Annotated in this window: 46 protein-coding genes and 1 pseudogene; 14 read left to right on the plus strand and 33 right to left on the minus strand. The window is 69.4% G+C overall.

From position 1 onward, the window contains the following. Positions 1–92 precede the first annotated feature (92 nt). Positions 93–1,409: a tetratricopeptide repeat protein gene (locus ACLQ25_RS24675; RefSeq protein ID WP_425733169.1), complete on the plus strand. Its 1,317-nt coding sequence runs from the start codon at positions 93–95 to the stop codon at positions 1,407–1,409. A 144-nt stretch (positions 1,410–1,553) separates the two neighbouring features. Here ACLQ25_RS24675 and ACLQ25_RS24680 read toward each other — a convergent pair whose 3' ends face one another. The 3 genes from ACLQ25_RS24680 to ACLQ25_RS24690 form a co-directional block, all read right to left on the minus strand. Then, positions 1,554–2,075: a monooxygenase family protein gene (locus ACLQ25_RS24680; RefSeq protein ID WP_425733170.1), complete on the minus strand. Its 522-nt coding sequence runs from the start codon at positions 2,073–2,075 to the stop codon at positions 1,554–1,556. Between the two features lie 61 nt (positions 2,076–2,136). Then, entirely contained in the window at positions 2,137–3,321 is a 1,185-nt protein-coding gene (locus ACLQ25_RS24685; protein ID WP_425733171.1) for an MFS transporter, read from the minus strand. A gap of 256 nt (positions 3,322–3,577) precedes the next feature. Further along, positions 3,578–4,375 carry an alpha/beta fold hydrolase gene (locus ACLQ25_RS24690; protein ID WP_425733172.1) on the minus strand — a complete coding sequence of 266 codons (798 nt, stop codon included), beginning with the start codon at positions 4,373–4,375 and terminating at the stop codon, positions 3,578–3,580. A 143-nt stretch (positions 4,376–4,518) separates the two neighbouring features. Between ACLQ25_RS24690 and ACLQ25_RS24695 the strand changes: the two genes are divergently transcribed. Then, complete coding sequence (locus ACLQ25_RS24695; RefSeq protein ID WP_425733173.1) at positions 4,519–4,755, plus strand: 2TM domain-containing protein; 237 nt, start codon at positions 4,519–4,521, stop codon at positions 4,753–4,755. A gap of 509 nt (positions 4,756–5,264) precedes the next feature. On the opposite strand, the gene ACLQ25_RS24700 is transcribed toward ACLQ25_RS24695, so the two are convergent. The 7 genes from ACLQ25_RS24700 to ACLQ25_RS24730 form a co-directional block, all read right to left on the minus strand. After that, complete coding sequence (locus ACLQ25_RS24700) at positions 5,265–5,816, minus strand: DM13 domain-containing protein (RefSeq protein ID WP_425733174.1); 552 nt, start codon at positions 5,814–5,816, stop codon at positions 5,265–5,267. Between the two features lie 209 nt (positions 5,817–6,025). Further along, positions 6,026–6,733: an SDR family oxidoreductase gene (locus tag ACLQ25_RS24705; protein WP_425733175.1), complete on the minus strand. Its 708-nt coding sequence runs from the start codon at positions 6,731–6,733 to the stop codon at positions 6,026–6,028. Positions 6,734–6,889: 156 nt separating this feature from the next. Next, positions 6,890–8,143 carry an MFS transporter gene (locus tag ACLQ25_RS24710; RefSeq protein ID WP_425733176.1) on the minus strand — a complete coding sequence of 418 codons (1,254 nt, stop codon included), beginning with the start codon at positions 8,141–8,143 and terminating at the stop codon, positions 6,890–6,892. 264 nt (positions 8,144–8,407) lie between these two features. Further along, positions 8,408–8,899, minus strand: coding sequence for a hypothetical protein (locus tag ACLQ25_RS24715; protein WP_425733177.1), 492 nt, complete (start codon positions 8,897–8,899; stop codon positions 8,408–8,410). 126 nt (positions 8,900–9,025) lie between these two features. Beyond that, positions 9,026–9,538: a hypothetical protein gene (locus ACLQ25_RS24720; RefSeq protein ID WP_425733178.1), complete on the minus strand. Its 513-nt coding sequence runs from the start codon at positions 9,536–9,538 to the stop codon at positions 9,026–9,028. Continuing rightward, positions 9,528–11,327: a RyR domain-containing protein gene (locus tag ACLQ25_RS24725; RefSeq protein WP_425733179.1), complete on the minus strand. Its 1,800-nt coding sequence runs from the start codon at positions 11,325–11,327 to the stop codon at positions 9,528–9,530. Before ACLQ25_RS24725 ends, ACLQ25_RS24720 begins: the two co-directional genes overlap by 11 nt. A 79-nt stretch (positions 11,328–11,406) precedes the next feature. After that, the gene (locus tag ACLQ25_RS24730; protein WP_425733180.1) at positions 11,407–15,621 is read right to left on the minus strand and encodes a HEAT repeat domain-containing protein; all 4,215 of its coding nucleotides are present in this window, start codon (positions 15,619–15,621) and stop codon (positions 11,407–11,409) included. Between the two features lie 296 nt (positions 15,622–15,917). Between ACLQ25_RS24730 and ACLQ25_RS24735 the strand changes: the two genes are divergently transcribed. Then, complete coding sequence (locus tag ACLQ25_RS24735) at positions 15,918–16,874, plus strand: SCO2521 family protein (protein WP_425733181.1); 957 nt, start codon at positions 15,918–15,920, stop codon at positions 16,872–16,874. 6 nt (positions 16,875–16,880) lie between these two features. Here ACLQ25_RS24735 and ACLQ25_RS24740 read toward each other — a convergent pair whose 3' ends face one another. From ACLQ25_RS24740 to ACLQ25_RS24785, 10 genes and pseudogenes are all read right to left on the minus strand, one after another. After that, the gene (locus ACLQ25_RS24740) at positions 16,881–17,858 is read right to left on the minus strand and encodes an SCO2522 family protein (protein WP_425733182.1); all 978 of its coding nucleotides are present in this window, start codon (positions 17,856–17,858) and stop codon (positions 16,881–16,883) included. Then, the gene (locus ACLQ25_RS24745) at positions 17,843–18,772 is read right to left on the minus strand and encodes an SCO2523 family variant P-loop protein (protein WP_425733183.1); all 930 of its coding nucleotides are present in this window, start codon (positions 18,770–18,772) and stop codon (positions 17,843–17,845) included. Before ACLQ25_RS24745 ends, ACLQ25_RS24740 begins: the two co-directional genes overlap by 16 nt. After that, positions 18,773–20,614: an SCO2524 family protein gene (locus ACLQ25_RS24750; protein ID WP_425733184.1), complete on the minus strand. Its 1,842-nt coding sequence runs from the start codon at positions 20,612–20,614 to the stop codon at positions 18,773–18,775. It abuts the gene before it with no gap. Positions 20,615–20,842: 228 nt separating this feature from the next. Further along, positions 20,843–21,634: an SCO2525 family SAM-dependent methyltransferase gene (locus tag ACLQ25_RS24755; protein WP_425733185.1), complete on the minus strand. Its 792-nt coding sequence runs from the start codon at positions 21,632–21,634 to the stop codon at positions 20,843–20,845. An 857-nt stretch (positions 21,635–22,491) separates the two neighbouring features. Further along, positions 22,492–22,797: pseudogene (locus ACLQ25_RS24760) on the minus strand (cbb3-type cytochrome c oxidase subunit I); the annotation flags it as partial. A gap of 435 nt (positions 22,798–23,232) precedes the next feature. Further along, positions 23,233–24,081 carry a hypothetical protein gene (locus ACLQ25_RS24765; protein ID WP_425733186.1) on the minus strand — a complete coding sequence of 283 codons (849 nt, stop codon included), beginning with the start codon at positions 24,079–24,081 and terminating at the stop codon, positions 23,233–23,235. A 130-nt stretch (positions 24,082–24,211) separates the two neighbouring features. Continuing rightward, entirely contained in the window at positions 24,212–24,835 is a 624-nt protein-coding gene (locus tag ACLQ25_RS24770) for a TMEM175 family protein (protein ID WP_425733187.1), read from the minus strand. Between the two features lie 150 nt (positions 24,836–24,985). Then, positions 24,986–26,161 (minus strand): zinc-dependent alcohol dehydrogenase, encoded by a 1,176-nt coding sequence (locus tag ACLQ25_RS24775; protein ID WP_425733188.1) that lies wholly within the window; start codon positions 26,159–26,161, stop codon positions 24,986–24,988. After that, positions 26,158–27,108 carry an SRPBCC family protein gene (locus tag ACLQ25_RS24780; protein WP_425733189.1) on the minus strand — a complete coding sequence of 317 codons (951 nt, stop codon included), beginning with the start codon at positions 27,106–27,108 and terminating at the stop codon, positions 26,158–26,160. The genes ACLQ25_RS24775 and ACLQ25_RS24780 overlap by 4 nt, the downstream gene beginning before the upstream one ends. Before the next feature lie 381 nt (positions 27,109–27,489). After that, the gene (locus ACLQ25_RS24785; protein WP_425733190.1) at positions 27,490–28,071 is read right to left on the minus strand and encodes a type 1 glutamine amidotransferase domain-containing protein; all 582 of its coding nucleotides are present in this window, start codon (positions 28,069–28,071) and stop codon (positions 27,490–27,492) included. Positions 28,072–28,294: 223 nt separating this feature from the next. On the opposite strand from ACLQ25_RS24785, the gene ACLQ25_RS24790 reads away from it, so the two are divergent. From ACLQ25_RS24790 to ACLQ25_RS24800, 3 genes are all read left to right on the plus strand, one after another. Then, a complete protein-coding gene (locus ACLQ25_RS24790; RefSeq protein ID WP_425733191.1) occupies positions 28,295–29,137 on the plus strand; it encodes an aldo/keto reductase in 843 nt (280 codons plus the stop codon). Between the two features lie 164 nt (positions 29,138–29,301). Next, positions 29,302–29,790: a hypothetical protein gene (locus tag ACLQ25_RS24795; protein ID WP_425733192.1), complete on the plus strand. Its 489-nt coding sequence runs from the start codon at positions 29,302–29,304 to the stop codon at positions 29,788–29,790. Beyond that, positions 29,787–30,962, plus strand: a complete 1,176-nt coding sequence (locus ACLQ25_RS24800) for a zinc-dependent alcohol dehydrogenase (RefSeq protein WP_425733193.1) — start codon at positions 29,787–29,789, stop codon at positions 30,960–30,962. The genes ACLQ25_RS24795 and ACLQ25_RS24800 overlap by 4 nt, the downstream gene beginning before the upstream one ends. Before the next feature lie 26 nt (positions 30,963–30,988). Here ACLQ25_RS24800 and ACLQ25_RS24805 read toward each other — a convergent pair whose 3' ends face one another. The 3 genes from ACLQ25_RS24805 to ACLQ25_RS24815 form a co-directional block, all read right to left on the minus strand. Beyond that, positions 30,989–32,119, minus strand: a complete 1,131-nt coding sequence (locus ACLQ25_RS24805) for a hypothetical protein (protein WP_425733194.1) — start codon at positions 32,117–32,119, stop codon at positions 30,989–30,991. Between the two features lie 275 nt (positions 32,120–32,394). Then, complete coding sequence (locus ACLQ25_RS24810) at positions 32,395–33,057, minus strand: response regulator (RefSeq protein ID WP_425733195.1); 663 nt, start codon at positions 33,055–33,057, stop codon at positions 32,395–32,397. Then, the gene (locus ACLQ25_RS24815) at positions 33,045–34,145 is read right to left on the minus strand and encodes a sensor histidine kinase (RefSeq protein ID WP_425733196.1); all 1,101 of its coding nucleotides are present in this window, start codon (positions 34,143–34,145) and stop codon (positions 33,045–33,047) included. The genes ACLQ25_RS24810 and ACLQ25_RS24815 overlap by 13 nt, the downstream gene beginning before the upstream one ends. Before the next feature lie 191 nt (positions 34,146–34,336). On the opposite strand from ACLQ25_RS24815, the gene ACLQ25_RS24820 reads away from it, so the two are divergent. From ACLQ25_RS24820 to ACLQ25_RS24835, 4 genes are all read left to right on the plus strand, one after another. Beyond that, positions 34,337–34,738 carry a DUF6069 family protein gene (locus ACLQ25_RS24820; RefSeq protein WP_425733197.1) on the plus strand — a complete coding sequence of 134 codons (402 nt, stop codon included), beginning with the start codon at positions 34,337–34,339 and terminating at the stop codon, positions 34,736–34,738. Next, complete coding sequence (locus ACLQ25_RS24825) at positions 34,735–35,199, plus strand: hypothetical protein (protein ID WP_425733198.1); 465 nt, start codon at positions 34,735–34,737, stop codon at positions 35,197–35,199. The genes ACLQ25_RS24820 and ACLQ25_RS24825 overlap by 4 nt, the downstream gene beginning before the upstream one ends. 92 nt (positions 35,200–35,291) lie before the next feature. Beyond that, positions 35,292–36,815, plus strand: coding sequence for a chitinase (locus tag ACLQ25_RS24830; RefSeq protein WP_425733199.1), 1,524 nt, complete (start codon positions 35,292–35,294; stop codon positions 36,813–36,815). Positions 36,816–36,997: 182 nt separating this feature from the next. Continuing rightward, positions 36,998–38,020 carry a hypothetical protein gene (locus tag ACLQ25_RS24835; RefSeq protein WP_425733200.1) on the plus strand — a complete coding sequence of 341 codons (1,023 nt, stop codon included), beginning with the start codon at positions 36,998–37,000 and terminating at the stop codon, positions 38,018–38,020. A gap of 70 nt (positions 38,021–38,090) precedes the next feature. Here ACLQ25_RS24835 and ACLQ25_RS24840 read toward each other — a convergent pair whose 3' ends face one another. From ACLQ25_RS24840 to ACLQ25_RS24885, 10 genes are all read right to left on the minus strand, one after another. Further along, positions 38,091–38,645: a hypothetical protein gene (locus ACLQ25_RS24840; protein WP_425733201.1), complete on the minus strand. Its 555-nt coding sequence runs from the start codon at positions 38,643–38,645 to the stop codon at positions 38,091–38,093. A gap of 101 nt (positions 38,646–38,746) precedes the next feature. Continuing rightward, on the minus strand, positions 38,747–39,670 hold the full coding sequence (locus tag ACLQ25_RS24845; protein ID WP_425733202.1) for an AEC family transporter: 924 nt from the start codon (positions 39,668–39,670) through the stop codon (positions 38,747–38,749). A 7-nt stretch (positions 39,671–39,677) separates the two neighbouring features. Then, complete coding sequence (locus ACLQ25_RS24850; protein ID WP_425733203.1) at positions 39,678–42,749, minus strand: hypothetical protein; 3,072 nt, start codon at positions 42,747–42,749, stop codon at positions 39,678–39,680. Positions 42,750–42,849: 100 nt separating this feature from the next. Further along, positions 42,850–44,067 carry an iron-containing alcohol dehydrogenase gene (locus tag ACLQ25_RS24855; protein WP_425733204.1) on the minus strand — a complete coding sequence of 406 codons (1,218 nt, stop codon included), beginning with the start codon at positions 44,065–44,067 and terminating at the stop codon, positions 42,850–42,852. Between the two features lie 63 nt (positions 44,068–44,130). Then, positions 44,131–45,591: an NAD-dependent succinate-semialdehyde dehydrogenase gene (locus ACLQ25_RS24860; protein WP_425733205.1), complete on the minus strand. Its 1,461-nt coding sequence runs from the start codon at positions 45,589–45,591 to the stop codon at positions 44,131–44,133. A 127-nt stretch (positions 45,592–45,718) separates the two neighbouring features. Next, entirely contained in the window at positions 45,719–46,795 is a 1,077-nt protein-coding gene (locus ACLQ25_RS24865; protein ID WP_425733206.1) for an ABC transporter ATP-binding protein, read from the minus strand. Next, entirely contained in the window at positions 46,795–47,862 is a 1,068-nt protein-coding gene (locus ACLQ25_RS24870) for an ABC transporter ATP-binding protein (RefSeq protein ID WP_425733207.1), read from the minus strand. The genes ACLQ25_RS24865 and ACLQ25_RS24870 overlap by 1 nt, the downstream gene beginning before the upstream one ends. Then, positions 47,862–48,773, minus strand: a complete 912-nt coding sequence (locus tag ACLQ25_RS24875) for a carbohydrate ABC transporter permease (protein ID WP_425733208.1) — start codon at positions 48,771–48,773, stop codon at positions 47,862–47,864. Before ACLQ25_RS24875 ends, ACLQ25_RS24870 begins: the two co-directional genes overlap by 1 nt. After that, on the minus strand, positions 48,773–49,720 hold the full coding sequence (locus ACLQ25_RS24880; RefSeq protein ID WP_396804814.1) for a carbohydrate ABC transporter permease: 948 nt from the start codon (positions 49,718–49,720) through the stop codon (positions 48,773–48,775). Before ACLQ25_RS24880 ends, ACLQ25_RS24875 begins: the two co-directional genes overlap by 1 nt. Then, entirely contained in the window at positions 49,717–51,123 is a 1,407-nt protein-coding gene (locus ACLQ25_RS24885; RefSeq protein WP_425733209.1) for an extracellular solute-binding protein, read from the minus strand. Before ACLQ25_RS24885 ends, ACLQ25_RS24880 begins: the two co-directional genes overlap by 4 nt. 322 nt (positions 51,124–51,445) lie before the next feature. On the opposite strand from ACLQ25_RS24885, the gene ACLQ25_RS24890 reads away from it, so the two are divergent. The 4 genes from ACLQ25_RS24890 (at position 51,446) to ACLQ25_RS24905 (ending at position 54,839) form a co-directional block, all read left to right on the plus strand. After that, positions 51,446–52,138, plus strand: a complete 693-nt coding sequence (locus tag ACLQ25_RS24890; protein ID WP_425733212.1) for a GntR family transcriptional regulator — start codon at positions 51,446–51,448, stop codon at positions 52,136–52,138. A gap of 88 nt (positions 52,139–52,226) precedes the next feature. Then, entirely contained in the window at positions 52,227–52,796 is a 570-nt protein-coding gene (locus ACLQ25_RS24895) for a DJ-1/PfpI family protein (RefSeq protein WP_355047859.1), read from the plus strand. Between the two features lie 19 nt (positions 52,797–52,815). Beyond that, complete coding sequence (locus ACLQ25_RS24900; RefSeq protein ID WP_425733210.1) at positions 52,816–53,637, plus strand: alpha/beta fold hydrolase; 822 nt, start codon at positions 52,816–52,818, stop codon at positions 53,635–53,637. A gap of 104 nt (positions 53,638–53,741) precedes the next feature. Continuing rightward, on the plus strand, positions 53,742–54,839 hold the full coding sequence (locus ACLQ25_RS24905) for a helix-turn-helix domain-containing protein (protein WP_425733211.1): 1,098 nt from the start codon (positions 53,742–53,744) through the stop codon (positions 54,837–54,839). Positions 54,840–55,094: the final 255 nt, after the last annotated feature.

Genomic DNA, 55,094 nt, shown 5'->3' on the forward strand with positions numbered 1-55,094 from the left:
CTACCTGCACCGGCTACCGACAAACCAAGCAGCCTGAATAAGATCAACACATCGACCCTGTCCGTCAAAACGGGTCAAGCCCACTGGTCGGGTTGGTCGAGGAGATGCGCGAGGCCCAGACGCCGCTTGACGCCCTCGGGGTGACCGACCCGGCCAGCGATCTCAGGTCCGCTTTCGACTGCTCGTACGCGGCGTTGGGCGAACCGGCGGCGACTCTGTTCCGGCGGCTCGGCCTGCACCCGGGGCCGGATCTGACCGCGGCAGCCGCTACTAGTGCCAGCGGGCTGACGGTCACCCAGGTCCGGCCACTGCTTGCCGAGCTTGCCGGGGCGAACCTGATCAGCGAGCATCTGCCGGGCCGGTTCATCCTCCACGATCTTCTCCGTGCCTATGCCGCCGACCTTGCCGAACGCCTCGACACGGACGAAGACCGTCGCTGCGCCACCCAGCGCCTCATCGACCACTACGTGCACAGCGCCGATACGGCGAACCGACACTTCGGCAAGCCCAAACACTCGCCGGTCGAGCCACCGCCGGCGGCACCTGGCGTGTCCGCCATCGAGCCGGCCGACGAGCAGAGGGCGCTGGCCTGGTTCGATGCGGAGGTCGCCAACCTCATCGCCGTCGCGAGAGCGGTGGAGAACGCCGCGCTCGACTGTCACGTCATCGCGTTCGCGGCCATCCTCGAGACCTACCTGAGGCGGCGGAGCCTCACACGGCTCTGGGTGAGCTTGCAGGAGGCGGCTGTCGGCGCCGCTGAGCGTCTCGGTGACATGGCTGCCCTGCGCGCCGCCTACTCGTGTCTCGGCGGAGCGCTGACACAGATGGGTGACCGTGACGAGGCGATCCAGCTCTACCTGCGGGCCATCGGCCTGGGTCCGGATCCCGACCCCGTCCGTCAGGGCGGGATCCACCTCAGTCTCTCGGACGTGTTCATCCAGCTTGGCCGCTATCCCGAGGCGATGACCGAGGCCGACCGCGCGCTGACGCTGTTCCAGGCTGGAAACGACCGCGACCGTGAGGCGGCGGCGCGCAACGATATCGGCTGGATCCACTACCTCGCCGACGACTACGAACAGGCGCTGGCCAGCTGCACTGAGGCACTGGCGCTGTTCGAGGCGGTCGACAACCGGTCCGGTCAGGCCTACACCTGGGACAGTCTGGGTCAGGCCCACCACAAGCTCGGCCACGAGGACGAGGCCAGCTACTGCCACCAACGCTCATTGGCCATGCTGCGTGAACTCGGCCATCGCTACCCGGAGGCGACGATCCTCCTGCACATCGGCGACTGTCACGAGGTCGGCGGGCGGGAGACCGAGGCGCGACTCGCGTGGCAGGAGGCGCTGGCCATCCTCGAGGCGCTCGACCACCCCGACGCCGAGGAGGCCCGAGCGAGGCTGAGCAGGTAGCGATCCGAGCAGCGGAGATGATGCCAGATCAGCGTGCTCCGACGCCTACCGCCCGCCAGCCGTGGTGAGCCGCAATCACATGGCGTGCGGCCCACCGCGACAGGCCGATCGCCGAGGTGCCGGTCAATTGCGGAACGCTGCTGCCTAGTGACCGGATCCCGCTGTGTAGAGCTCATCTTCGCTGATGACCGGTGCGGCGTTGTCCTCGGGGCGTCCGACGCGTGCGGCCGAACTGAAGAGAGGCCCGCGTGCCGGGTGCACGGGAGCGAAGGCGGCGAAGCCCTGCTCTTTCGGGATGTCGTCGTAGACCGCCTCCATCCCGCCACGGAGCAGGTAGGTCTCGTGCCAGAAGCCGGTACCGCCGCTGTCGCGCAGGAAGTTGCGCCACCAGATTCGGTGTGGTTCCGAACGGGCCCAGGACAACAGGGAGGGCAGGTCTCGCCAGTACTGCCGAATGCCGACGTGCATCGGGAACAGCGACCACAGCAGGGGCTCATGCCGCAGGAGACCCTCGGGGTTGTCGCTGGCGGATCGGCCGATCTGCGGGCCGTAACCCATCAGCGTCCTCAGGCCATAGAGCCGGTTGACGCGCATGCCCAGATAGACGACCACCAGGTCCGGGTACGGCGACAGGTCGACAGTTTGCCGATTGACACTCGTGTTCATCGTGGACTCTCCTAGTTCCGTAGTTTGTGTGGGCGGGGCGAGGGCTGTTCGTCGTTGAGGATCAGCCCGCGACGAAGCGCGCCGCCATCCGTGGAGCTGGCCTGCTTCGGGCGACGGTCGTGACGTACAGGACCAGGCCGGTGGTGGTGAGTACGAAACCGGCCCAGACGGTGGACAGGGTGCCCCAACCGGCCTCAAGGGCGATTGCGCCGCCGATCGCGCCGAGAGAGTTGGCCAGGTTGAGGGCGGCCAGGTTGAGGGCACCCATCAGCGTCGGGGCGTCGGGGCCGAGACTGGTCAGCCGTACTTGGATGCTGGGGATCGCGTACATCATGGTCGCGCCGACGCCGAACAGGCACGGCAGCAGAACCTCGAGGCTGCTGCCGGCGACGCCGATCAGCACGAGGAGTGCCAGAGCGCCGCCGTAGCCCCAGGTCAGACCGCGATCTGCCGAGCGGTCGGCCACGCGGCCACCGAGATGGTTGCCTACCGCCATACCGAGGCCGAAGACGGCCAGTGCGAGCGGAATGACTGAGGCGTCCCGCCCTGCGGCGTCGGTGACGAATGGACCGATGAACGTGTAGACGGCGAAGATGCTGGAGATGCCGAGCGCCGCGACGACGACCATCAGCCATACGTTCGGCCGACGCAACGCCCGCAACTCGTTGGCGACCGAATTGCCGCGCAGTTCGTCGGTGCGCGGCAGCCACGCAACGAGGGCGGCGCCAGCGAGCAGACCCACGGCGACAACGGTCCAGTACATGACACGCCAACCCGCGTACTGGCCAATGAGAGTGCCCAGGGGGGATCCGGCGATGGTGGCGATGGTCAGGCCGCCCATCACGGTGGCGAATGCCCTGCCACCCCTTCCGGGTCCGTAGACGTAGGCGGCGACCACGGCTCCCGCGCCGAAGAACGCACCCTGCACGCTGCCGGCGATGAATCGGAAGATGACGAGTGACGTGATGTCAGGAGCCAGCGCGGAGAGCCCGTTGCCGACCAGGAACAGTCCGATCAAGCCGATCAGTAGTCGGCGCCTGTTGGTCCGTGCGGCCAGCAGGATGATCGCCGGAGAACCGATCACCACTCCGAGGGCGTACGCGGTGATCGCGTACGTCGCGACCGGAATCGACACGTCCAGGTCGGACGCGAAGAGCTGGATGATGCCGTTGCTACCGAACTCGCCGGTACCGATCGCGAAGGTGCCCAGCGCCAGCGCCAGCAGCGTCGACCTCGGATGATCCACGGGTGGCGTGGTTGAGGCGCGCCAGTTCTCTGCGGCGGCACACTGACCCTCAAATGCCTGCTGGTGCATCGCGTTCCTCTGCAGATTCTTTCGTGTGAGCGGGCTTCGGGCATGCCCGTAGGCCGGTGGGCGACGCAGACCGGGGCAATACCGAGGTGACCTTCCCGTCGCGACTGACCAGGGCCGGGCTGGTGGAACACCACCAGCCCGGCCCGGGCCAGTCGTGGGCCCGTCTCCTGCCCCTGCTTGCGCCTCGTCAGCGCGCGGCGCGCTTGATGAGTTCGGCCGCGGCGATGGGCTGCGACATCATGGCGACGTGTGACGCGTTTACCTCCCGGACCTGCGCGCCGGCCCGCTCCGCCATGAACCGCTGCGCCTCGGCAGGCAGCACCTGGTCGTTGCGGGCAACGAGGTACCAGGAAGGGATGTTCTTCCAGGCAGGTACGCCTGACGGCTCTCCGAGAGTGCGTGCGTCGGCAGGCCGCTGCCCGGTCCACATCAGCTCGGCGGTCGCCTTCGGCACGTCAGCTGCGAACACCTCCCGGAAGAACTGCCGTTTGATGTACCCGTCGACGAGGCCGGCCTCGTAGGGCCGGAAGTCCAGCGCGGCCTCATTGAGCTTGCTTCCCGGGTACTTCGTCTGTAGACCCAGCAGCGTCTCGCCCTGATCGGGCGCGAACGCGGCCACGTAGACCAACGCCTTCACATTCGGGTTGCCGGTCGCCGCGTTCGTGGCGACGATCCCCCCGTACGAGTGGGCGGCGAGCACGATCGGGCCGCTCAGAGTGGCGAGGACGCTGGCCAGGTACGCGGAGTCGGAGGTGACGCTGCGCAGCGGGTTCGCCGGAGCGATGACCGGGTATCCGTCGCGGATGAGGCGAGTGGCGACGTCGTTCCAGCCGGAGGCATCGGCGAAGGCGCCGTGCACGAGTACCACCGTGGGCTTCGGCTGATTGGCCGGTCGCGGGTGGGCCTGTGCGGCGGGTGCACCAAGCGCAGCCCCGGCTGCGGCCGCGGCGGAACCGGCCAGCAACGTTCGGCGGGTTGTCGTCATTGATATGAGCCTCTCGGTAGTCGTTTCCGGACGAGATTCTGGTTGAATCTAGAAGCCGTTGCTTGACGGACACTGAACGGAAATGCAGCGCGACTGCCGGGCGATTTCCGTGTTCGTCAAGTCGATCGGCCTAGTCTGCGGCCATGACATTCTCGAAGAGCGAAACCGCTGCCAAGTGGGCCCTGACGATCCACTTCGTCTGGTACGTGGTCGCCAACCTTGCCCAGGTCGTGGTCTGGTGGTTCGTCACTCCGGACCAATTCTTCTGGCCGGTCTGGTCGATCGCCGCTTGGAGCATCGGGCTGGCGTTCCACTTCTGGGCGGTGCGAAGATTCCTGTCCGCTTCGCACAACTCCTGGCAACTCCGCCCGGGGCGCTGACGGTGTCATTCCTCTCGGAGCTCGTCCGTGATCCATTCACGGTCGGGGCGCTCGCGCCGAGCAGTTCGGGGCTGGCACGGACGGCGATGGTGTCGGTACCGCGAACCGGTTCGCCGGTCATTGTGGAGCTCGGACCCGGCACGGGTGCTTTCACCACAGTCATCCAGCAGCGCCTCGACGGCCGCGCTCGAACAGCTGCGGCGCCTGCTCGGCGGCCGCGGTGACGACCGCGCCACCCATGCTGTGCGCCACCATGAGGCAGGGCCGCCGCCCCCGATCCGGCGGATCTGTTCGACGAGGGTTGCGGCGGCCGACGTCGCGGTGACGCCAGCCGTCGCGGCACTCTTCAGTCCGTGACCGTCGAGGTCGACGGTGACGGACTGAATGCCGCGGGCGGCCAGCCGCGTGGCCACCGGGCTCCAGCATGTACGGGTATAACCGACTGATCTCAAAGATGTCGGTCGCGGAGCGGGGTCTTCGTCCCGGGCTCAGCACGCAAACGCGTCCAGCTATGACGGGACGGCGGCAAGTTCCGCGGCGCCGAACGAGACAGCGAATCGCTTGCACCAGATGCTGACGCTGCGGAACGCCGCCGGGTCGACTCCAGCAGCCAGCCGGTACACCTGATCACCGTGGTTACCTTTGAGCTTGCCCAGTTCCGCGTACCGGCCGTCGTCGAACACCCGCCAGCCGGCGGTGCCGGTGCGAACCCGTTGATCGGACAACCACACACGTAGGTCGGGGCCGTCGCTGGTGTCCAGCCCGTCGATCTCCAGTTGGTGACTGCCGTCCGGGTTGCGGACCATCCGGACCGTGCCGCTGGTGTCGTGCTCGTGTGTGACGAAAGTGCCCTCTGCGAGGACGATCGGCGAGGCCGGAACGTCCGCAGCTTCGGATGAGGATTGAGACGGCTGCGGCATGGTGGTGGAAAGGGGCTCCGCCACGACCGTGTCGGTGAACAACCGCCAAGGCTGGAACCAGTAGAGCGCTCCTGCGACACCGACGCCGAGCGCGGCAACGACGATCCAGGTGACAGGAGTGCGGAGAGGACGGCGAGTCACGGTTCAAGTCAAGCCGCCGGACTTCCTCGCGGCCAGGCGGGGCCGGATTACCGATTGCTTACGACGTCTGACGGACAATCCAGCCGAAGTTGTGGGCCGTTGCGAGGCTACGGAAACGGCCGGGGGCCGGCTCAACCGGAAGCCGGCCCCGCGTCGGGGTGCGCCCTTCGACTGTGCCATCCACTCCGGACGGCCCAGCGCTGGCAGAGTCAGGCGAAGAGGTTGCCGGCGAGGTCGGCGTAGAAGAGGGCGGGGTCGCGCGAGAGGGAGGCCTTGACGTTGGCGGTGGGCCTGTCGGCGATGACTTCGATCTTGCCCGCCTCCAGCCCGTCGAGGGCCTGGCTGACCACCTCGTGGGGCGCGAGCTTGGGGATGTCGACGCCGGCCATCATGTCCGTGTCAGCGATCGCCAGCGCCAGGGCGGTGACCAGAGTCTTCTGGTCGGCCAACTCGAGTCGGATGCCGTTCGTCAGGGACCACTCTGCGGCCTTCGAGGCGGCGTAGCCGTTGCTGCCGGGGGAGAAGGTGTACCAGCTCAACGCCGAGATGACGTTGAGAATGGCGCCACCGGCCAGCCTGGGCGCGAACGCCCGGGTGACGTTGAGGGTTCCCCAGAAGTTGGTGTCGAAGTCCTTACGTATGTTCTCCGTGGAGGGGCCGAGTAGCGGGGCGTCCGTGGAGGTGCCGGCGTTGTTGATGAGGATGTCCAGGTCGCCCACCTGGGCCGCCGCGGCCTCGATGGACGCCGGATCCGTGATGTCTATCTGGAGGGCGGTGGCACCGGGGATGTCGATGCTTTCCACGCGTCGGGCGGTCGCATAGACGGTGGCGCCGCGGGCGAGGAGTGCCTCGGCGAAGGCCTTGCCGAGGCCGCGGTTGGCGCCGGTCACGAGAGCTGTCGAGCCGTTGATTCGCATACCGACACGCTAGAACCTCACGTTGACGTTAGAGGCAAATACTGCGAGGTGAATCACGGCCGCCCGCATGCGCAGGAGGCATCGCCCGGTTCAGGGCGACCCGCACAGCTACTGATGAAGCCCGGGCCGGTCGGATCACCAGAGGCCGGCCTTGCGTCACTGGTCTTCCGGGTCCGTCGGGCGTCGACGCGGCGCGCGGAGTACCGCGGCGCCCAGGAGCCCGCCGAGCGCGTGGCAAAGGCTCACCCCGCCCAGCAGGACAGCCACGCCGGCGCCGGCCGCCCCGCCGGCCAACGCGGATCCGATGGCGCCGGACGCGCTCTTCAGGCCGGCGCCGACGGTGAACACCTGGGTGTGCAGCTCGGGCGGCGCCTCCCGGCCACGCACCACCAACAGGGAACAGAACATCAGGCCGTTGATCAGGCCGCTGATCGCGAAGGCAGGCAGGTAGACGGCAGGGGCGGTGTGGAACGCGGCGGCTGCGGCGAACGGGACGGCAGTCGCGAGGAGACAGACGAGGATGACGTTCTCGGGCAGCCACGAGCGCAGTGGGAAGTACACATACAGCAGTGATCCGGCCAACGCGCCCAGCGCGACGAGGGACAGGATGACACCGGTCAGCGAGGTGCTGTGGACGCGCTGCGCCATCAGCGCGGCGGTCACCGGTAACGCGCCGGCGCCCAACTGCCCGAGGCAGCTGCCCAGCGTGACCGAGCCGAGGGCCGGCCGCCTGACGATGACCTTGGCGGCGCCGAGGAAGTCGGCCCCGCGCAGGTGGTACCTCTCCGAGCGCTCGCGTCGCGCCAACGGCAGCGACCACAGCAGCAACGAGGCGGCGGCGGCCGAGCCGGCGAGGCCGAATACCGCGATCCGGCCGCCGAACGCGCCGGCCAACAGGGCCGCCGCCGACGGTCCGACGATGCCCGCCAGGCCGTACAGGGTCGAATCGATGCCGTACGCGCTGTGCAGGCGCCCGGGGACGAGCTCGCTGAGCAGGCTGGTGAGCCCGCCGCTGAGCAACGGGCCGACGCAACCGGCAGCCAGCGCGGCGGCGACGGCCACCCATCGGGGAGACGAGCCGGTGGCAACCGCGGTCAGTGCGAGCGCTGTGGCGTACACCAGGAGCGCGCCGCTGTAGAACACCCTGCGCCGGGAGGTGGCGTCGGCCACCGCGCCGACCAGCGGCGCCGCGACCACGTGCGGGACCATGAGCGCGGCGACCAGCAGGCCGCCGAACCCGGCGCTCCGCGTGGTCTCGACGGCCAGCAGGACGAGCCCCACGCGGGCACCCTCGTCGGCCAGCCGGGCGAGTGAGGCGAGCACCGAATATCGGACCAGATTGCTCCGCTCGCCGCCGGCGTCGCGCTGGTCCGCGCCGGCATCGGTGAGCGTCATCTCCCCTTGGGCCACCGTCGCTCCTCCCGCTGCGCCATCTGCTGGGACTTACCCCCCAACCGCCGTTCCGACCCACGGTCCCACCGGACCGCTGAGGGCATCTCGATCGCCCTTCGGAAAACAGGCCTTGGCGCTGCGCCGGCAGTTGGTCGGGCCCGCCGCTCGTCGCGTGGGCCTGCGTGGGTTGTTCAGCGGCCGCGGGTGCCGGAGGCGGCATGACATGCGAATCGGCGGTGACCGTCCGAGTGGCGGTCACCGCCGATTGCGTGGTCGAACCGGTCAGGCGGCGGAGCAGGCGGTGTCCAACTCCTTGATGGCTGCTTCCAGAGCCTTCTTGCTGGGCTTGGCGTCGGCGGACTTGTTGTACGCGTCACTCAGGGCCGTCATCTCGTTCTGGATGTTCTCGGAGGCGGTGGTGACCGCGTCGTTGGCGCCTATCGTGTGCGCCAGGATCGCGACCGAGCCGGCGGTCCATTGGGCACTGACCGCGAAGTGCCCGGCTGGCGGGCCGATCTTCTCGACCTTGGCGATCTTAGTGGCGTTGTCCTTGATGTCCTTCTTGATGTCGGCGCAGGCCTTCACCGTGGCCGCGTCGTTGGCCGCGGCGCTGGTCGTGGTGGTGGTGGCCGGACTGCCGGTCGGGGCGGCGCTCGAGGCCGCCGGGGATGGCGCGGTCGCGGCGCTCTCGGATTCGGGTTGCGGATCGCAGCCCGACATCGCGATCGCCGCCGCGACGGCCAGGCCAGTCAGGACGGTTCGAGTTCGGTTCATCGATGTTTCCCCCGTGATCTTCATGATCGGCGCACGCTACCAGCCGCAGGCGATCGGGTGGGACCAGTTATCGGGCCATCGGCGGCCCTGGCCGGTACGTCGTCGCTCGACAGCGGGACCGGCTCGTCAACCCCCGATGGGCGTTCGACGGGCACCGACGGGCCAGAGAATCGTGGTCGGAACGCCGTGGCGCCGCGCCCAGTCGACGGTCCGGTCCGTCGACGCGGGGTGCAGGCCAGGATTGCCGTCCCACACCGCCACGAGTCGCCGCACCCGTCGGACCAGCTCCCGGTTGGCGACCACGTACGCGGCGGTGCCCGAGCGGTCGTATCCGGTGTGGACGACCGTTGTCGCCCGACCGAGCAGCTCGTCGAAGACCAGTCGATTCTCCGGCCGGATGACCGCGACCCGGTAGTCGAGGGCCGGCAGGATCACCTCGTAGGTGCCGCCCAGGTCGAGGATCGTGCGCGCGAAGACCTGGTCCGCGCCGGCCGCTAGGCAGGTCACGCCGTGTACGGGCCGGTCGCTGATCCGGCCCAGTTCGACGCGGAGCGCGTCGGCGACGAGCAGTTCGGTGTCGCGGGTCAGGTTGATGTGCCCGGTCACGCCGACGCGGACCAGGCCGAGGTCAGGCGGCATCCGTCGGGCCTGTCCGCTGCGCGGGCACCGGGGGTGCCAGCCGGATCAGCTCGAACCCGCTGTCGGACAGCACGTCGGGCAGTGCCCGGACCCCCTCGCGATTCTGCTCCCGCACGTGGGAGGGCAGCTCGTCCCACGGACGCAGGGCGGGGTGCCGCCGCTGGGCGTCGTCGCGCGGGTCGCCGTACGTCCAGCCGTCCCCGCGCCGTTCCCGGCACCACCGCTCGTGCTCCAGGCGGGCGAGTTCCTCGATCCCGTCGTCGATGGCCCGCCCGGCGTCCGAGGCGTCAACGGCGCCGCCGTGCCGGGGCGCCACGACGCAACCGAAATCCAACAGCTTGGCAGCGATGTCCTGGACGTAGGCCCGGTTGGCCCGCCGCAACGACTCGGGTAGTCGTGACCAGTCCACCATCGCCGGGGCGGCGCCGAGTCGTACCCCGGCGCGCTGCTGGGCCTGGACGTACCGTTCGTGGATCAGCTGGGCCAGCCGCTCGGTGAGATCTTCGGCGATCAGCCGGGCGTCGCAGGCGTGGGCGAGCACCGGATAGAGGCGGAGCTTGCCGTGCACCTCATCGAGCAGGTCGTGCCGGGAGTCGCCGTGAAAGGCCGCGGCGAGCGCCGCCTGTCGGTAGACCGGCACGAACACGGCACTCTCGGCGCCGTGCCACAGCGCGGGCGTGTCCAGCACGAACCGCAGGCCGTTGGTCTCGTCCGGCGCGCACACGTAGATGCGGTCGTAGCGGTCGCGGCCGAGACCCACGACGCCGTCGAGATCCAGGTCGTACGCGGTCAACTGGCAGACGGTGGCCAGGAACGGGTAACGCGAGGACGCCTGCGCGATCTCGGTACCGGCATCCGGTGCCACGACGTCCACCCGCAGGGGTGGCACGGCGTGGCCCCCGAGGGTGTCGGCGCGGAGCGCGCGCCAGTGCCGGGCGGTCTCCACCAGGAGAGCCCGGCGGAAGGTGCCGGTGCCCGCGATGAGGATCCTCGTTGGTCGGACTCCCGCGCTGGGCAGCGGGTGGTGCCGGTGCAACGCGCGTGCGGCGACGTCGTCGACGTGGAAGTAGTCCAGCCGCAGCCGGCTGGAACCGGCGGCGCCGAGCCGTCGGGCCTGCAGGGACAGACACATCTCCGAGTCGTGAACCAGGATGTAGACCCGCGGTGGTTGTCGTCGTTCCTGGATGAGCCGGTTGGCGGTGTTGGCGATCGCGTGGTTGCGGTCGTCGTCCTCGCTGCAGGCGTAGATGGTGTGGGCTCGGGGCAGGCCGGCGCCGCGCAGCACCTCGGGGCTGGTCGGGTCGCCGACCACGCCGAGGTACCGGCGCCGCCGGTACTCCAGCGGCCCGAACGGCTCGGAACGCACCACGACCACACGTTCACCGTCGGCGAAGAGCCGGTCGGCGAGCATGTGGGCGAACTGGGAGTCGCCGCAGACCAGGACGTGACCACGTGCCCGCCGGGCGCGCAGGCGGCGACTCTCGGCGGCCAACAGCAGCCGGCTGGCCTCGGCCACGGCGAGGAGCGTGAACAGCGGGGCGGCGAACCGGGCGACCTGTAGCTGCCACGGGTAGGGGCCGGCGTTCTGGAAGGGTTCGGCGCCGAAGACGAAGAGTTGCAGGTCGTAGTAGAGCACGTCGTACGGATCGTGGGCGACGTCCGGGCGGGCCTGGAGCAGGCGTTCGAAGCCGACATAGCCGAGGACGAGGGCAGCCAATCCGATCGAGCCGAAGAGGACCCGCAGACTCCAGCCGGTCGGGCGGGACGAGCCGGCGACCGGATCCGTCATGCGCTCATGGTATTTGACGAGGTCGATCGGGCTGTCGCTCGACGCGCACGCGGCTGGGCACCGATGGCTCCGGTTCGGTTTACGGGAAGTCGTCGGGTCCGGTGTCGGGCAGCGTGGCCAGCAGTTGCCCGGCCAGCCGCCGCACCGCGCCGCCATCCTCCTGATGCGCGAGCCGCACGAGCACCTCCCGGGTCCGGGTGTCCCCGTCGTTGTGACGGGTCAACGCGAGCAGCGCGGTCCGGCGGATCTCCCAGTCATCGTCGTCGGCCAGCCGCAGCAACAGGTCCCGTACCCCCGTGCGACCGGCGAGACTGGCACCCAGTTGCTCCACGGCCCGGCGGCGGACCTCCAGCGCCGGATCGTCGCGGACCAGCCCGACCAGCAGCACCTGGACCTCCGGGTCGGTGCCGAAGTGCTCGCCGAGGGCGGCGGCGATGCGGGCGCGGATCGCCGGGTCCTGGTCCGACAGGCGGCGCATGAGCCGCAGCGTCACCGCCATGGACGCCGAGCCCTGCCGGGTCAGACAGCGTACGGCCGCGTCGAACACGGTCGGGTCGGTGTCGGACTCGACGCATTCCAGCAGCACGTCGGTCACCAGTTCCGCGCTTCCGTACGCACAGAGGGTCTGTACGGCGGCCAGCCGGATGCCGACGTAGCTGTCTCGGCGGGCCCGCCGGCACAGTGTCTCGATGAGGCCCGGGGCGTTGCCGTGGCGGGCGAGCGCCTGGGCGGCGGCGCACAGCACGTTCGGGTCGGGGTCCCGACTGACCTGCTCGGCAAGGCACTCCCGCACCTCAAGGTCCGGTGGGTCGGCGAGGCGGGCCAGGCTACGGGTGACCCGTAGCCGGACGATCGGGTCCCGCTCCTGGGAGGCGCGGCTGATGAGCAGGTCCCGGGTCGCGTGGCCGAACAGCGGTCGCCCGGTGAGCAGTTCGACCGCGGCGAGCCGGACGCTAGCTGTCGCGTCGCGTCGAGCGCTCTCCAGCAGCAGCTCCCCGGTGCGGTGGTCGGGGTAGGCCTCGGCCAGCGCGCGCACCGCGGCGAGGCGTACCGTGGCGTCCTCGTCGACGTGAGCCGAGCGGGCCACCACGGTCCATCCGGTGTCGTCGGCGCGGTCCCGGTCGATCAGAGCGGAGACCGCGGCGGCCCGTACGGAGGACTCCTCGTCCTGCTCGATCTGGTCGATCAGCCGGGCCCTGCAGCGCCCCTCCGGGTCGGGTACGAGCGCCAACCGCTGTACGGCGACCACGCGGACCCGGGCGGACGTGTCCGAGCAGGCCAGCTTCAGCAACAGCTCGGTGTCCTCCGGACTGGGTCGCTCCGGCAGCAGTTCGGTCAGCATGCAGCGTCGGACCTCGTCCGGGGAGTCGCCGGTGATCCGCCGCAACGCCGTGGTTCGTGCGGTCTCGGCGTACTCCGGCAGAGCCAGCAGACGCTTCAGCACGCACTGCACCACGCCGGGATCGGTGTCGGTGGCCAGCAGGCGCTGCATCGTCTCGGGTGCCTCCGGCAGGTCGGCGCAGCGCGTGCTGAGCACTCCCGCGGCGGCTCGCCGCACCGCGACGGCGGTGTCCCCGGTGGCCCTGGCCAACACCTGACGGACGTCGTCGGAGAGTTCGGACCGGGTGCCGAGGGACTGCACGGCCAGCGCCCGCACCGCGAGATCGGGAGAGTTGGCGAGCTCGCACAGCACCTCCACGAATTCGGAGCCGGCGCCGAGGTGGGCGACCAGTGCGCGTACGGCGGCCTGCCGTACCGCGGTGGAGACCTCGGCCTGCGCCTGGGCGAGCAGGATGTCCCGGCATTGGCCACTGTTGCCGCCGGTGGCCTCGATGCGTCCGGCGGCCTCGGCCAGCCCGGCGACCAGGGTGAGGCGGGCCTGCCGCTCGCGGCCCTGCCCCAGCTCCCGGACGAGCAGGTCCTCCATCTGCTCCTCGGCGGTGGACAGCACCGCCGCGATCCGGGTGGCGAAGGGAGAGCCGGATCGCCAACTGGTCCGGACCCCACGGCGGCGGTACCAGTGCAGGAAGACCTCCCGGCCGGGCCATCCCGGGCCGAGAGTCCGGATGGAGGACAGCAGCTCCTGCTCGGTGAGATCCACCAGGTTCGGGTCGTCGGCGGAGATGCCATGCTCGATGAGACGCACGACCTGGCGCAGCAGTGCGTCGCCCGCACCGGCAAGTTCGGCGGGCTGCGGCGCCTCGGCCACGCACTGCGCCGCAAGCACCAGGTTCCATGGCGGCCCGGTCAGGTTCAGCGGGGGCCACAGTTGAGTGGCCTCGGTGGCGAGCAGGGTGACCAGCTCGTTGGCGACCCGGGCGGGCAGGGCGCCGGCGACCAGTCGAAGCACCTCCCGCCACGACGGGTCGGCCCAGCGCTCGCGAAACAGCGAACGCAGATGATCGAGGCCCGAGGCGGACGGATCGCGCTCATATCTGTCCACGATCTCTTCGGCACAGAAGAACTCCAGGAACGCGCGGTGCACGAACCCGAACAGTCGTAGGCCGTAGCGCTCCAGGATGAAGCTTCGCTGCCGCAGTTTGTCGATCATCGAGTAGGCCATGGCGAGCGCCCGCTCATTCTCGAAACCGTAGAACTCGACGAGGTTGTCCCGGAAGATGCGTGCCAATTCGTCGGACTCAATGTAGTTGCCGGCGGGGCCGGACTCGCGGAACTGCATCCAGTACGCCAGGTGACGCAGCAGCCGACGCTTCGCCTGTAGGTCGAGCGACGGCACGTCGCCGTGGCTCTCGCGCAGTTGCTTTGTCACATCCCACTCGGAGATCAGTACGTCGGTCACGTGCGCGTAGATCCGGCGTCGGTTGCGCGGCAGCGGGTGACCCCGCCCGACGATCGCCATGAGCATCAGCAGCAGGGGGTTGCCGGCGATCTCGCGCATCGCTCGGGAACTGCTCACCACGTCGAGGATCTGCCGCCGCTGCCGCTCCGCCTCCGCGGCCGACGTGGGCATCACGTAGCGGTACCAGTTGTCGAGAAACCTCGCGATCTGCTCGTCGTCGAGATCCTCCAGGGTGAAGTGGTCGAAGCCCGCGTTGGCAAACGTGTGCCGCTGGTAGCCGGCCGCCCGCGACGTGACCACGGTCAGCACTCCCGGGTATTCGTTGGCGAATGTGGCGATCTGCGCGGCCACCTCTTCTCGCTGCGCCGGGTCGAACACCTCGTCCAGGCCGTCGAAGAGGAACAGCGCCTGGCCGCCCTGGCGCAGGTACGCCTCCAGCACGTCCTGGTCGATACCGGCCAGCCCCTGCTGGTGGCGGTGGCCGACGTAGTCGAGCAAACCGTCGCACCGGCCGTCCCCGTGATGGGTGGCGTAGGAGCGCAGCTCGATCAGGACGGGTAGGTACCGGTCCAGCGCACTCAGTCGAGGCTCGACGCAGATCCCGGCCAGCGTCAGCGCCAGGTACCGCGCGGCCGCGGACTTGCCGGAGCCGGGGTCGCCCAGCAGCACGATCGTGCGCCGCCCCGGGTCGGACACCACGTCGAACAACGACAGCTCGTCCTTCGCCGCGTACTCCTCCCAGAGCCGCTCCACCTCCTCCGGGTTCACCACCCCGGGGAGCCCGCCGACGTCGCCGCCCGGCGTGGACCCGGCCCAACGCCACCACGCCAGCGGCATCTCGGGTCGCGCGTCCTCGTGGACGCGGGGCTCCACGAACACGTTGGGTAGCCCGACGGTGAGGTAGCCGATGGTGGGACGCGGTGAGACCGCGTCCACCGAGACGGCCTGGTATCGCAGCGACAACTGCTTGTAGTACTGGTTGCGCACCACCGTCGGCAGGTGAGTGTCCGGGTCGGCCGGCTCGCGCGCCGGGGATCTGCCACTGCGTACGTCGGCGAGTGCGGCGGTCACCTTGGCGGTGAGGTCGTCCACGCCGGAGAAGAAGGCGCAGAGGTGGCGCTCCTTGAGCTCACGGCGCAAGGCGACGATCTGCTGCCAGTCGGCATCGCGGTCGATCATGTCGACCGGCCAGGGTTTGTCCTCCGCGAGCAGGAAGACCAGGCAGGGTTTTCCCGCCGCGAGCGCCTCCCGGTACTCCAACTCGGTGATGGAGGACTCCTGGCCCGGCGGTCGGAACCCGTACCGCCAGGCGAACAGCCCCACGTAGAGGTCGCACCGGCGCACGTCGGCGAGGCAGCGTTCCAGTGGCGGCCGGATGTCGGCGCCGTACGCCTCCATGGCCACGTCGTCGATCTCCAGACGGCGAGCCACGGCGTGCACGGCAGCGCGGTATTCCAGCAAGTCCTTTTGGGTGGCCGAAATGTAGACCTTCATGAACGGCAAACTCCAGAGGGTGGCTGGCGACCGCATCATTGAAAATATCAGTCGTTGTCACGTCCGTCCGACCCGCGAACACTCCGAACACCCGTCGTACATGGGATTCCCGCCGACCCCGTGCCTATGATGGCCACCAACGGAAACGGATCCGGGCGGTCGAATCGCGCCCTCGTAGAGTTGTGGTTGTCCGATGCGGATCCGTGTCAGTGCCGGTCGCGAGGGGTGTACGTCAATCAGCATGAGCCGCGTACGCGGGACGAGCGCGGGTCGGTGGCAGCGTTGCGGAGGAAGCCATGCTCACGGTCGGTGAGGTGCACACCAGTCTTCTGCAGCACAGCACGGCGTTGGCCCAGGAGCAGAGCGCCGACGTGCTCAGCCTGATCGAGGGCGAGGCCGTACTGACCTCCCGGCGTCCATCGCTGTACGCGGTGTCACCCGATGTCCGCACCGGTGTCGACTGCTGGCTCCCGAGCGCCAGAAAGCGCCAGTTACGTGGGGTGGGAGCCGTCCTCACCCGGGCCATCGTCACCGGTGGCCGGATCGTGCAGGCCTCCTCGGTCATCCACGTCGTGGCCGGCGAACGCCGTCGGCCGTGGTCGCACTACCTGGCCAACCCTGGTGTCCTCGAGACCGTCGGCAAGCTGGACGTCGCCGACCTGAGCGCGGGCTTCCTGCACGGCGACAACGCCGACGTGCTGAACCTGGAGGCGATCACCGGCAGGGTGCTCGACGGTGTGCAGATGTCCGACCTGCTGGACCGGCGCCCGCCCCTGCGCACCGCCCGCACACGGCTGCGCTGGACCGCGCAGACGGACGACCGTCCCAACCGGGACGTCTCGGCGGTGGTCACCGTTGATTCGCCCACCCTGCGTACGGTCGAACTCGTGCTCGCCCCGCAGGACGTGCCGGCCGCCGTGGCCGGGCTCTGCGAAGATCTCGCGTTGCACGACTGGCTGCTGACCATCCTGTCCTCGCTGGTGGAGTCCGCGGTCACCCGATCGGCCTCCGGGCAGGAGCACGTCGAGCGGCTGCGGCCGGTGCTGGAGCACCTGCTGCACCTGTGGCTGCCGGGCGCGCGGGTGCACCCCCGACTGCGTCCGATCTGGGACCAGTTGGAGCAGGTACCCGGCTTCAGCCGTCAGTGGAATTCGTCGGTCAACTGGATCCGGGACCAGATCAGCGTGAGCAACATGGCTCTGCTTCGCGACCTGGCCGGCCGGATGGCCGTCGACGAGCCGTGCGGGCGCTGAGCACACTCAGTCGCTGATGAACACGTAGCTCAGCCGGTCGACCAGCTCACTGGGTAGCTGCAGGCCCTCGCCGCCGGCCCGTTTGGCGACCTGCTGCGCGACCACCGGCGGCACCGCCACCTGGCCGAGGATGGTCCGTACGGCCAGCTCCACCGGCAGGTACTCGGTGCCCATCAGGGTCAGCGTGCGATACGCGCAGAACGGCGCGGCCGCCGGGTTGAGCTGGACGATCGACGGCAGTTCGTCCCAGTCGGTCGGCAGCTCGCCGACGAGCTGGCGCGGCTGCGTCATCGTCTCGCCCCGATGCCGTAGCACGCCGAGTCGGGTCATCTGCCAGACCGAGGCGAGCAGGGCGCAGGCCCACACCCGGGCGTTCGGCTCGTCGGACCAGAGCTCGATGTCGACGAAGATGGAGTGCCGGGGATCGCCGGACTGCAACGGCGGAGACCACGGACGTGGCAGGGTCATCGCCGGCGCGTCGACGTGTCCGGGGGACCGCTTACCGTTGGACAGCCAGCCCGACTCGCTCAACGGGGGACGACTCCCGGTGGTGCCCCGAGGTGGTTCCACCACCAGTGTGTCGACCACCAACCGGGCCAGCTCGGCGCCGTCGTGCCGGGCGAAACTGGACTCCCGGGCCACGTAGTCCAAGGTCAGGCCGTGCTCCGCCGCCGCGCTCTGCACCTGCGGGATCACCTCGCGGGGGGTGCCGAAGCGGTGGAAGTAGTCGTCCAACATGAAGCAGGTGCTGATCCGCGGCTCCCGGGAGGCGGGCAGCCCCCGTCGAGCCAGCGCCGGGATCGCGGCCGACCAGTCCGCGATCCGCTCGAACTTGCGCCTAAGCTCCTCACACCCGTCGCCGAAGTCCTCCGCGTAGAAGTGCCCCAGCTCCACGGACAGATGCGAGTACGCCACGCTCTCTGTACGACGCACCGCAGCTGCCTCCTGGAACCTGACATCCATGCCGATCACGCGGTGTCCCATGCCGTCTCGTCGAAAAGCTTCTCAGTCAGGTCAACGAAGGCGTCGACCGTCTTGACGTTGGCAATTTTGGATTGCACGTCGTGGTCGGAGATCAGCTGCTCCCGCCACTGCAGCAGAGGATCCAGCGGCACCACGCCGAGCAGTGTCGTACGTCCGACACCCCGTCGTCGGGCCAGCTCCGACAGCTCCGCGTCGCACTTGCGCAGAAAGGCCTGCTGGGCGAGGCCGAGATGGCCGACCTCGGGGCCACGTGAGTCGATCACCGCCGTACGGATGAAGCGCAGCGACTCCCGTAGCCTCTCCGGCTCGTGGCCGTACTCCTTGCCCATGGCCACGATCCCACCCGCCTCGAAGGCCAGGTCCGCCGCCGCGGTGACGTGCTGGGGAGTCCACCGGTGAAAGACCAGCCAGCGTACGGCGACCTTGCGCAGGGTCGAGGTCGCGGTGGCGGCCAGCGCGATCTGACTGGCGTACGACCGGCCGGCGCTGAGGTCCACCAGGGTCAGTTCGAACTCCTCCTCCAGTCGGAGGAAGAGTTCGGCGCAGCGCTTGGCGATGTCGTTGGTGAAACCGAACTCGCTACCGTTGCGTTGCCCCGGCAGGAGCACCAGCGGACCGGACCCGATGGGCCGCTGACGCAGGCTGGCACGTTCGGAGGTGCCCCACACGTCCAACTGCTCCGGAGACGGGATCTCCCCGCGCAGATATCGGTGCAGGCCGCCACCGTTGGGCCCGGCGCCCTCCACCCCGTTGACGGCCTGCGGAATCTGGAACGTGATGCCGGCGGTCGGCGAGCCGAAGTCGTAATCCAGGTAGCAGGTGGGGTGACCGGACAGCGCGCTGCGATAGGCGATGTTCGCCGCGGTCACCGACCGACCGGTGCCGCCCTTGTGTGACGTGACGAAGACCAGCATTCAGATCCCCTCGCTGGCCTTCTGCTGCCCGGTGGCGACGTCGTTGAGTAGCAACAGGAGCGTGTTCACCAGCGCCGCTGCCGTGCCGGGACGCTCGTCGACCAGCAACTGCGCCCGGCCCAGGCTGGCTCGGATGCTGCGCATGCTGCGCTGCATCGCCTCACCGTCGAAGGTGCCGCGCATCAACTCCCGATCGAACAGGTATTCGGCCTCGTCGATGAGATCCTGTGCGTAGTCGGCCAGCCGGCCGGCTCGTGGGAACGGTCGCTCCCACAGCAGTTGACCGGAGGTGACCAGCGCCTGCGCCACCCGCACGGTCAGGTACCAGGAGGGTGCGTCCGGCTTCGGCGCCAAGCCGGGGAAGGCGCCACTGGCGTGGTCCCACAGCCCCTGGTGCCGGCCGTCCGGGATGCGCCGCAGCAGCAGGTGGTCCCACACCTCGTCGGCCAGCTCGAGTAGTTCACTGCGCCGACGGGCGTTGCTCAGCAGACCGGCGACGGCGGCCGCCCGCTGTAGCAGCACCACGGAGAACTCGTTGACGTTCCACGTCATGATCGGCTTCGACGTGTCGTCGTTCAGGGTCACCCGCTTGCCGGGCGCGTGCACGAACAGCGCCGGCTCGCCGGGTGACGCCCGCCGGGTGATTCGCGCCCGCTGCGCCAGCTCCACCAGTACCGAGGCGATCCGCCCGAGCTCCTCGTCACCCCCGCGCCCGACGGCGAGCAGACCCTTCACGGCGAGCGATGTGGTCTGGAGTGTGTAGTAGTCGGTCCGGTCACCATCGGTCGTCCGCCAGGGAATGTCCTCGATGGGCCACCGTCGTCGGTTGCCGAAGGTCGCCACCGTCGCCCAGTACGTCCGGGTGAGCTCCCAGCGCAGTTGCAGTGCCCGGGACAGCCGCTGCTGCTCCTCGTTGAGCAATCCGAGTAGCCGGGTGCGTTCGGAGTTCAGGTCCTCAATGGCGTCCATCGCGATCACGGTGAAGTAGAGGTAGGGGGCGTTCTCCGCGGAGCCCTCACGCTGTCGGCCGATCGGCTCGGTGGTCGGGACCTCATCGGTCCCGGAGATGAGCCCCCACGACCAGCCGCACTCGAACAGCATCTCGCTGTTGTCCAGGTCCTCCGTCACCCGACCCGAACCGATGACCACGCTACGCAGGCTCGCCATGGTGTCCCGCAACTGCTCGCGCAGCGCCGCCACCAGCTCGCGGCGCGGCAGCTCGTCCTGATTGACCATGTCGCACAGACGAATGCCGTACTCGTCGGTGGAGGTGAAGACGAAGGTGCTGAAGCTGCGGAGCAGGCCGACCATCGCCGCCGTGAGGCGCACGCTCGCCATGGCCTCCAGCTCGTCCAGTTGCGCCAACAGGTCACGCCGCTGGGTGGACCCCCGGTAGACCTTGACGAAACCGATCGTCGCCAACGTGAGTGTGACCGACACCGCGAAGGAGTCGACGATGTCCAGGGAGCGCTGCTCCTCGGTGAGCTCCGGACCGCCCTCCAGCGGGGTGAGGTAACTGCCACCGCCGAAGATCGGGGTACCGGCGTCGTCGGTGTACCGCCGGAAATAGTCCATCATCACGCTGACCAGCCGGCGGGGAATCTCGATCGCGCCGCCGAGCGGGCTGAGCGCCTCGATCACCTCTTCGTCGGCGCGGTCCGGGTCGTCAAGTGACAGCACGGGGACCTTGGCCGCGGGGAGCAACAGGGTCAGCAGTTGCTCCGCGTCGCTGATCGAGTTGCTACCACTTCGGCCACCCCAGTGCCATTCACCGTTCGTCCAGCAACTGCGAACCGTAGCCCGCCAGATGTCGAGGATCTCCTGGCGCGGCTGCATCCGCATGATCCACCGCCGTCTGTTGTAGTCGTCGACTTGAAACCGCTGATATAGCCGTGCCCACGATGATCCCCGGTGCCGTACAACGTCATGGTAGCGGGCCAGTCGAGTGGCACTTGAAAGGCTTCGATGGCCGCGTGTCGGCAATCCGGCCAATCGGACGCGGGGGAATGCGCCCCTGCCATGCTGCGCCGACAGCGCGATGCCGGCGCATTCCACCGGCAGGCCTGGGGGCTATCCGCGGGTCCGGCCGGTGGCCAGCAGCATGCCCACATATCCGTCCCGCAGCGGCGGCTTGGGTCGCACCTCGTGGACGTCCAGGTCGTACGCGCCCGCCGCGATGGTTGCCACCACGTCGGCGCGCTCCAGTGCCACGGCCGGGAACCTCCGCCGACCGACGTGGTAGCCGACGGATCCGAGCATGACCGTCACGGCGAAGGGCGACCGGGGTCGCAGCGCGTCCAGAAACCGACCGATCGCGTGCTCGGCCTCGGCCTGGTCCGCTGAGATGGAGCAGGCGACGAAGAACATCGTCCCGGCGTTCCAGGCGTGCCTCGGCAGGGTGAAGACGCTGGCCCGCACCACCCGGCCCACCTGCGCCAGTCGTCGCCGCGGGTCCGCCAGTGCCGCGTACGCCGGGTGCTCCGCGCACACCTGCCAGTACGGGTCCCAGAGCTCGTCGTAGCTGTCGACCTGCGTGCGCAGCCAGTTCACGTTCGCCGCCGACCATTCACACAGGTCGACGGCCTTCGCGAACGGCAGTAGCGACATCGCCGGGTACAGATTTGCCCCCGACCCCACGTCGACGCACCGCGCGTCGGAGAGCTTCGCCTCGCCGAAGAAGTCTCGGATGCGGCAGAGGATCTCCCGATCGTCAGGCCGCAGATCCGCGTAGTTGTGTCGGACATACGCCTGCGGGTCGAAGCTGTCCCACTCGACATCGGAATTGACCTGCCTCGGCGACTGAATCGGCGAGCGTGGCGTCGACTCGCCGCAACCGCCCCCAGTCGCCGGGGTCAACGCCATGGACGGGCCTCCATCGGGTCGGCGGATCACATTGGTCGCTGAAGCGGCGCTCAGTGCACAGCCCATTATGTATCGATGGTGGTGTGGACTCACAAGTGTCGGAACCCCGCCGCCCACCCGAAATGACGACGATTGGACGGCGGTTCGGTGCCGCGCCGGCACGTGCGGACGCCGCCTCCGGCATCAGTCCCACCAGAGACTCCAGCAGTTCAAGCCCCTGACTGCTTCGGCGTACGTGCTGCCAGTCACGGACCACGGCGGCAAAGCGGGCGGTGTCGTTGTCGTGGTCGAGCGGCCCGGGCCAGCCGATCGATGGCCGACGCCGGTCGCATTGGCGGGCACGGCAGTCGATGATCGGGGTTCGGATCCGTGAATCCCGCACCGAAACCCTTGGCGAACGGCAGGTGGCCAGAGCTCCCGACGCCACCCTCCTAGGATGCTTTACAGGTAGTGTCGGAGTCTGCACTGGGCCCGTGACCCGTTCGGTCGGCTAAAACTGCAGTAACGGGATACGAGCGAGCCAGCTGGCACTTGTCGCTGACTTGTTTGTCGCTGCTTCGGGTAGTTAGCCGCATGAGTGGTGCCAAGGAGCGTTCGCCCGATCCGCTCTCCGGCGTCGACGCCCTGGCTACCGAGGTGCGGCAGACCTGCTCCGCGCCAGCGGTCTCGATCCGGAGACAGCCAACCGGCTCACCCGGGAACGTTTCGGCGAGGGCCCCTGAGGCGGCAGAGGGCATGACGTACCTGCTTCGGCCAGGTGGCCGGCCTCGTCACCTTCGCTGGTCGTACTCATCCCCGGGGTGGCGCCACGGCGGCGGGGCCTCGTAGCCGCGTTGGGAATCCAACGGGTTCTCGGGGACCAGGAATGTGGTGTGGAAACCGACGAACATGGTCCAGAAGTGGACCTTGCCGATTCGTTCGTCGAGCAGTCGGCCGGTCATCTTCGGGAACCAGAAGTACACGCCGGAGAACGCGGCGAAGACGATGGTGCCGAACAGGACGTAGTGAAAGTGCCCGACGACGAAGTAGCTGTCGTGGACATGGAAGTCGATGGGCGGACTGGCCAGCAGCACACCGGTGAGGCCGCCGAAGAGAAAGGTGACGAGGAGCCCGACCCCGAACAGCATCGGGGTCTCGAAGGTGAGTTGCCCCTTCCACATCGTCATTCCCGGGGCGCGCAGCGTCAGGGTGGTGGTGATCAGGTTGACTGATCCGAGGATGGTGCCGACGCCTGAGAGCGCCAGTCCGATGACCCAGAGGTTGCCGCCCACGGACCGGCCCTGGAAATGCCGTACCCCAGGCCGGTTTTGCGACCGTCGCGGGGAGGCGGACCCGGGGGAGGGCGGAGGGAAGATCAAGGCAGGGCTTCGTCGAGCTGGGCGGCATCGTTCCTGAACCGCCCACGACGCTGAGTGATCGGTAGGTCAGCCTCCGTTGCACTGATTGGTCAGTTAATGACGTCATCTACCTGCGTCAGCGGGGATCCGCACGGTCCAAGGTGGTCGGCGCGGCACACACCTCGACGGATTAGAAGGCACCCACCGCGGGATGTGGTGACGTGATCTGACCAGGCTGTTCTGCCACGACAACGGACGTCATCAGCTCTGCGGCTGTTGCCCCTGCGGTCCGGTCAGCCACGTCGTGACCTGCCTCAGCGGCTGGCTGCTGTCGACGATCTTCCTCATCCGTCGCCATGCGGCTTGGGCCGGAGAGGTGCCCAGCACGCCGCCGAGGCCCAGCACGCCGCCGCCAGCAGCCGCTCGGCTGTTCTGAGTCAGTTGCTGAGTGGTCTGTCCGAGCTGCTGGGTGGCCTGTCCGAGTTGTTGACCGATCTGCTGGGTCGTCTGCTGCAGCGTCTGCGACAGCGGCCCGTTGGGGCCCAGCGCCTCCTGCGCCGTCTGCCCGACCTGGTTCACGGCCGAGTCCACCGCCTTCACCACCGACTCGACGATCTGCGGGTTGCGCTCGATCGTGCGCAGGGCACTGTCGAGAATGCCCCGCAGCTCTTCGAGCCGAACCTCGAGCATCGCCTCGGCCTCGACGCCCCTGATGTCGATCTTCACCGTACCGAGATGGGCCTGAATCCCCACGTCCAACTGAAGTAGGCTGCCGAGCCGGGCTCGTAGAGAAACAGAGGCGTCCAGATCGTCGACCTCGACGTAGACCTGTTCGACCTTGACCTGCGGGATTTGAAGGACGACGTCCGGGTCCGACATCGTTTTGCTGCTGTGTCCGCCAGCCGGCTGGGGAAGGCCGGACCCACCACCTCCCGGGACGGCACGGCGTTCACCGGGCTTGGCGTCCTTCGGCCCGTCGGCAGCGTCAAGGCCCCGGCCCCGACCGGCGGACTCCGCCCCTTCCTCGGCGTCGCGCCGCCGATCACCCTGCTCACGCGAATGCGCGTACGACTCCCGCGCGCCCGTGTGACGGCTCTCCCGTTCGGCCATCCGCACTCCTCGGGCTAGGACGACCGGCGGCGTCGCGGTCTTGTGGGCCTGGACACCAGGCCGCGCAGGTCCTCGGGGAGTTCCCGCCGCCGTCGAGGTGAAACGGCGGCTCGCTCGTCCTCCCTCAGATCTATCGCGGAGGACGGTGGGTGAGACCCCGGGTCAGGCGCAACTGGTACAGACCGGCGCTGGTGATGGCGTAGAAGACGGGCAGCAGGAGGAAGACGGCCAGGCCGATCAGGGGAGCAACCAGGTAGCCGACCAATCCCGCGAGGACGTACAGGACGACCCCGGTGAGGGCACGGACTCGCTCGACGCGAAAGAAGTCGTCCTTGACCTGTTCCTTCAGCAGGTCCGGGTTCCGGGCCAGGTAGTGGTAGAACGCCAGCCACGTCGCGCACAGCAACGCGCCGATCAGCGCGTAGAACGCGACGGCCACCCGCTGGTCGGCGTTGTTGTGTTCCTGCAGCGCATCCGACACGACGATGGTCGGGAACGGCAGCAGCGCCGTGCTGAACAGCACGAACAGGTTCACGAAGTGCAGGCCACGATCGGCCTGTTGAATGCGGTTGAACGCCGCCTTGTGGTTGAGCCAGACGACGGCCACATAGGAGTAGGACGCGAGGTACGCGACGTACGAGGGCCACTGGTCGAGCAGGCCAGACAAAAGGCGGCCAGGGGGAACGTCCGGTACCCGAAGGTCCAGGACCAACAACGTGATGATGATGGCGAATATGGCGTCGCTGAACGCCACCGCGCGGCTGGTGTCTGACCGGGTGCCTAGGTCTGCGTCTGGCCCACTCACCGACTGCGGCTACCCGCGGTCCTTCGGGGCAAACGGCCGGACATCCGGACGTCGCATCCGGCCACCGGGCGCGTCGCGGTGGCCGGATGCGGGTGGTCGTCAGGGTTTGAGGACGACCTTCTCGCAGTTGTCCTGCTTGTTCTTGAAGATCTCGAAGCCGCGTTCTGCCTGGTCGAGCGGCAGTGTGTGGGTGATGACCCGGGTCGGGTCGATCTCCCCCCGTTCGATGCGCTGCAGCAGCGGTTTCATGTAGCGCTGCACGTGGCACTGACCGGTACGTAGAGTCAGCGCCCGATTCATCCACGCCCCAGCCGGGAACTTGTCGAGGAAACCGCCGTAGACGCCGATGACCGACACGATGCCGCCGCTGCGGCAGGACAGGATCGCCTGGCGCAGCGCGTGTGGCCGCTCGGTCTCCGACCGCACCGCCTGCTTCACCCGGTCGTACGCGTTAATGTGCGTGGCGCCGTGGGTCGATTCCATGCCGACCGCGTCGATGCACTTGTCCGGCCCGCGTCCGCCGGTCAGCTCCAACAGCCGGGACCGCACGTCCACCTCCTCGAAGTTCACCGGCGTGTGGCCCGCCCGCTCGGCCATCTGCAACCGGTACGGCTCCTTGTCGATGGCGATGACCTTCGCGGCACCGAGCGCACGGGCGCTGTCCATGGCGAACTGCCCGACCGGGCCCGCGCCCCACACGGCGACGACGTCGGTGGGCTGGATGTCGCACATCTCGGCGCCCATGTAGCCGGTGGGCAGGATGTCGGACAGGAACAGCACCTGCTCGTCGCTGAGGTCGGACTCGATCTTCAGGGGGCCGACGTCGGCGAACGGCACCCTCGCGTACTGCGCTTGGCCACCAGCGAACCCGCCGGTCAGGTGCGAGTAGCCGAAGATCCCGGCGACCGGGTGACCAAACATCTTCTCCGCGATCCCGGCGTTGGGGTTCGAGTTCTCGCAGCAGGAGTACAGCTCGGCGGCGCAGGCGCCGCACGCGCCGCAGGCGATCGGGAACGGCACGACGACCCGATCCCCGACGCGCAGCCGAGCGGGGTCGACGCCGCGGCCGACCTCCGTCACCTCGCCCATGAACTCGTGACCCATGACGTCGCCGTCCTGCATCGTGGGTATGTAACCGTCGACGAGGTGCAGGTCCGAGCCACAGTTGGCGGTGGAGGTGATCCGTACGATGGCGTCGCGATCATTGAGGATCTTCGGGTCCGGCACGTCGCGGACCTTGACCTTGTTGCGGCCGGCCCAGGTGTTCGCCCTCACGAGCCTGCCCCCTTCGCGAACTCGGAGTCCGACAGCGGTTGCGCCGGCCGCTGCGGGAACTCCCTGCGGGCCCGCTTGCCCCACGGGGCGCCCTCGGATCGGACCACCTGCCCGGTCTCCAGCACCTGCTTGAGCCGGCGCAGGTCGTCGTCGAGTTGCTGGTGCGGTTCCTCACCGAAGTACCTGGCGACCGCCTTGCCGACCGCGCCGCCCGGGACGTCGTACGACATGACGACGTGCACCTCGGTGCTGGAACCGTCCGGGGCGGGCACGAACTGGACCGTGCCGGCGTTCGGCACGTCGGCGTTCCCGGTGGACCGCCACGCGATCTTCTCGCCAGGCGTCTCGTCGGTGATCTCCGCGTCCCACTCGACGTTCTTGCCGAAGGGCGCGCTGGCGGACCAGTGGCTCGTACGGTCGCCGGTGGCCCGGATCTTCTCGAGGTGCGCCATGAACGTCGGGAGGTTGTCCAGGTCACGCCAGAACGCGTAGACCGTGGGTGGGGATTTGCGGATGGTTGTCGTGGCTGTCAGCTCCATGGGTCCTCCTTGGCGTGAGCCGCGAATCGCCGGCGACGAACCGGTCTTCTTGAGGCGGGTGGCCTGCACGGCGGTCAGCAGGTCCACCACCGTGATCCCGACGATGGCGCCAGTGACACCGACGAGGCGACGGCGGCGGTGCCCGCTACGGTGCGCGATGGCCACGCCGAGAGAGGCCAGGTCCATCGCGTCGCCCGCGACCCGGGTCCACGCCCAGATGCCCTTGCGCCGGCTCGTCAGAAGGCCGGCCGCATGGACCAACTCCCGCGCCCCGACGAGCGGCACTATTGTCCGGGAGGTCGAGGAGTCGTCCACCCCGCTGATCCGTCGCACCGTGTCCGGTGCCGCGAGCTGTGCCACGCCCAGGCCGAGACTCATCCAGCCGAGCCGGCGTCCTCGCCGTCGCACGTCTTCCTGCCTGGCCTGGGCGGACTCTCGCGTTGCTAGTTGAGTCACGGGTAGCCTCCGTATCCGGTCGCAGCCCGGCCGAGCCATTCCGGCTCACGGAAGTCCGAGACGAGACCCGTAGACGCCCGCATACCCCTCGGAAACCACCTCAATCCGTGCATCGGTCGCGGTACGGAGGTGATCCCTGTCCGGCGGCTCAGCACGGTGTACCGGCCACGACCGCCGGCAGCGGTACGGCCAGGTCGTCGTCGACGCCTGTCAAGCGCTCGTATCCGGATGGGGTCCAGAAGCTTCACCGGGGCGGCGCTTCGACCGGCGGAGCGCCGCTGCCGTGCGGGCTCAGGTCGGGTCCTGATCCTCCGGATCCTGAGCCCCACCGCGTCAGGCGGTCGCCATCTGGCGGACGTTCTCGCCCTGGGCGAAGACCTCGACCATCTTGGCGCAGAAGGCCGGAAGGTCATTGGGGTTGCGGCTGGTGACCAGGCCGTTGTCGACCTGTACCTGTTGGTCCACCCAGTTCCCGCCCGCATTGCGGATGTCGGTCCGCAGACTGGGGAAGGAGGTGACGGTCCGGCCGTTGACCATGCCGGTCTCGACCAACGACCAGGGGCCGTGGCAGATCGCCGCCACCGGCTTCTGTTGCTGGAAGAACGCCCGGACGAAGTCCATGGCCTGCGGGTTCATCCGGAGCCGGTCGGGGTTGACCGTCCCGCCCGGCAGCAGCAGGGCGTCGTAGTCGGCCGCATTGGCCTCGTTCACGGTCCGGTCCACCCGATAGCGGTTGGCCGGGTCGATGTCCTGGTTCATCGACTGGATCTCACCGGAATTCAACGAGATCAGGTGGACCTCGGCGCCCGCCTGCTCCGCCGCGGCTCGGGACTGGGTGTACTCCACGTCCTCCACCCCGTCGGCGGCGAGGCAGGCGATTCGTTTGCCGGTCAGTGGCTGCTGGCTCTGCGCCATCTTGAGGGCCTCTCCCTCGCGGCGCCGCCCCGTCGGCGGCGCCTCGTTTCGCTCGCGGTCGCCTTCCGGTGTTGGAACCGGGAAACAGCCGCCGATCGCCGATCGAGGGCGGACGGGGTGAGCCGCTCGCCGATCAGACAGAGCGCGGAGGAAGGCGGGACTGGTTCCTGCCGATGCGGGTAACGGACTGAACCACTGGCGCCGAGGCCCCGGAAAGGCCGACATGACTCTCCCTACCGCTTCCATCGAACTGCCCTCCGGTCAGACCATGCCCGTGCTCGGCCAGGGCACCTGGTACCTGGGGGAGCGCCCGGCGCGGCGACAAGCTGAGATATCCGCCCTGCAAGCTGGCCTGGACCTGGGCATGACGTTGATCGACACCGCGGAGATGTACGGCGACGGTGCTTCCGAGGAGCTTGTCGGCGAGGCCATTGTCGGACGACGCGATGACGTGTTCCTGGTCGACAAGGTGCTGCCGTCCAACGCGAGCCGGCAGGGAACCGTGCAGGCCTGCCGCCGCAGCCTGCAACGACTCGGTGTCGACCACATCGACCTCTATCTGCTGCACTGGCGCGGCACACATCCATTCGCGGAGACGATCGAGGCGTTCGCCGAACTCGTCGACGCCGGCGACATCGGGCAGTGGGGCGTGAGCAACTTCGACCTTTCCGACATGACCGAGCTACTCGACGCGGGCGGGAACGACTGCGCGACGAACCAGATCCTCTACAACCTCACCCGGCGCGGGCCTGAGTACGACCTGCTTCCGTGGCTACGTCAACACCGGATCCCGGTGATGGCGTACTCCCCGATCGAGCAGGGCAGGGTACTCGGCCACGACCAGGTGGCGGAGGTCGCTGCCCGGCACGGGGCGACGCCCGCTCAGGTCGCGCTGGCCTGGGTGCTGAGGCAGGAGATGGTCAGTGCCATTCCCCGATCGTCCAACGCGGAACACACCCGGGAGAACGCGGAAGCGCGCGACCTGCACCTGACCGAGGAAGACATCAGGGCACTCGACGTGGCGTTCCCGCCACCTGCTGGCCCGCAGCCGTTGGAGATGTTGTAGGGCCCGCAGCCGTTTCGGCGGGAGCAGTGCCGGTGCCGTGACCAACGGAAACTCGGCGAGTGGCACAAACGCCTCTGCGAGTCCGCCCTTTATGAAAGTGTTTGCTCTGAAGGATGCCGATTTCGACGGCACCCGCACGGGCAGATCAAGTGACAGGGGCGGACATGAGATGGCTGATCGGTGGTGCGGCCGCGATTGCCGGCGGGTTGGTGGTCCGGCGTCTGCTCGGTGCGGGTGGCCGGGGCAGCGACCAGTGGCAACGGGCTCAGGCCCGGCGGCGCGAGGCGAGATGGCATGTGGCGACGGTGAACCGACCGGCGGGTGACGTCGCCCCGGGCGGCCGGTTCCCCGAGCCGCTGGCCGGACTTGGCGACGCCGTCGAGGTCCAGGTCCGGCCGGCCGCCGGAGGCCGCGGGACCGAGATCGCCGTACGGCTGCGCGACGGCGCCCGACTCCCTGTCGCCGCCGCAGCCCGCCGGGTCACCGGCCGGGATCCTGAACAGGCGATCCGGGCTGCGCTGCGAGAGTCGAAGCAGCTGATCGAGACCAGTGAGGTCCTGCACCCGGACTATCCGCCCACGACCGAGCCGACTCCGATGAACAAGCCACTGCGAGTGGCCACCGCACAGGGTCGACGGGAGGGACGGCTGTGAAGGCGCTGGTGTGGGAGGGAGCCAACGAGCTCGCGGTGCGGCAGGTGCCGGAGCCACAGATCCGCAACGAGCAGGACATCATCGTGCGGGTCCGTCGGACGGTGACGTGTGGGTCGGACCTGCACCTGCTCGGCGGGTACATCCCTTTCATGGAACGCGGTGACGTCCTCGGGCACGAGTTCCTCGGCGACGTCGTCGAGGTCGGTCCGCAGGTACGCAACCACAAAGTGGGCGACCGCGTCGTTGTCTGCTCGTTCGTATCCTGCGGCAAGTGCTGGTACTGCCAGCAACAACAGTTCTCGCTGTGTGACAACGGGAACACGAACCCGATGATCACCGAGAATGTCTGGGGTGCCGCGCCCGGAGGCTGCTACGGCTACTCGCACGCACTCGGGGGCTTCGCCGGCAGCCACGCTGAGTTCATCCGCGTCCCCTACGCCGACCAGGGTGCCTTCACCGTTCCGGACGGCGTGAGCGATGAGCGGGCCCTGTTCGCCTCCGACGCCGCGCCGACCGGCTGGATGGGCGCCGACCTCGCCGGGGTCAAACCGGGTGATGTCGTGGCGGTCTGGGGTGCTGGTGCGGTGGGGCAGATGGCGGCGCGGGCGTCCGTGCTGCTCGGTGCCGATCGGGTGATCGTGATCGACCGGCTCGACAACCGGCTCCAGATGGCCCGGAAACATCTCGGCGTCGAGACGCTGAACTACGAGCAGCAGGACGTCAGCGGCGAGTTGCTGGAGCGCAGCGGCGGTCGAGGCCCGGACGTGTGCATTGAGGCAGTCGGCATGGAGTCGCACAGCAGCCGACCGCAATTCTGGTACGACCAGGTCAAGCAGCAGCTGCGCATCGAGTCCGACCGCCCGATCGCCGCCCGGGAGGCGATCTACAACTGCCGCAAGGGTGGCAGTGTGTTCATCCTGGGGGTGTTCGCCGGCCTCGTCGACACGTTTCCGCTCGGAGCGGTGATGAACAAGGGGCTGACGCTGCGCGGCGCACAGCAGCACGGGCAGCGCTACATTCCCATGCTGCTGGAGCGGATGGCCCGCGGCGAGCTGGTCACCGAACATCTCGCGACACACACCATGTCGTTGGACGACGCTCCGCGCGGCTACGACATGTTCAAACAGAAGATCGACGGCTGTGTACGGGCCGTCTTCCAGCCCACGAGCTGAAGCGCGCCCCCGGGGGCGGGCGCCTATCAGCTCCCGCCGCCGGGCCGCTTCCTGCCGTTCTCGTCCCGCCAGCCGCCGGGTTGGGGGTGGTAGCCGTAAGCGGCGGCTCGGACTGTTTCCTCGTTCTCCAGCCCTGAACCGATCGCGCCGCCGACGGTGGCCAGTGAGGTGGTGATCCAGGCCAGCGCCAGATAGTCGCCGGCATTCACCGCCCTCTGCAGGACCTGTTCGAGTACGGCGGTGTCGATCAGCAGCGCCGCGACGAGCACCGTTCCCACGAACAGCACCACGTAGGACACCGCCGTGGCCAGGGTCAGAGTGAGGATCGTACCCAGGTTGAACAGCCGTGCCAGCTCAACCGGCGTCTCGCGGCTCGGTTTCTCCCACAGGTCGTGCGCAACGATCAACCAGGCCACCAACGCGGTCAACCCGAGCACCATGATCACCGTGAGCCGGAGTCCGCCGAGGGCATCGCCCATCTGCCAGATGGTGTCCGTGGTGAGCGCGATCGCAGCCGTGCCGAACGCGCCGACCAGCAATTTGGACAGGCCCAGCAGTGCACGTCCAGGTCGGTTGGCTCGGACCATGCCGGTCAACAGGCGAACTCGGCCGATCAGCCCCGAGGCGAGGTAACGCCGCTCGCCGGAGTCCGCCCCGCCGATCACTCGATGAACGGCGGGAACACGCCGTTTCGTCTCTGCCGGTGCCCGCTCGGCCGGCGGCATCCGGTGGTCGGAGGCGTCGGCCAGAAGCCGGCCCACGAGATCCGGGACGGCTGCGCGGACCGAGTGCATCTGGCGCAGTCCCAGCGCGGGCAGGGAGATGATCCCGATGTGACGTTGGCCGGACGTCTGCGCGACCAGAGGCACCCGCTCGGCATGCAGTGGCAGGTCGGTCAGGCAGATGGCGACGTCCCACTGGTCGTCGGCGCGCCGCCTGGCAAGATCGTCGAGCAGTGCCTCCGCGCCGCCGTCGCGGCGCGGCACGACCTCCCCCCAGCCTTCGCGGACGGTCCACCGCACGTCCGCGCTCACCCGCTCGGTGAGCCCTCTGGTCAGCTCCAAAGTGAGCCGTGCGGCGACCCGTGCGGGGTGATCCGGTGGGGTTGCTACCAGTCCCACGACGATCTCCGCGCCATGTCGTTCGCTCTGGGTCACCGCTGCTCCTCACCAATGGTCGGGCTCGACGCCGACGGCGAGTACCGGGGGCGTTCAGGCGTCGTCTCGGCAGATCCCTTGCCGACTGACGTGGTGGTGGAGCCAGGCCGCCGAGGGCAGCGCCCCGACGATTCGTACCGCGCCGACGCGACGCCTGCTCGAACCGGGCGGCCCGCCCACGCAGCCTAGAAGACCATGCCGAAGGGTGCAGCGGGTTCGCTGGGTTGAGTCCTCCCGAAGACCGGCCGACACCCCGCCTCCGCCGACGAGGTGGGTCACCGCAGCCGGCCGTCGTGGGCGAGCAGGGCGATCTGGGTACGGCTCTCAAGATCGAGCTTGGTCAGGATGTGCGAGACATGGGCCTTCACCGTCGTCACGCTCATCAGCAGTTCGCCGGCGATCTCGGCGTTGGAGCGGCCTCGCGCGATGGCCAGCACCACGTCGCGTTCCCGGGGTGTGAGCAGGGCCAGTCGGTCGTTCGCCCGCTCGTAGGACTCGGCGCCGGAGGCGACCCGCTGCATGAGGCGGCGGGTCACCCCCGGAGACAGCATCGGGTTGCCGGCGGCCACCGCGCGTACCGCTTGGCTGATCTGCTCGGGTGGGGTGTCCTTGAGGAGGAAGCCGCTCGCGCCAGCACGCAGGGCTCGTAGCACGTGTTCGTCGGTGTCGAAGGTGGTGAGCACGATGATCTCGGGTGGTCGGTGGCGGCGGCGCAGGCGCTCGGTGGCGGTGATGCCGTTGACGCCGGGCATCCTGATGTCCATCAGCACCACGTCGGGCAGGTGCCGGTCCACCGCGGTGATCGCCGTGGCGCCGTCGGCGACCTCGCCCACGACGGCGATCCCGTCGGCGCCGTCGAGCATCAGCGTGAGCATTCCCCGTACGAGAGGATCGTCGTCGACGATGACGACCCGGATCGGCGGGGTCACGTCGGCCATGGCAGCCACGCGGTGAGGTGGAACCGGCCCGCGGCGTCGACGTGGTGGGCGACGCGACCGCCGGTGAGCGCGGCCCGTTCGGCGAGGCCGATCAGGCCGGTGCCGGCGCTGTCGGTGGCACCGCTGTCCGGTGTGGTCGGGTTGCTCACGGCGATGCTCAGTCCGGAGCCGGGCGCCCCACCGAGCACCAGCTGGACCGGCTGCCCGGCGGCGTGCTCGCGGGCGTTCGTCAGTGCCTCCTGCGCGATCCGGTAGGCGGTGCGGCCCACCGGCGGCGGAATCTCGGCCGGCGGGCCGAGCGGGTCGTCGATCTCTATCTGTTGCCCGGCGGCCCGCGCCTCGTCGATCAGGCGGGGCAGGTCGGCGAGGGTCTGTCCGGGTGGCGCGTCGGTCGGTTCCTCGGCGTCGTCGTTTCGCAGCAGGGTGATGACCTCGCGCAGCTCGTCGAGGGCGTGGTGCGCGCTGGCCCGGATGACTCCCGCGGCGGCGCTGAGCCGCTCGGGCGGCGCGTCCGGCCGGTACTCCATCGCTCCGGCGGCCGCCGCCAGCAGGGACAGCCGGTGGGCCAGCACATCGTGCATCTCCCGCGCGATTCGGTTGCGCTCGGCCGTCCGTGCCTCGCCGACCCGCCGTTCCTGCTCCTGCTCGGCCCGCCGGGCCCGCTCCCGCAGCGCCGCCAGCAACGCGTGCCGGGCCTGCGCCCAGGTGCCCCAGCCGAGCAGGGCCGCATAGGCGACCGACATCAGCACCAGCCGCCAGCCGTACGGCAGGCTGGGCGCCGGCCGCCAGAGTGCCTGCACCGCCTCGCCCGCCACGCCGATCGCCGCGACCACCGCGGCCTGTCGGAACGGCCGGTTGCGGGCGGTGAACAGCACCGCGAAGCTGGCCACCGGCGTGGCCACCGACGACAGCGCGACGAGCAGACCGGCCAGCACGCCGCCGACCCGCGGGTGGCGCAGGACCACCGGAACGAGGACCAGGGCGGTCACCGCCAGCGCGACGTCGAAGGCGGCCAAGCCGGCAGAGTTGGATCGGGTGGCGGACCAGAGCATGGTCGCGACGAGGACGCCGACCGCCAGGGTCGTCACGCCGGCCGGGACGTAACGCCACGTCCTCGGCCGCCTGACCTCGCACGCCGCGGCATCCACATGGCGCAGGCTACTGGGCTCGTCGTGCGCCGGACCACCTCCTTTGGTAGTACGTCGGGACGCCGGAGGACGTACCCGTCGTGGCGTCTCGACCGACGTGTCCGACCCGGCCCGGTCCGCAGACTCAGGCCATGACGAACAACCCCCTCTTTCGACGAGCCGCGGTGGCGGCCGGCGCGGTCCTGGTGGCGGTGGCCGAGTTCGCGCTCCTGCGCTCGGTGGCCGGCGTCGACCTGGCGGTCCGCTCCGGTGGCTCGACCCGGCAGGTCACGATGGGCGCGGTCATCGGGGCGACCACGGTCGCGGCACTGGCGGGCTGGGCGCTGCTCGCGGCGCTGCACCGCTTCACCAACCGCGCCCACGTCTGGTGGACCGCGGTCGCGGTCGTGGTCCTGCTGCTCTCGCTCGTGGTCGGCCCACCCAGTGGTGTCGGCGGGGGAGCGAAGGCGACCCTCGCGCTGCTGCACCTGAGCGTCGGCCTCATCCTCATCCTTGGCCTGCCCCGGCCGCGCCCGGAAGGAGCGGAACGATGACCGCGTTGACCGTCCGCAAGCAGGACGGGGGCTTCGTCCTCGACTCCGGTGCGACCGGGCCGCGCGCCTCGCTGCGTACCGGTTGGACCTGGCGGTGCGGTGAGATCCGCAGCGGCACCGGCCGCTGGACGGTCGAACCGACCGGCCGCCGACGCATCGGTTTCACGGCCCAGGGGCAGTACGGCGTGGCGGTGCGGCTCGACCCGGGCCGCTCGCACGTGCCAGGACCCGGCGGGGTGACCCGCTGGGAGCTCGGTCGCCGCGGTGGCGAGCTGGTACGCGACGGGAACCGGCTCGCCGTGCGCCTCCCCGGCCGACTGGGCGGACCGATCCGCGTCGACGTCACGGGTGAGTGGGCCGAGGTGGAGCTGGTGGTGCTCACCTCCTGTTTCGCACTGATGAGTCGACGGCGGCGGCGCACCCTGATCATGATGGCCGCCGTCAGCGGGGGGAGTGGGTGACCACCCGCCGCTCTGGACATCTTCAGTTAACAAACCTAATAATTAGCCTCCCGTCGATATTCCTCGGTCGGGCACCCCCTCGGGAGGACCGGATGGCGCGCAGATTACGAACACCGTTGCTGGCTGCCCTGGCGGCCCTGGTCTCCGCCGCCGCGGCGACCCTGACCTTCGCTTACCCGGCACTGGCCGCCGGCCCGACGGCCGTCTTCACCAAGACGTCCGACTGGGGTACCGGCTGGGAGGGTCGCTACACCATCACCAACGGCGGGTCGAGCACGATGACCAGCTGGCAGGTGGCATTCACCCTGCCGACCGGCACCACCCTCGGCTCGTACTGGGACGCCACCGTCAGCAGCGTCGGGCAGCGGCACACCTTCAGCAACCGCTCGTGGAACGGCACCCTGGCCCCCGGCGCGTCGGCGTCGTTCGGCTTCCTGGCCACCGGCTCCGGCTCGCCCGTCGACTGCACACTCAACGGCGCGGCGTGCGTTGGCGGCGCACCCCCCACCACGACACCGCCGACCACCGCACCCCCCACGACACCGCCGCCTACCACCACACCGCCCACGAGCCCGCCGCCGAACACGGGGTTGCCGAAGCACGCGCTGATCGGCTACCTGCACGCCAGCTTCGCCAACGGCGCCGGATACCTGCGGATGGCCGACGTGCCCGACGACTGGGACATCGTCAACCTCGCCTTCGGCGAACCCACCTCCGTCACCTCCGGCGACATCCGCTTCCAACTCTGCCCGGTTGCCGAGTGCCCCAACGTGGAGACCGAGGCCCAGTTCACGGCGGCGATCCGCGCCAAGCAGCAGCAGGGCAAGAAGGTGCTGCTGTCCATCGGCGGTCAGAACGGGCAGGTGCAACTCACCACGACCGCCGCCCGTGACACGTTCGTCCGCTCGGTGTCGGCGATCATCGACCGGTACGGCCTCAACGGCCTGGACATCGACTTCGAGGGCCACTCCCTCTCCCTCAACACCGGCGACACCGACTTCCGTAACCCGACCACCCCGGTTGTGGTGAACCTGATCTCGGCGATCCGCGAGCTCAAACAGCGCTACGGAAGCGGCTTCGTGCTCACGATGGCCCCGGAGACGTTCTTCGTCCAGCTCGGCTACCAGTTCTACGGCTCAGGCCCCTGGGGCGGCCAGGATCCCAGGGCCGGGTCGTACCTGCCGGTGATCTACGCGCTGCGTGACATCCTCACCGTCCTGCACGTCCAGGACTACAACTCCGGCCCCATCGTCGGGCTCGATGGCCAGTACCACACCATGGGCAGCGCCGACTTCCACATCGCGATGACCGACATGCTGCTGGCGGGCTTCCCCGTGGCCGGGAACGCCAACGCGGTCTTCCCCGCACTGCGCGAGGACCAGGTCGCGTTCGGCACGCCCTCCTCGACCAGCGCCGGCAACGGCTACCTCGCCCCGGCGGGCGTGCAGCAGGCGGTTAACTGCTTGGTCCGAGGCCAGAACTGCGGCGCGTACACCCCGCGCAGCGGAACCAACCCCAACTTCCGGGGCCTCATGACCTGGTCGATCAACTGGGACCGCTACTACTCCTGGGAATTCCGGCTCAACCACGGTCCGTTCCTCAAGACGCTGCCCTGACCGCGAGGCTGGCGCAACCAGCCCGAATCAGGATCGCGGCCCGGTCGATCCGGACCGGGCCGCGACCTGGCACAGCACCCCCGACCCGGCGGCCTGCACAGCTACCGGCAGAGGGCTTCCGGTGGCGACGTCGGCGTGCTTTGGTGTGAGCACATCACCACCGCGCGTCACTGGAGGCAGAGATGACCCGGTTTGTTGGTAAAGGTTTCCTGGCCGGTCTGACCGCTGGCGTCCTCATCGCAACGCTGGGCCTGCCCGGCGTCGCCACGGCCGGGCCGCAGGCGCGAACCGTGTCGGCCTGCACGCTACGACCACTGCCGCTGCCCGGGGACCTGAATGGCGACGCTCGGGCGGTCGACCCGACCGGTCGGTTCATCGTCGGTACCGGCTACCGAGTCGATGGCGAGGATCGGCAGCCGCTGCTGCTGCTCTGGGCCACGCGGCCCGGGGTGTGGAACCAACCCCGCCTCACCGTCGTCGAATTCCAAACGGAGCCGCAGGTCTACAGCGTCAATCGATATGGCGTTGCCATTGGCACTGCCTATGTCGGTGATGTTTACCGCCCGTGGCGCTACGTTCAGGGCCAACTGGAGTGGCTACCCGTCCCGCCGGTGGTCGCCAACGTCACGGCGCGAAGCATCAATGCGCGCGGTGACATCGTCGGCAGCGGCGCCATCGAGGAGACCGAGACGTCTCTGCCGCTGCTCTGGCCCGCCGACCGGCCGGGCACCGTCGAGGTGATCGACACTCCGCCCGGCTCTGGGGTGGTGGAGATCTTCGACGACGGCACCATCGTCGGCGGCACCGCCGTATCCGGCTGGGTACGCCATCCCGACGGGAGGACGGACCGATTCACCGTCCCCGGCGCCCGGTGGGCGTGGGTCCACGCGGCCCGAGGGAACTGGGCGATTGGCCGCTTCGGCACCGGCAGCGAGGACGAGGACAGCACCGGGGTGCGCTGGGATCTGCGCACTGGCGTGGCCACCGCCGTGCACCCAGCGCTGGGCTTGCCGAACGATGTCAACAGTCAGGGCGCGGTGCTCGGCACCCGAGCCGTCGATCACGGCGACCGGCTCGTCACCCTGCCCGGCGCCATCCCCGACGTTCAAAGCAACTTCGCCGAGCAAATCGCCGACGACGGCCTCATCGTCGGTGGGATAAGCAGCATCGCCCGACGGCTTCCGGTGCGCTGGACCGACTGTTGACGTGGTCGCCGCCACGACCTGTGTGTCGACCGGAGGCCGGCCGTCCCGAGAGGGCCGGCCTCCGAAAGCGTCACGCCGCAGCTGCCCGGTTCCGCGCGGCGCTTGCCAGTCCGTTCAACGTGGTCAGGTCAGCCGTCCCCAGGTACGAGTCCGACATCATGACCACCACCACGTAGTGGCCGACCGCGGCGGCGACATAGCCGACGTAGCGGTCGCCCTCGTCGTACGTGCCGAGGAACAGCACCGAGTCCGGCCCGAGGTGGTCCTCGGCGACCGGGTCGAAGCCCTCCTCGTCGCCACCCACCCCGCACCGGGCCAGCTGCGCCTTCAGTTCGGTGATGTACGCGTGTGCCCCATCGCCGCGGTAACGGGCGACGTTCTCGTAGATCCGGAATCGGGTACCCAGATCGGCCGCCTGGGTTCGGCTCACGACGGGCCCGGGCACGGGCGTGTCCGCGCACGGCTGAGGTAGCAGCGACCACACCAACCCGTCCTCCACCGGCCCCGGCACAGCTCCGCCGAGATCGTCCGGCTGCAACATGACCCGGTCAGGGATCCCCCGTGGCCGCTGCTGCGCCGCCGCCGGCCCGCTCGCCGACACCAGTCCCAGGATCACGGCCGTCATCACCATCAGTGTCCTTCGCATGCGAACCATCTTCTGTATGGTCGGCGAGCGATGGATCGGCAGGCGTACTCGGCCTCTCCTGGGTACACGTACCCCCAGGCCTATCCGAGCAGCGTCGCCGTCGCGGCCAGAGTGCCCAGCGACAGCGTTGTGGTCACGACGACCGCCCGGTTGGCGATGGTCTCGCCGACGCCGTACTCCTGGCCGAAGATGTACGTGTTCTGCGCTGTCGGCAGGCCCGCGCACACCACCACGGCGAGCAACTGCGGCGCGGACAGGTGCAGGGCCAGCCCGGCCGCGTACGCGACGAACGGCTGCGCGACGAGCTTCAGCGTGGCGATCACGGCCAGCTCGGCCAGGTCGGCCGGCTCTGCCCGCCACGCCGCCGGGCGGTGCAGCGACGCGCCGAGCGCCACCAGGGCGGCCGGAACCGCGGCGCCCGCCAGCAGGGTGAGCGACGCGTCGGCTGCCGACGGCAGGTGCAGGCCGGCAGCCGAGCACGCCACACCGAGCAGCGACGCCAGGATCACCGGGTTGCGTACCGGTAGGGAGGCGATACGGCGGACCCGTACCCGCCCGGCCGGGTCGCTGTGCCGGTCCAGGGCGATCAGGACCACGGGCGTCACCACCAGCACCTGAAGCAGTACCACCTCCGCCAGGAACGACACGTCGCCGAGCACCTGCGTCGCGATCGGAATGCCGAGGTTCGCCGAGTTCACGTACCCGGCGGCCATGCCCCAGATCGGCCGTTCGCCGGGCGTGCGACCGAACAGCCAACTCGCGCCGACCCAGCCGAACCCGACGACCGCGGCGGTGCTCATCCCGAAGGCGAGCAGCGAGCGGCCGGCGAACCCGGAGAGTGGCATTCGGGACAGGGCCAGGAACAGGGCGGACGGCATCGCGAGGTGGAACACGAACCGGCCGAGCACCGATGCCGCCGCCTCGCCCAGCAGACCCCAGCGACCGGCCGCGTAACCGACCGTCGTGAGGACCCAGATCGGTACGAACGCCGACACCAGGCTCATGCGAGGGTCACTCGCGAACGGGTGACAGGAGTAGGCCGGCTGCGGTCAGGGCGACTCCGGCAGCGGCTGCGTAAGTCGGAAGCTGGGTCGGGATGCCGAGGTAGACGGTGATGCCGAGGATGCGGGACAGGCCCCAGGGCAGCAGCGCGAGTTGGTCGTTCCACACCGTCAGCGCGCGTTCCAGGCCTACCGCCCAGACCAGGGCGGACAGTGCGCCGAGGGGCACGCCCACGGCGGTGAGGGTCAGCCCGACCGCGCTTGCGCGACGCAGGCCGTAGCGGTCCCGCAGGACCACCGCCGTGACCACGAACAGCCAGCAGAACGCCGCGAACGCGACGGTGACGTACGCCGCGCGCAGACCCGGTGCGGTCCAGAAGGCGAACCAGTAGCCGCCGGGTCCCCGCAGGGCGAGCGCCGCCAGGAGAAGTACGCTGCGCAGCAGCGCGACGCCGCCGAGCGCGGCCCACAGGTGGAACGGATCCCGGCGGCCGACGACGAGGCGTACGACGAGAGCGAACAGCGCCCATCCACCGAGGGTGACCAGCAGGTGTGCCGGCGCGGCGAACCAGGTCAACACGAGCCGGCTCGCCACCAGGACCACCGCCGGGACCAGCCACACCATCAGCCGGTCCGCCCGGGTGCTGGGTGTCGGCAGCGCGGCGACCCGCCACGGCCGGAGCGCGCCGAGCAGCAATCCGCGCGCGGCGGCCGCGCCGAACCCGCGCCCGCGCAGGCCGAGCAGCAGCACCAGCAGGATCGACGCGAGCAGCGCCCGGGCCGCCCAGGCCATCGCCGGGTCCCGGTCGGCACGCCGCGCCCCGAGGTCGGCGGCGGTGAAGTTGTACGCCGGCAGGTCCAGGTCGGCGCCGTAGCGCTGCCGGTGCGCGTCGCGCGCATCCTGGTACGCCGCCGCTGCCCGCCGCCAGTCGTGACGGGCGGCCGGTGCGCCCGTGTCCAGCCACTGCGCGTGCCGCAGCACCATGGTCCGGTACGCGCTGAGCGTCTCGAACAGGTCGACCTGGTAGTCGAGCGTCGCGGTGAAGCGCCCGCGCAGTTCGGCGTCCCGCCACGTGGCCGGGTCGGTCGCGACCACCAGGTCGCGCATGCGGCGGGCCAGCGCGACGGCCTGCGTACCCTCCTGGATCGCCTCGTCGACGCGGCCGCCGGTCACCGCGTAGATGCTGTCCAGCGACGCGGAGTCGCCGGTCGGGATGTCCCACTCGAAGATCCACATCATGGGCGGCGGTTCGAGCCCGAGCGCCCGTACCGACCGGTCGGCGTACGGACCGATGTAGAGGCCCTTGGTGACCGCCTGGCGGGACAGCGCCATGGCCTGCCCGATCGCGGCGACGGTGCCCGGGTCGCCGGAGAACGTGCGGTACGCCCAGTCCGCCGTCACCTGCGCCGGGTCGGCCTGCGGGTCCCAGGCCAGGCGGCCGACGGCGTACGTGTTGAGGTCGTAGAGCTGCCAGAAGCCGGCGCGCGGGTACAGCGACATGGGCCCGGCGCGAAGCGGTCCGCCGCCCTGGGTCCAGTTCCAGACACCCTCGACGTTTCCGTTGGCGGCGAGGAACGCGCGCAGCGCCTGGCGGTGCAACGGGCCGAGGTCGTTGGGCAGCGAGCCGAACGCCTCGAACTCGCGCCGGGCCTGAAACTCCACGATGCGGCGGTGCCCGCCACCCAGCAGGGTGGTGTTCAGCGGCAGGTGGCTGTAGAAGTCGCCGAGGGTGTACTTCGTGGACACGATCAGGTGTGGGTCGTCGAGCCCGCCGAGCACCTTCGCGTACGACTCCGGGTTGGTGTGCAGGTCGCCGACCGCGCCGACGCCCACCGTCCAGGTCCGGAAGATGATTTCCTTTCCGGCCGGGCCCGCCGTGTCCAGCAGCGCCCGCAGCATCGCGCGTACGGATGCTTCCGTGGGGACCGCGAGCCGGGACGAGTAGTCCCAGCCGGTTCCGGCGTACACCTCGCCGCCCTCGCCGATGCGGACCATGAGGCCGTCGACGAACGGCATGCTCTCGAACAGTTCGGCCAGGCCGGCCTGGTAGACCGCCCACAGCCGGGGGTCGGCCACGTCGAGGCCGCCGACGGTCCGTGTCAGGTACGCCTCCACCGGGGGCGACACCGCGAGCATGTCGGTCAGCAGGAAGACCCTCATCCCCATGTCCTCGGCGTACCGGAAGACGGGTCCGAACGCCGTGACCATCGCGCGTGCCCGGTCGACGTGCGGTTCGCCGGGCGGATAGACCGCGCGTCCGTCGCCGACCTTGGCGAACGTGACGTACTCCAGGAAGCCGGGCACGACGATCCCGTTGTATCCCTGCGCCACCGAGTGGTCGACGAGCTGGCGAAACTGCGCGTCGATGCGGGCCACCGCGTCGGCGTCCACCCACGGCGCTCGGGGCAGCACCGCCGACGCGACCACGTCGGTGTTCAGGCCGTAGTCGTCGCCGGCGGCGAAGGCGGCCGGGTCGGGCTCGCGGCCCACCGAACCGGCGTCGGTCAGCCGCAGGCCGAGCCGGGGGGTGACCACCCGACCCGTGTCCGCCGCAGGGAGCGCCTCGACGCCGGAGCGGATCCGGTCGGCCAGCTGGTACATCCCGGCTGCCACGCCCGCCGCGTCACCGCCCTGGACGGCCAACTCGGTGCCGCGCACGTCGAGCCGGTACGACTCGGGTGTCCCACCGAGAGCGGCCAGCACGCCCGCCCGCAGCGTGCGTACCGCCGACAGGTCGGGGGGCCCGCCGCCCGCCGTACCGGTGCCCGGCGCGGTGGTCGCGGACCCGGCTGGGGTGAGCACCGGCCGGGGCCTGCCGCGGAAGACGACCGCGTCGGCGACGGCGGTCGCGGCCTTGGCGAGCCGGGGATCGTCGGGTACGACGAGGGACGCCAACGGCGGCACCGGCGCGGGCGTCCGTGCCGGCGCCGCGACAGCCTCCTCGCCCGGCACGGCGGCGGGGGAGTGACTCAGCCCCAGCGTGTCGCCGACCGCCCAGGCCGTGGCCGCGCCGAGCGCCACCACGATCGCCACGGCGACGAGCAGCCGGTACGGCCTGCGGGCCGGGGCAACGTGAGCCACGCCCGCATGGTAGTGGTCGCACCGGCCTCCGTCCTCGACGCGCGGAAGCCGGCGGCGAGCGTCGTCGGCTACCCGTTACCGGCACCATCTCCGCTCGGAGTCAGGACACTCGGGTCCGGTCCCCGGCCCAGGCCGCTTCGAGGATCGCGGTCAGGCTGGCGGTGTCGGTCGGGCCCGGATGGTTCTGGATGAGGCGGGTGACACCACTGGCCATCTCCGCGAAACGTGGCAGGTCGGCGCGTGCCACGCCGATGTCCGCCAGGGTGCGGGGGATGCCGATGTCGGCGAGGAGACCGTCGAGCCAGGTGAGGAACGCGTCCGCGGCCTCGGCATCGGAGGCATCGGCCACGTCGAGCCCGCACACCCCGGCGAGGATCGCCAACCGGTCTTCGACGGCATCCCGGGCCGCGTCCAACGCGTAGGGCAGGAGCAGTCCGACGCCCAGGCCGTGCGGGGTGTGCGTGGCCGCGCCGATGGGGTACTGGAGGGCGTGCGGGGCCGCGTTGCCCGCGTGCGAGAAGGCGAGCCCGGCGAGCATCGACCCGTACGACATGTCCGCGCGCGCCTCCCTGTCGCCGCCGTCCCGGACCGCACGACGCAGGCTCCGGGCGATCCGCTCCGCGGCCAGGAGCGCGTAGTGGTCGGTGATCGGGTTACGGCCGAGGAACACCTGCTCCACCGGGTCGCGTGGTCCGTGGGCCCGAGATCGCGCGGTGTAGCTCTCCACGGCGTGGCAGAACGCGTCGATGCCGGAGTGGGCGGTGACGGTCGCCGGGCAGGAATAGGTCAGTTCGGGGTCCACGATGGCGAAGTCGGGCACGATGTGGACGCTGGAGACCCCCACCTTCAGCTCGCGGTCCGGGTCGGTCAACACCGAGACGGGGGTGAGCTCGGAGCCGGTACCGGACGTGGTCGGGACCGCGACGAGGGGGAGGGTCGGCCCCGGCACCTTCGACTCGCCGTAGAAGTCGCGCGGAGATCCCCCGTGGCGCCGGATGACGCCGACGATCTTGGCGAGGTCGATCACCGTGCCACCCCCGATGGCGAGGATCACGTCGGCCTCCACCTCGTTGGCGACCGAGACGGCCACGGCGACGTCGGCGAGTGGCACGTCCGACGTCGCGTCCGAGAACACCTCGACGACGTCGACCCTCTCCCGCACGGCCGCCACGATCTCGGCGACGCCCGGTTGGCCCAGGAGAACCCGGTCGGTCACCACGAGGACCCGCGATCCACTCTCGGCCACCACCCGGGGGATGTTCTGCGCGACCCCTTCGCCCACGATGAGCTGGCGTGGTCCGCGGACGGTCTCAAGCATGTCGGTGCCTCTTTCGAACGTCGGCGGCGATGTGCGGGGCGCAAGCTCGGGTCGGCAGGCCGGTCACGGCAGGTCGATCGCCGCGTAGGTGAGGTCGAGGTACTCGAGGATGCCCTCGTGCGACCCCTCCTTGCCGATGCCGGACTGCTTCACGCCCCCGAACGGAGCTGACGGGTCCGAGATCAGACCACGGTTGATGCCGACCATCCCCGTCTCCAGCCCCTCGGTGAACCTCAGCGCCCGCCGCAGGTCGCGGGTGAAGACGTACCCGACCAGGCCGTGCTCGGTGTCGTTGGCCTTCGCCAGCACCTCGTCGTCGGACGTGAACGAGATGATCGGCGCAACCGGACCGAAGATCTCCGCCTTCAGCATCCGCGCGTCGTCGGGCACGTCGACGACGACGGTGGGCGGGTAGAAGTGGCCCGGCCCATCCGGCCGCTTGCCGCCCACCAGCACCCGGGCGCCCCGATCCGCGGCGTCGGCGACGAGTTCGTCGATCGCGGTGACCGAGGCCTCGTCGATCAACGCCCCGACGTCCACGCCGTCGTCCAGACCATGACCCACCGACAGCGCGCCCATCCGCTCGACGAAGCGGGCCGTGAACTCCTCGCGCACCGGCTCCTCGACGTAGATCCGGTTGGCCGCGATGCAGGACTCCCCGATGTTGCGCATCTTGGCCACCATGGCGCCGTCGACGGCGACGTCCAGGTCGGCGTCCGCACACACGATCAGGGCCGCGTTGCCGCCAAGTTCCATCGAGGTACGCAGCACGTTGTCCGCAGCCTGCCGGAGCAGCACGCGCCCGACCTCGGTCGACCCGGTGAACGACAGCTTGCGGGTCCGGTTGTCGGCCAGCAGCGCCGAGACCACCGCGCCGGAACGCTTGGTGGTCACCACGTTGACCACGCCCGGCGGTACGCCCACCTCCTCCATGAGGCGGGCCAGGAACAGCATGGTGAGCGGCGTCTGGCCCGCGGGCTTGGTGATCGTCGTACAACCCGCGGCCAACGCAGGAGCGATCTTGCGGGCGCCCATGGCCAACGGGAAGTTCCAGGGCGTCACGAAGACACACGGTCCGACCGGCTTCGGCACGGTGAGGATGCGGTATCCGCCTGCGGGGGCGGCGCTGTAGCGCCCCTCGACGCGGACCGCCTCCTCGGCGAACCACCGGAAGAACTCCGCGCCGTAGGACACCTCCGTCCGAGCCTCGGCGAGTGGCTTACCCATCTCCAGCGTGATCAGCCGGGCGACCTCCTCGGACCGCTCGACCAGTGCCCGGTACGTCGCGGTCAACAACTCCGACCGTTTCCGTGGCGGGGTCGCCGCCCACCCCGGCATCGCCGTGCTCGCCGCGTCCAGGGCGGCGAGCCCGTCGACGACGTCGGCGTCGGCCACCTCGGCGATGGTCTTGCCGGTGGCGGGGTCCTCGACGGCGAAGGTGGCCCCGTTCGTGGCGTCGCGCCAGGCGTCGCCGATGCGGAGCCGCCGGTGCTCGGGGGCCAGGACGGTCATCGGGTCACTCATTGCGTCGCCTCCTGTGATCTTCGTGGTGCTGTGCGGAGTGCCCCAGCGATCGCGCGTGCGCGTGGACGGACGGGTCACCCGCCCTCGTCGGGGCGGGGGCGGAGGTGTCTCGGTCTGTTCGGCGCGGTTACCGCCCCGCCTCGGACAGCGACAGCCCGGTCCCCGCGTCGAACAGGTGCGCACGGTCCAGGTCGACCGTGACCGACAGTCGTTCGCCCGGCGTACCGGTGATGGTGGGCCGTGCCTTGACCTTGAGGATCTCGGTCCCGACCCGGACGTCGACCACCGTGCGGTCGCCGAGCGGCTCAAGCCCGTAGAGCTCTCCCGACAACGACGCGTCCCCGCGCTGCTCGACGGACAGGTCCTCCGCGCGTAGGCCCAGCAGCAGCGCACGACCGTCCTCGGCGGTGGTCCAGCGGGGGCGCGGCAGCGTCCAGCCGTCCGCGCCGACCAGACGATCCCCCTCGGCGCGGCAGGCGAGCAGGCTGATCGGCGGGCTCCCGACGAACCCCGCCACCCACTGGTTGGCGGGACGCTCGTACACCTCGGTCGGCGTCCCGACCTGCTGCACCTTCCCCTCCTTGAGGACCGCGACCGCATCGGCCATGGACAGGGCCTCGACCTGGTCGTTGGTCACGTAGACGAAGGTCGCGCCGAGGCTCCGGTGGATGCGGGTGAGCTCGGTGCGCATCTCGACGCGGAGCTTGAGGTCGAGGTTCGTCAGCGGCTCGTCCATGAGGAACGCCCGAGGGCTGCGGACCAGCGCCCGAGCCAGCGCGACCCGCTGCATCTCACCGCCGGACAACTGGGCGGGACGACGCTTCAGCAGACGTTCGATGTGCAGCAGCTTCGACATCTGCTCGACGGCGGCGGCGATCTCGCTCGGCGATCGGCGGCGTGCCCGCAGCGGTGAGGCGATGTTCTCGTACGCCGTGTGTCGCGGGTAGAGGGCGTAGTTCTGGAAGACCATGGCCAGGTCCCGCTCGGCCGGCGCGTCACCGGTCGCGTCTCTCCCGTCCAGGTGCACCGAACCCGCGTCGAGCTTCTCCAGGCCGGCGATCGCCCGCAGGGTCGTCGTCTTACCCGCCCCGGAGGGCCCGAGCACGACGAAGAACGAGCCGTCCGGCACGTCGAGCGTCACCCCGTCCAGGGCCTGGACCTTGCCGAAGGACTTGCGCAGCCCGTTCGCTGCCACGGTTCCCATCAGGCCACCAGCTCTTCCGTGCGCACGTCGTAGACCGCCGGGGTTCCGCCGGTGTGCCGCAGCCCGACCTTCGCGTCAGGGGCGAAACGAATGGTCGGTGGCATCCGAACCCGTACGTCGCGCTCGCCGCCGTGGTCGACCACGTAGATGATTTCGTCGCCCAGCCACTCGGCCGACACCACTCGGGCCGGGATCGTGCCTTCCGTTCCTGGCGCGGTGACTTCCAGCGCCTCCGGTCGGACGCCGGCCACCAGGCGACGGTCGCGCGGCAGGCCGGACGGTGGTGTGAGGACCAGCCCGCCCTCACTGTGCAGCATGCCGTCGACCACCTCCACGTCGATCAGGTTCATCGGCGGGGAGCCGATGAACGCGGCGCAGAAGAGACTCGCCGGGCGGTCGTAGACCTCCAGCGGCGTGCCGATCTGCTCCACGCGGCCCTTGTTGAGGATGGCGATCCGGTGACCGAGTGACATCGCCTCGACCTGGTCGTGGGTGACGTAGACCATCGTCGCCCCCAGCTCGCCCTGCAGGTGCTTGATCTCCGTGCGCATGTCCGCCCTCAACTCGGCGTCCAGATTGGTGAGAGGCTCGTCCATGAGGAACGCGCGCGGTCGTCGCACCAGGGCGCGCGCGAGCGCGACGCGCTGCTGCTCCCCGCCGGACAGTTGGCGCGGTCGCCGGTCGAGAAGGGCACCGAGCCGCATCAGCCGGGCGGCCTCCTCGACCCGCGCGTGCACCTCCTGCTTGGGCAGTCCCTCGGCCCGCAGCGGAAACGCCAGGTTGTCGCGGGTTCGCAGATGCGGGTAGAGGGCGTAGAACTGGAACACCATGGCGATGTCGCGCTCGGCGGGCGGCAGATCGTTGACCAGCGTGTCACCGATGCGGATGTCGCCGGACGTCTGCCTCTCCAGGCCGGCGATGGCCCGCAGCGTGGTCGTCTTGCCGCAGCCCGAGGGGCCGAGCATCACGAACAGCTCGCCGTGGCCGATGGACAGGTCCACCTGTTCGACCGCGACCGTGCCGTCCGGGTAGCGCTTGTGCAGCGCGGTTACCTCGATACCCGCCATCAGCGTCGCACCGCCCCGAGCGTCACACCGGCGATGAGGTGCTTGCGCACCAGGTAGGCGAAAATGAGCACCGGTAGGGCGAACACCACGGAGGCGGCTGCCACGAGACCCCAGTCGGTGGTGGTGCCGCCGATGAGGCCGGCGATGGCGGGCGGGGCCGTCCGGACGCTGTCGCTGGACGTGAGGAAGATGGCGAACACGAACTCGTTCCACGAGAAGATGAGCGCGAAGACCGCCGTCGCGGCGATGCCGGGTAAGAGCTGGGGAAGTGTGTATCGCCAGAACGCCTGTAGCCGGGTGTAGCCGTCGAGCATGGCGGCGTCCTCGTACTCCGCGGGCACCTCGTCGACGAACCCCTTCATCATCCAGATCGTGAACGGCACGTTGAACGCGGCGTAGATGAGGATCAGGCCGATCTTGTTGTCGATGAGTCCGACCTGGCGGTACATGAGGAAGATCGGGATCACCACCACCACGGGCGGCATGAAGCGGGTGGACAGGATGAAGAACAGTTGGTCCTTCTTGGCCTTCACGGCGAAGCGTGAGTAGGCCCAGGCCGCCGGGACTCCCAGCACGGTGGCCAGCACCGTGGAGGCGCCGGCGACCACGAAGGAGTTGAGGAAGCTGACGGACACGGGCGTACGGCCGTCGCCCTGAGCGACGAACACGTCCTTGTAATGCTGCAACGTCACGGCGAAGTCGAAGAACTTGGCCGGGATGGCGTAGACGTCCCGGTTCTCCTTGATCGACGTCTCGATCATCCACAGCACCGGAAAGAGCATCACGGCGGCCAGCACGGTCAGCAGCACGACCTCCACCGCGGAGCGGCCCCGGCCGCCGGGGCGGCGCGCGGGAGGTGTGTGGTCCCCGGCCGGACCGGTGGACACGGCCTCGTCGACGGAGACGGCCATCAGTCCTCCTTGAGCTTGTTCAGATAACGCAGGTAGAGCTGCGTGAGGACGATGACGACGAGGACCATGAGGATTCCGTACGCCGACGCGGTTCCGGTGTTGAAGCCCAGGAACGCGACCTTGTAGATGTGGAACGACAACGTCTCGGTGGAGACCCCCGGGCCTCCGTTGGTGAGGATGTAGACGAGATCGAACAGCCGGAACGCCTCGATGGCCCGGAACATCACGGCGATGAGCAGCAGTGGCCACACCAGCGGAAGAGTGATGGTGCGGAACTTGAACCACTCGGACGCCCGGTCGATCGAGGCGGCCTCGTAGAGGTACTTGGGCACCGCGCTGAGGCCCGCGAGCGCGATGAGCATGATGAACGGTGTCCACTGCCAGGTGTCGACCACGATCAGCGAGATCAGGGCCGTCCGCTGCCGGGTGAGCCACTCCACCTGCCCGAGGCCGACCGAGCCGAGCATGCTGTTGACCACGCCGAACTGCGCGTCGAGCATGAAGCGCCAGAACAACCCGACCACGACCGGCGACAGCATCATCGGGACCAGGAACAGGGTGGTCAGCGCTCCGCGCCCGCGCGTGCGCCGGGAGATCAGGTAGGCGATGCCGAAACCGAGCACGGTCTGCAGGGAGACCGCGCCGATCACGTAGACCAGAGTCGTCAGGGCCCTCGTGTGGACCTGGGCCGACGTCAGGATCGCGGTGTAGTTCCCGAACCCGACGAACTCGGCGGGCCCCCCGCGCGTGGCCGAGTAGTCGGTGAAGGACAGGTACAGCGACCACAGCAACGGGAAGACCGACATGGCGAGCAACAGCAGGAGCGAGGGGGAGATGAAGGCCACGGCGAGCCCTCGGTCGCTCAGCCGGCGGGACCGACCCGGTGCAGGTGGCGTCGCGGACGCCACCTGCCCGGGGTGTTCGGTCGTCGAAGGGGCGTCGCTCACAGCCCGCCGCCGCCCTTGCGGTTGCTCGAGTCGAGCACGCTCTGCTGCTCCTTGGCGATGTCGTCGAGCGCGTCCTTCGGCTTCTTCGCGCCGTTGAGGGCCGCGTTCACGTTGGTGTTCTCGATGTCGACGAGGCGCGCGTACTCGGGCACGTTCCACATGTCCCGCATACGCGGGACCGAGTCGGCGTACACCTTGTTGAACGGCCCGGCGTTGAGGAACTCGGGTGACTGGATCGCGTCGGTACGCGATGGCACGCCACCGGCGGCGGCCCACTTCTTCTGGATGTCAGCCCGCTCGAACCACTTCATGAAGTTCAGGGCTTCCGCCTGGTTCGCCGCGCCGGAGTAGGCCGACACGTGCATCCCCATCCCGCCGAGCGGGACCAGGTTCGTCTTCTGGGTCGGCAGGGTGGCGAAGCCCAACTTGTCGAGGATCTTCTCCCGCGTGGGGCCGAGCGTCGACTGCTTCGGGTCGAGCAGGCCGCCACTCGCCGCGATCCAGTTGAACGCGATGCACGCCTTGCCCTGGGCGACCGCCGCGTTCGTCTCGTCGATGAACCAGTTGCCGGAGCCCTTGGCGGTCAGCGGCTTCATCTTGTTGACCAGGACGTCCATCGCCTCCTGGCCGGCCGCGTCGTTGAGGACGCCCTGGATCTTGCGTGCCTTCGGGTCCCAGAGGTTGCCGCCGTAGACGCCGTTCACCGTGTTGTAGGTGACGGCCGCGGCGTCGGAGCCGTTGGCCTGGTGGAAGGCCAGCCCGCTGACGCCGGGGTTCTCCGCCTGGCACTTCCCGGCGACCGAGATCATCTCGTCCCAGGTCTGCGGCGGCTTGTCGCCGATCAGGTCCTTGCGGTAGATCATCGTCCAGGTGTCGCCGAGCAGCGGCAGCCCGTACAGGCTCGCGTTCTCGTCGCGTTTGCCGGTCTCGGCCTGAGGGAACTGACCGTAGGCCGCCAGGAGGTACGGGTCGTAGGCCTGCACCTCGATGTTGTTCTTGACGAAGTCCGTGAGGTCGAGGATGTTGCCGTTCGTCACGGCCTCGCCGATGTGCTGCGAGTCCAGGATCGCGATGTCGAAGTCGGTCTTGCGCGCGGCGAACTGGGTGAACATCGCGTCGTGCCAGTTCGCGTTCGGTACGGTGTTGACCTTGACGGTCGTGTTCGGCCGCTCTTTCTTGTACTCCGCGTTGGCGAAGGCTTCCAGTGCCTGGGCGGGCGGCCAGTCGAACCAGATGAAGCTGAGGGTCAGCGGATCCTTGCTGAGCTCCGGGACGGCCGCCGGCGCCTTGGGGGCGCTCGCCTTCGCGTCGTCGTCCTTGTCGCCGCCGCACGCCGCCAGGGTCGTGGCCACCAGCAGCATGGCCGCTGTCGCCAGCCGTGCCTTGCGACCGGGAGCGGGCATTCGTCCTATTCGCTTCTGAGCGCGCATGTTATGCCTGCTTTCTGGATGGGGACTTCTAGGGCCTCGCTATGTGCTTCGCCGAGCGGTTGCTGGGTTTTCTGGGCGTGGCGCCGGGCCGTCGTGAGGGCCGGCGTCAGAACTGCGCCGCGAGGTGGAGAATGAAGATCATCCGCCACTTTTCCTATACGATCTGGTGGGGGCGTCAGCATGCCGCAGCGCTGTGACTGATGTCAACAGGTCGCAACGGCGCAAGAAGGGACCTCACGTCACGATGGACGACGGAGCGATGATGGCGCGGGGCCGCAAGGCCGTGACGGGAGGAATGTCGGTGGGAAGATCGGGCGGCCGGCTCGCCGACGAGGTGTACGACACGCTGCTCGGGCAGCTGATGTCGCTACGGATCGAGCCCGGCTCCCGCGTCACGATCGACGTCCTGGCGCGAGAGCTGGGAGTCTCCCAGACGCCGATCCGGGACGCCCTGAACCGCATGGAGGCCGAAGGGCTGGTCGTGCGGGTGCCCCACGCCGGCTACCGCATCCCTCCCCAGATCACTCGCCACCGATTCGAGGACATGCTCGAGGTCCGCCTGCTGCTCGAACCCGCGGCCGCGCGCAGGTCCGCCGAACGCGCCTCGGTGGAACAGGTGGCCGGCCTGCGACGGATGCTGGAGGAGATGGCCGAGTTGGAGGGGGGCAAGGGGCCCGCGGCGTACGGCGCCTTCGGGCTCCGCGACGCCGCGTTTCACGACCTGGTCGCCCTCAGCGCGGAGAACCAGGTGATCCGGGAGGCGCTCGCCCGTCTGCACAGCCACGTGCACCTCTTCCGGCTGCACCACGACGCCCAGGTCACCCACCTGGCCATGGCCGAGCACGAGGACGTCGTGGCCGCGATCGCCGCGCGTGACCCCGACGCCGCCGCCTACGCGATGCGTCGGCACATCCTGCGCTCCGGCGACCGGTTCCGACGATTGTTCGACGAGGTCACGGACGCGGAATCGATGGCGGTAGAGGCTTGACGGGTGGGCTGGGTCGAGGAATGCTATCGCCACCGGATCGGATCGGATTGGATCTCCACCACCAGCCACCAGACGCGAGGAGAAGCAGGTGCCCAGAGCGCTGCTCCTGACCGGCGACGCCGCCGAGGAACTCGACACCATGTATCCCTACTACCGCGTGCAGGAGGGCGGCTGGGACGTCGACGTCTCGTCACGGACGCTGCGTGACGTGCAGTTGGTCATCCACGAGTTCGACCCCAACTCCGACGCCTATGTGGAGAAGAACGGGCGGAAGCTGCCGGTCGATGTGCCCTGGGCCGAGGTCGACGTCGAGCGCTACGACGCCCTCATCATCCCCGGCGGACGCGCCCCCGAGTGGATCCGGGTCGACGCCGACGTCAGGCGCATCACCGAGCACTTCTTCGCGCGTAACCTCCCCATCGCTCTGGTGTGCCACGGCGCGCAGGTGCCAGCGGTGTACGGGCTCCTGAAGGGCCGGAAGACGGCGTGCTTCCCGCCCATCACGGGAGACATGGAGAACGCGGGCGCGACGGTCATCGACGCACCCGACGTCGTGGACGGCAACCTCGTCTCCTGCCGGGGATGGCCCGACATGCCGCAGTTCGGCAGGGCGATGATGGAGGTCTTCTCGAAGTCCGTCAGCTCCGCCTCGGCGTGAGCGCACCTGGCCTGCCCCGGTGACAGCACTTCGAACCGTCGCGGTCGACGGTTCACCCGTCCACGTTCTGGAGAGCGGCGCCGGGCCCGCGGTGTTGATGCTGCACGGCTCCGGACCCGGCACGACCGGGTCCGGCGCCTGGGCACCGACGGCGCAGGCGCTGGGCGCGTCCTGGCACGTGGTGGCTCCTGACCAGGCGGGGTTCGGCCGTACGCCCGTGCCGGCCGGCTCCCCGAGCGGACTCCGGCTGTGGACGGAGCAGGCGGCGGGCGTGATGGATGCTCTCGGTATCGAGTCCTACGCCGTGGTGGGTCACTCCATGGGCGGCGCCGTGGCGCTGGCACTGGCGGCGGCACGCCCTGAGCGGGTGACCCGTGTCGTGGCGGTCTCCACGATGGGCGCTCCGGGGGCACCGCTGTCCGCCGATCTCGACGCGCTCTGGGCCGCCCCCGCCGGCCCGCTCGGGGCACGGGACATGCTGAGCCGCCTCCTCCTCGACCAGGCTCTCGTGACCGACGCGGCCGTCGAGGCACGTGCGGCGGCGATGCGGGACGGGGCGTCCGCGTACGCGTCGTTGTTCCCTCCACCGAGGGCACGATGGGTCGACGACCTCACCCTCACCGCGCAGACGCTGGCAGCGATCCACGCGCCCGTGCTGCTCGTGCACGGCGCCCAGGACCGCGTCACCCCGCTCGAGGCAGCCACCCGACCCCTGCTCGAACACCTGGCCGACGTGCGTCTGCATGTGTTCGGCCGATGCGGGCACGTGCCGGCGGTCGAACACCCGCACGAGTTCCGGCAACTGCTGTCGTGCTTTCTCGGCCAGGACCGAGGTCGCTGACACGCGCCCCTGTCACCGGCTACGTCCGCAGTCCGTGCAGGAAGCTCAATCCTGAACCTCCGTGTGTTGACCCATTCCACCGCCGGGTGTGCGATTATCGCACCATGGCTGATGGCTGGGACTGGCCTCTCGTTGGTGAGCAGGTACGGCAAGCCCGCCTGTCATTGGGGATCTCTCAGCAGGATCTTGCCGCGATGGTGGGGCTCGACCGCACGATGCTGGCCAAGGTCGAGGCTGGCAGCCGCCGTTTGGATGGCTTGGAACTGGCGCGGCTCTCCAGAGCGCTGAAGGTTTCGATGGAGTACTTGATCCAGCCACCGCCAGCGGTATTGTCCCGACGGGCCGCCCCCTTGACTGAGGAAACCGACACTGAGGCAGCACGCTCGTCGGAGCGCCTTGAAATCGCGATGGTTGAGTGGCTGCGCAACGTCCAACAGTTGCTCGATCTTGGGGTACTGTGTCCCCGTCCGCTGCTTCGCTACCCGCATCCGGTGGAGTCCGAGGATGACGCGCGTCGGGCAGCCTGGTGGTTGCGGCAGCGGTTCGGGCTCGGGGACGAGCCGATCGGCAGCGTCATGGATGTCTGTGAGCGTGCAGGTCAATGGGTTCTGGTCATCGACCTGCCAGGCGACGGAGCATCGCTCATCGAGGGTGAGATTGCCGTCGCTGTCGTGAGCACGACGGGTGATCCTGGCCGCCGACGGGCTACCGCTGCGCATGAGTTGGGGCATCTCCTCATTGGTGATGAGTATTCCGCCGACCTCGGTGTGAGTGCCTCGCGTACAGAACGGGAGGGAGTGATCGATGCCTTCGCCGCCGAGCTGCTGCTTCCTGTGCAAGCGATTGCCGCAGCCGGGTCCCATGTGACGGTGAGCCGAGATCAGATTGTGAGTTACGCCGCTCGCTACCGCACCTCCTGGTTGCTGGCACTGCGGCAGGCTGAGCAGGCAGGGGCCATAGACCCGGAGACACGGAGGGCCTGGAGTCAGGTTCGGCCGACCCACGTGGAGTTCATGGAGGCACTGGGCTGGGTGCCGCAGCCCGACCTCGAGTCCGTACGGGTATCGCCCGCATACGCGACGGCCGTGATGGAAGCGTTGCGCAACAAACGAATCAGCCGTGCCAGGGCGCTGGAGCTGATGCATGGCCACATCGGCGAGGCGGACCTACCGCAGGACGACGACCTGGAGATCGCGCCGTGAGTCGGTCGGCGGCGCAAGCCACCTCCGCCTTTGTGCTCGACACGATGGTTCCCAGTTACTTCACCCTGGCCGACCGGTTAGACGTCCTGCAGGACCTGCTGATTGACGCCGACTGCTGGACCGCGTAGGTGGTTCGAGAGGAGTTGCGCGCCGGCTCTGCGGTCCATCGTGAACTAGTCGCAACGCCGTTCAGTTAGGCGTTTCGGTAGGCCGTCAAGCGTGTCGTGGAGACGAGGCAGCGGAGCTCCGGTATAG

This window comes from Micromonospora sp. DT44 (genome assembly GCF_049841635.1).
GTDB lineage: Bacteria > Actinomycetota > Actinomycetes > Mycobacteriales > Micromonosporaceae > Micromonospora.

What these genes read in the sequence shown, in the direction of transcription:
- ACLQ25_RS24695 (WP_425733173.1), top strand. Translation starts at nt 4,519, where the DNA reads ATGACATTCTCGAAGAGCGAAACCGCTGCCAAGTGGGCCCTGACGATC.
- ACLQ25_RS24875 (WP_425733208.1), bottom strand. Translation starts at nt 48,773, where the DNA reads ATGGCCGTCTCCGTCGACGAGGCCGTGTCCACCGGTCCGGCCGGGGAC.
- ACLQ25_RS24845 (WP_425733202.1), bottom strand. Translation starts at nt 39,670, where the DNA reads ATGAGCCTGGTGTCGGCGTTCGTACCGATCTGGGTCCTCACGACGGTC.
- ACLQ25_RS24835 (WP_425733200.1), top strand. Translation starts at nt 36,998, where the DNA reads ATGACCCGGTTTGTTGGTAAAGGTTTCCTGGCCGGTCTGACCGCTGGC.
- ACLQ25_RS24885 (WP_425733209.1), bottom strand. Translation starts at nt 51,123, where the DNA reads ATGCCCGCTCCCGGTCGCAAGGCACGGCTGGCGACAGCGGCCATGCTG.
- ACLQ25_RS24855 (WP_425733204.1), bottom strand. Translation starts at nt 44,067, where the DNA reads ATGCTTGAGACCGTCCGCGGACCACGCCAGCTCATCGTGGGCGAAGGG.
- ACLQ25_RS24715 (WP_425733177.1), bottom strand. Translation starts at nt 8,899, where the DNA reads ATGAACCGAACTCGAACCGTCCTGACTGGCCTGGCCGTCGCGGCGGCG.
- ACLQ25_RS24795 (WP_425733192.1), top strand. Translation starts at nt 29,302, where the DNA reads ATGAGATGGCTGATCGGTGGTGCGGCCGCGATTGCCGGCGGGTTGGTG.
- ACLQ25_RS24765 (WP_425733186.1), bottom strand. Translation starts at nt 24,081, where the DNA reads ATGGCCGAACGGGAGAGCCGTCACACGGGCGCGCGGGAGTCGTACGCG.
- ACLQ25_RS24840 (WP_425733201.1), bottom strand. Translation starts at nt 38,645, where the DNA reads ATGACGGCCGTGATCCTGGGACTGGTGTCGGCGAGCGGGCCGGCGGCG.
- ACLQ25_RS24860 (WP_425733205.1), bottom strand. Translation starts at nt 45,591, where the DNA reads ATGAGTGACCCGATGACCGTCCTGGCCCCCGAGCACCGGCGGCTCCGC.
- ACLQ25_RS24680 (WP_425733170.1), bottom strand. Translation starts at nt 2,075, where the DNA reads ATGAACACGAGTGTCAATCGGCAAACTGTCGACCTGTCGCCGTACCCG.
- ACLQ25_RS24735 (WP_425733181.1), top strand. Translation starts at nt 15,918, where the DNA reads ATGCTCACGGTCGGTGAGGTGCACACCAGTCTTCTGCAGCACAGCACG.
- ACLQ25_RS24745 (WP_425733183.1), bottom strand. Translation starts at nt 18,772, where the DNA reads ATGCTGGTCTTCGTCACGTCACACAAGGGCGGCACCGGTCGGTCGGTG.
- ACLQ25_RS24740 (WP_425733182.1), bottom strand. Translation starts at nt 17,858, where the DNA reads ATGGGACACCGCGTGATCGGCATGGATGTCAGGTTCCAGGAGGCAGCT.
- ACLQ25_RS24725 (WP_425733179.1), bottom strand. Translation starts at nt 11,327, where the DNA reads ATGACGGATCCGGTCGCCGGCTCGTCCCGCCCGACCGGCTGGAGTCTG.
- ACLQ25_RS24870 (WP_425733207.1), bottom strand. Translation starts at nt 47,862, where the DNA reads ATGGCGGGTATCGAGGTAACCGCGCTGCACAAGCGCTACCCGGACGGC.
- ACLQ25_RS24810 (WP_425733195.1), bottom strand. Translation starts at nt 33,057, where the DNA reads ATGGCCGACGTGACCCCGCCGATCCGGGTCGTCATCGTCGACGACGAT.
- ACLQ25_RS24750 (WP_425733184.1), bottom strand. Translation starts at nt 20,614, where the DNA reads ATGCGGATGCAGCCGCGCCAGGAGATCCTCGACATCTGGCGGGCTACG.
- ACLQ25_RS24820 (WP_425733197.1), top strand. Translation starts at nt 34,337, where the DNA reads ATGACGAACAACCCCCTCTTTCGACGAGCCGCGGTGGCGGCCGGCGCG.
- ACLQ25_RS24905 (WP_425733211.1), top strand. Translation starts at nt 53,742, where the DNA reads ATGGCTGATGGCTGGGACTGGCCTCTCGTTGGTGAGCAGGTACGGCAA.
- ACLQ25_RS24890 (WP_425733212.1), top strand. Translation starts at nt 51,446, where the DNA reads ATGTCGGTGGGAAGATCGGGCGGCCGGCTCGCCGACGAGGTGTACGAC.
- ACLQ25_RS24720 (WP_425733178.1), bottom strand. Translation starts at nt 9,538, where the DNA reads ATGCCGCCTGACCTCGGCCTGGTCCGCGTCGGCGTGACCGGGCACATC.
- ACLQ25_RS24705 (WP_425733175.1), bottom strand. Translation starts at nt 6,733, where the DNA reads ATGCGAATCAACGGCTCGACAGCTCTCGTGACCGGCGCCAACCGCGGC.
- ACLQ25_RS24790 (WP_425733191.1), top strand. Translation starts at nt 28,295, where the DNA reads ATGACTCTCCCTACCGCTTCCATCGAACTGCCCTCCGGTCAGACCATG.
- ACLQ25_RS24690 (WP_425733172.1), bottom strand. Translation starts at nt 4,375, where the DNA reads ATGACGACAACCCGCCGAACGTTGCTGGCCGGTTCCGCCGCGGCCGCA.
- ACLQ25_RS24755 (WP_425733185.1), bottom strand. Translation starts at nt 21,634, where the DNA reads ATGGCGTTGACCCCGGCGACTGGGGGCGGTTGCGGCGAGTCGACGCCA.
- ACLQ25_RS24865 (WP_425733206.1), bottom strand. Translation starts at nt 46,795, where the DNA reads ATGGGAACCGTGGCAGCGAACGGGCTGCGCAAGTCCTTCGGCAAGGTC.
- ACLQ25_RS24730 (WP_425733180.1), bottom strand. Translation starts at nt 15,621, where the DNA reads ATGAAGGTCTACATTTCGGCCACCCAAAAGGACTTGCTGGAATACCGC.
- ACLQ25_RS24825 (WP_425733198.1), top strand. Translation starts at nt 34,735, where the DNA reads ATGACCGCGTTGACCGTCCGCAAGCAGGACGGGGGCTTCGTCCTCGAC.
- ACLQ25_RS24830 (WP_425733199.1), top strand. Translation starts at nt 35,292, where the DNA reads ATGGCGCGCAGATTACGAACACCGTTGCTGGCTGCCCTGGCGGCCCTG.
- ACLQ25_RS24785 (WP_425733190.1), bottom strand. Translation starts at nt 28,071, where the DNA reads ATGGCGCAGAGCCAGCAGCCACTGACCGGCAAACGAATCGCCTGCCTC.